Consider the following 57,671-nt stretch of genomic DNA (forward strand, 5'->3'; position numbering starts at 1 on the left):
TCGCTACAAAGACATTAATACCAAACGCAAACAATACCCCTGCCAACATGGCACTTGCCAACTCGGTGGGTATAGAACGAACAAATAAATTAAACCAACCCGCTACACCGAATAGCACAATTAACATAGAGCTGACTATGAAAGCGCCTACCGCTTCATTCATGCTTAAGCCAGACAGGCTGGTGACTAAGAGTGCTGCACCAGGCGTAGACCAGGCGGTTAATATCGGTTTTTTATAAAACAGTGATAAACCAATGCTGGTGAGCCCCATACCAATGCCTAGCGCCCAAAGCCAAGAGCTAATTTGCTCTGGTGTTGCACCAATAGCATCAGCGGCCTGAAAAATAATGACCGCTGAACTGGTATAGCCCACTAAAACAGCCACAAAACCAGCGACAATATGGGCAATGCGAAACGGCAACAACCTCGTTTTAATCAATATCCCTAACCTTTTTCTTAACACCATAAAAAAAGCCCCTGCAAAGGCAGAGGCTTCCATTTAACAACACAATTATAGTTGTTGGGTTTAGCGCTTACTTAGATATGTGCGCTGCTAAGTCCAATACTTTATTTGAGTAGCCAATTTCGTTGTCATACCAAGATACAACTTTAACGAACTTATCAGTTAGTGCAACACCTGCTGTGGCATCAAAAACTGAAGTCTGTACTTCGCCAATGAAATCTTGTGAAACCACTGCATCTTCGGTGTAACCTAAGACACCTTTCATTTCGCCTTCAGAAGCAGCTTTCATCGCAGCACAAATTTCTTCGTACGTAGCGGCTTTAGAAAGGTTAACAGTAAGGTCAACAACAGATACGTTAGCAGTTGGTACACGGAACGCCATACCTGTTAGTTTGCCGTTTAGCTCTGGAAGTACTACGCCAACTGCTTTTGCTGCGCCAGTAGATGATGGAATGATGTTCTGAGAAGCACCACGGCCACCGCGCCAATCTTTAGCAGATGGGCCATCAACTGTTTTTTGCGTTGCAGTCGTTGCATGAACGGTAGTCATAAGACCGCTTTCGATGCCCCAGTTGTCATTCAATACTTTAGCGATAGGCGCCAAGCAGTTAGTTGTGCAAGAAGCGTTAGAAACGATATCTTGACCAGCATAGGTTGCTTCGTTAACACCCATAACAAACATCGGTGTTGCATCTTTAGATGGGCCAGTTAGTACAACTTTCTTAGCGCCAGCTGTGATGTGTTTACGAGCAGTTTCATCGGTAAGGAAGATACCAGTTGCTTCAGCAACAACATCAACACCTACATCACCCCATGCTAAATCTTCTGGGTTACGCTCAGCAGTAACACGAACAACGTTGCCGTTAACAACTAAGTTACCATCTTTAACTTCTACAGTGCCGTTAAAACGACCATGTGTTGAATCGTATTTCAACATATAAGCCATGTAGTCGACATCAATTAGATCGTTGATTGCAACAACCTGAATATCGTCACGTTCGCAAGAAGCGCGGAAAACGAAACGACCAATACGGCCAAAACCGTTAATACCTACTTTGATAGTCATGGTATTAGAATCCCCTATATTTAGGTGTGTGATTTGGATTGATTTAATTTGGTAGTAAAATTACAAAATTTTGCCCTTTAGTCAACCTTTATAGGGGCCTTAATGAGTTTAAATTGCGTTAAATCAACATAAAACCTGAAAGTTAACTACAAACAGGCAATAATTACTCTTTTTTGACACCCAGAGTCTAGTAAACAATTTTAAAAATGCGAACCAAAACCAAACTCATGAACAACGCGCGTTGCCTCTCAAATAGTGATAAATCGGTCTATAATTGATCAACCGCCATTATTAGGGTTCCTCATGTCAAAGAAAGCGCCTCAAAAAGACCCTCCTGCTAAGTTCACCGAGTCTTATCAATTTATTCAAACCATGTTTCAAGAGCCAATGTCATGGCAAGAACGCTTGAGTAACTTATTGAGTTTAATAAAGAGGGGGTTATTCGTATTTGGTTCGTTAGCTATTGTGATCAGCCTAGTGTTTGTCGTGATCTACTTTGATGTTCTGAGCACAACACTGAGCGATACGGGGTTGCATATTCCAAAACGATGGCCATAAAAGTGAGTCTATGGCCAACTTTTGTCAGTTTTAGTTGCCTATTCCTGCTTTGTACAGTTTTTCAAAGCAATATTGTGTTGCTTCTACAAAACCTTCGACTGAGCCACAGTCAAATCGCGTGCCTTTAAATCGATACGCGAGTACAACACCATCTTGAGCTTGTTGCTTGAGGGCATCGGTAATTTGAATTTCGTTATTTTTGCCCGGCGGAGTATCTTTTAAGATGTCAAAAATATCCGGTGTAAGTATGTATCGACCAATAACGGCTAAATTACTTGGTGCCTCGCCCTGCTCTGGCTTTTCAACCATGTCACTGACGCGGTATAGGCCATCTTTCATAGCCTCACCGGCTATGACGCCGTATTTATGTATTTCATCATCTGGCACTTCCATCACAGCAACGATTGAGCATCGGAATTGTTTATAGACTTTTACCATTTGAGCCAAAACATTGTCTTCGCCAGAGTCGCTAACGCATAAGTCATCTGCCAGTACGACACCAAAGGGCTCATTTCCGATCAATGTTTCGCCAGTTAAAATGGCGTGCCCTAAACCTTTCATTTCCTTTTGTCGGGTGTACGAAAAAACCCCTTCATTCATGACATGACGAATAGACTGCAAATATTGCTCTTTTGATGTGCCACTGATTTCTTGCTCTAGTTCGTAAGAGATATCAAAATGATCCGCAATTGCTCGCTTACCCCGACCTGTTACAAAACCAATATAGTTCAAGCCTGCTTCAATGGACTCTTCCACCCCATATTGAACCAACGGTTTATTCACGATTGGCAGCATCTCTTTTGGAAGCGCTTTGGTTGCTGGTAAAAAGCGTGTGCCGTATCCACCGACGGGAAACATACATTTACGTATCATCTTCAAAATTCCTTAATTCCTATGTACAGTTTCAAGTAGCAAGTCTTAAGCCAAGCTGACATTTCAGCGTAAGAACCACTAAATCACCCATACTCCTATGATTTGTCCTTACTATTGTGCCTTAAAAGCTTTAGCCGCACTACTACGGTGCAAAGGTTTTGCTTACATCATTGCGCAAATTGAAGAATCGTCTTACAGTCTTAGCTGATTACCCCCCTGGTTCAGCTTCCTATAAAGAGAATTTATGCTATCTAACCAAAAGCAAGGTGTCATCTTTGCTCTGTTTGCCTATACCTTTTGGGCATTTGCGCCAATTTACTTCAAAACAATGGATGCAGTTCCTGCCTTAGAGATTCTAACGCACCGAGTTATTTGGTCATTAATAATTACCCTGATGATCATTGCACTAACTAAACGCGGTCCCGCATTAATAATGGCCATGAAAAGCTCCAAAACAAGACGCTATTTACTGCTAACCACCTTATTAATAGGTGGCAACTGGGGTGTTTTTATTTGGGCGGTCAATGACAATCGATTGCTTGAAGCCAGTTTAGGGTATTACATCAATCCTTTAATCAACATTATCCTTGGGATGTTCTTTTTTGCTGAACGCTTAGATCGTCCTCAGAAAATAGCAGCTTTTTTATGTTTAATTGCGGTCGGTTTTGAACTGATTCAGTTCGGCAAGATCCCTTGGGTTGCACTTTTTTTAGCGACTAGCTTTGCATTTTATGGCTTTTTCCGTAAAAAGCTCGGTGTAGATAGCTTCGTGGGAATGGCGCTCGAAACAGCCCTGCTCTTGCCTTTTGTACTTATCCTTTTTATCTGGGTGCCCAGCTCTACCCTCAATATCGCGAACAATAGTTTAAACTTAAATCTACTGCTCTTTTTAGCCGGCCCGATCACGATGATACCGCTGCTGTGTTTTGCTGCGGCTGCCAATCGACTATCACTTACTGCGCTTGGGTTTTTCCAATACATAGGTCCGAGTGGTATGTTTTTATTAGCGGTATTTATTTATGACGAGCCTCTAAGTACGGAAAAACTTATCACTTTTGCCATCATTTGGTGTGCCCTTGCCCTGCTTATTTGGGATAACATTATGAAAGTTAAGCACCGGAGAGGCGCAATCAAGCAAAAGTAAGGCGTGAGCTTGATAACTCTAACTGTGCTGTCACAGTATGCTGTTTCATATTCCAAGCTGAGCGACAATAGCTCAGAAAACAACAAGTGATATTGGAGATCCGCAGTGAACATTAATGAATTTTACGACGCTCTTTGGCAAGACTATGTGAATATGACCCCACAAGCTGAGGCCATTGCTAACGCTTTGCGTCAACGTGGTGAAGAAGTACTAAATGATCATGTCGCCTTTCGGACTTTTAATACCGGCCCGATTACACTCAAAGATCTAGAGCCTCATATTTTAGCGCTGGGCTATACTCGTTACGAGCCCTACCATTTCGCCGCAAAGAAACTCGACGCTTATGGCTATATTCCGCCATCAAAAGATTTACCACGAATATTTCTCAGTGAATTACGGGTTCAGGAACTGTCAGAAACAGCACAGAACATCATTCAAGGTCTGGTTGGGCAAATTGATCCTGCCGACGTTAACGATGCGAGTATCTTTTGGCGCGGCCGCTTGTGGCAAGCACCCACCTTTGAAGACTACCAAACCCTCGCAGAAGAGAGTGAATATGCTGCATGGTTGAGCATCATAGGGCTTAGAGCAAATCACTTTACCATTAACGTAAACGCATTAATGCAAACCACTGAAGTAGCTCAGCTCAATGAATTAGTTGAGGAATTAGGCTTTCAAATCAATGAAAGTGGCGGCCGCATTAAAGGTTCCCCTTCGGTATTGCTAGAGCAAAGTTCAACTATGGCGTCGACCCAAGAAATGGAATTTTCTGACGGTGCTAAACACAATGTCACAACCTGCTATTACGAATTCGCTAAGCGTTATTTTGATGATACCGGTGAGTTGTACCAAGGCTTTGTTGCAGCCAGTGCAGACAAGATCTTCGAATCTACCGATATGACTAAATAAACTCAGGTTTGTTTCCAAGATGCCACTGCTCTAAACTGATTCTTTTCAGCGGCCAGTGGCGTCAATTATGCCCTCACATACAAACACTTTAGTTTGGCTCGATATTCCAGTGATCGATTTAGCCAGAGCCATAAACTTTTATCAATCTGTACTTGCATGTTCGCTTCAAGATCATCGCCTTAACGCACCTACGGCGACTTTAATGCTTAATGGCACCAGTAACGGCTTAACATTGTTTAAAGCTAAACAGGAGCGTCCTGTGAGCTCCGGATCAGTACCCTATCTAAACTGTGATGCCCGTTTAGAACAAGCGTTAAGCCAAGTTCGTTTATTGGGTGGCAAAGTATTACAAGACATTCAAGCAATCGAACCTTTTGGCTATAGAGCAGTCATATTAGATTCTGAGGGCAACCGACTGGCGTTACACTCAAGCTCTTGCTCAACAACCACTTAAACTTTAAATTAAAGAGTTGCATTCAATATGTGTTTAGCTGTTATTGCATGGTACCCAGACACCGAAACTCCGCTGACGGTTGTGGCGAACCGTGATGAATTTAGAGCCCGGCCTACGCAAGCGATGCATTGGTGGCCGGAAAACATTTTGGCCGGTAAAGATCTCCAAGCCGGTGGCACTTGGCTCGGTTTTAATAAACAACAGCGCTTTGCTTTGCTAACGAATATTCGTCCTGGCTATATTGGCGTCACTCGACCTAAAAGCCGCGGTGATCTAGTCACTCAATTTTTAACCTCCGAGCTTGGCATTGCAGAATTCCAAAATAAAGTTGCGACATGTATTGATCAATACGCAGGGTTCAATTTAATTTTGGGTGATGGTAAACAGTTGTTTTGGCTCAGTTCAAATGAGCCCGAAGGCAAACAACTATCACCAGGTATTTATGGTTTAAGTAATGATGCGCTCGACACCGCATGGCCTAAAGTTACCTTAGCAAAACAGCAACTAAATCTACAACTGTCATTGGTTCAAAGCTCCTTAACGGAACACAAGGTTTTACAATCCACCGACCTTGCAAAACCAGAGTTATTACCTGATACAGGGCTTTCTCCCGAATGGGAATCTATGCTGTCAGCGCAATGTATTGCTGGTGAGCAATATGGCACTCGCTGCCGCAGTCATTTTGTTCAAAACATGCAAGGTGAATTTTGGGTCTGCGAGGAACAAATAAACCAACAAGGCATGGTAACAGACTCAGAGCAATGGCGCTTTTAGCTTTAGCTTAAACGCCGGTGCTTGTTAACTGGTAACGCCACTCTAAATTCTTTAACTTCTGATAAATCGACATCGACTACCAAACCCGCTACTTCGTCTATAAGTGATTCAACTTGCCCTTGAGGATGAACCAATTGAGTGCGACCCCAAGTTTGTCGCTTAGCATCATGCTGCCCTGTTTGATTTACGCCGGCAACAAAAAAACCATTTTCAATTGCTCTAGCTCGTAGCAATGTATCCCAATGCAGTTGACCTGTTTTATAGGTAAACGCCGAGGGTAAAAATACCAATTCAGCGCCTAGATCATTGAGTTGTCGGAAGACCTCTGGAAAACGTAAGTCATAACAGACAGCTAAGCCTAAAGTACCCCAAGGTGAATCAAATACAACGGGGGCATCACCATGAGAATAACTATCAGATTCCTTATACTGGCCTTGCTTGTCGCCAACGTCAGCATCAAATAAGTGAATTTTATCGTAACAAGTAACCACTTCACCTTCTGTGTTTATAACATGACAACGTGCTTTCGGGTTTTGCCCGTCACCTGCATCAACCGGGACGGTTCCTGCGACTATCCAGAGCCCATGTTCTATTGCCAATTGGCGAATAGCCTTACCAACAGGTCCGTTAAATTCTGCTTCTAAACCGGCCAGCTCACGGTTATTCGACACACCAAATTGCGAAAACATTTCGGGCAATATTAATAAATCACACCCTGCTGCCTCAGCCTGTCGAGCAAAATTTTTAACAACAGCCAAATTCAACTGGACATCTTTAACGCTGGTCATTTGCACTAAAAAAAGCTTCATAAAAATAGTCTCACGGGTTCGCGGTTTCTGGCACTACGTTTTTAATTCGATCTTTTACTGTTTGACCCTCAGAGCCAATTTGATTATCGAACACTCTATAGAACTTAATGATAGGTTCCTCAAAAGAGCCGGTAATATGCATACGCGCAGAACTAATTTTTTTCAGTTCGTTGTTAAAGACACGCTCAGTTACATAAATGGCGGCGGCAGCTTGCGGGGAAACACCTGCTAACAATGCAACCAAAGGAAAAGTACTCGATAACGGCACGGTAAGCACCATATCAATATCAATCACATTCGACAGTAAATCAGCATCACCACTGAATCTAAAGTTAGTTGAAGCACCGTCAATGACCAATTGCTCACCTACTCGGGCAAAGCCACGGTCAAACAGTAGCTCTCCTTCTATGGTATCAAAAGATATACCACTGCCTAACAAATCTGAAAAGTCTAATGCAATGCGCTGCAAAACCCGCGTAAAGTTTAGCAGGCCAATTAGCTTAATCCCCTCATACTCTTCAACTTTTAATATTGCCCCTTTGGTTAACATAAGGCTTATCTTGCCTTGCAAGCGTTTAAAATCAAAAAATGCCGGTGAACCGAGCCAGTATAATTCAGATTTAAATTGTCCATCTCGGCTAGTCAATACCGGCGCATACTGCCACTCATTTAGAACAGTCAGCACATCCCCTGTTTCAACTAGCCCGTTGAACTTGGTTTCGTGATCACCCTCTTTTACTTGCCATTCAAGCTCGCCCGTTAGCGTCGCGCCGGGCATATTGCCACTAATCGAACTAGCTACTAATACATTATTTTCAACGACTACTTTGGCACGCCAATCCCCCATATCTTGCTCATTCCAAATTAACTTCTTAATTTGCAATTCCATATCGGGTACATCATTCGGTAAATAATCAGCAAGAGGGTCAACTTGCTCGCGTAAAGGCAGTGTACTGGCTTCGGAGGCCAGATTCAGCCATTCGATATCAGCAAATATAGACGAATCATCATGCGGGATAAGTACATTACCTTGGCCTTCTGCGGTATCGAAATTGATAATCCAAGCATCGTCATTTCGCAATAATTGAACCTTTGCAGTGGTCCAAGGTTGGCCAAGATACTGACCTGAGGTTACTGTTAAAAATACCCTTTTCAATAGTGATTCAAAGCTGGGACCTTCTAACGTTCCCGATTGACTACTATAGACCGCCCTAATAGTTTGAAGGGCTTGCCACCAAGCATCACCGTCGACCTGCTCCGCAGAAACATCGATAAACACACCCGGTTCTTCATGAATCTCTATAGGTTGGTTAACTGCGAAGGTCGCTTTATTAATTCGATTACGTTCATCAAGCTCAATGTAGCCGATTAGAAAACCATCCGTGTTAACATTAATTGTCTTCCAATTGAACTCATCAATATCGACAACAATATCTGTTGGCCAGCTTTCTGTTGCTAGCTTATTAAGAGGCGTTGGGAAATTTAACTCGGCACCATAGAAATCACTATGGGTGGATATCTGGACATGGTTGTCATGAATAAGAATCTCAGTATTATGTCCAACTGCATCTTCAAAACCGGTTAAATAAGGATCGTTAAAGTAGCCCCCCCAAAAGGCCAGTGGCGTTTCACCTTCTGCATGGATTGAGACTAATGTATTATTCTCGGATAATTCACTGCCAATTCGGATACGCTGCGGTAAACCTGCATGCGTCAATTGAATATTATCCGCCAATAAACCCGTTTCGGTGTTAAACTGCAGCAAGCCATTTATATTGTCGAAATCTAAATTGAAATCAGTTAGCGCAAGGCTGCCTTCACTGATATCTGATAAAGTTGTCACATTTACTGTTTGTGCTTGTTTTAAGTTCAGCCCAATATTTACTTCATTATGAACCTTGCCAGTCGCCTGCCAATCCTGAATTACATCACTCACGAGTTCATTAAGCGGTCCTATCTGAAAGAGGCCAAGTACTTCACTAGCATCGGCATTGGCACTAAAATCGACGAATAGTTGTCCCGATTCGAAATCTAAATTCAAACTGCCTCTATCAATATCAAAGCTTTGGTATTGCGCTTGGTCGATATCAAGCAACAGCGCTTTTTCATTTATACTTATCTGGCCGCTTGCGTTCGTTACAGCTTGCCAATTGCTTAGAAAACCCATATCGGTTTGAGCTAGGTTTGCAAATACATCGAATTGCGCTCGTTGACTATCACCATTACCGGTATTAGAAAAACTAAACCCTACTTCAGAAGCCATCGTTTGTTGCAAATTTTCATTTACAAAATTACTAACTGAATCTCCAACAATATTATTGTTAATTATATATTTAACCCATTGTTGATTGACCTGCTCAGTATACATATTGAGCCCTATGGTATTTTCATACCCTAAGGCTCTAGCCTGTGAGTTTTTTATCGATGCATACCATTGAACGTCGATCGGCAGTGGCGCTAAAGTTGGTTGAGCCTTGTCTTCTGCCGTTGCTTTATGCTCGCCACCTAATAACACACCAACTCCATCAACTACTTGCCAATGGACAATTGATGAAGTGATATCGGCTGTCAAGTTATGGTCGAATAACATGGGAAATTCAACGGTGCTTAGTGTCGGATTCAAGCGCACTTGGCCCTGCCTATTTTTTACGACAAGCTGACCGCTTAGATTATTTACACCAGGAATACCAACATAGGAATCTATTTGTGTTTCACTAAAACTTGCCGCAAGTGAAAATCCTTTAGATTCACCCAATCCAACTTGAAGTGATCCCTTGCCGACATTACCCCGCAAGTTAAGTGCGGGCCAAAAACCTGAGCCATCATCTAAAGATAACCAGCTACCGACGATACTTGCCGGCAATTGATTCCATGCAAGCTGGATAAAGTCAGATTTTTTATCGATGACTAGCTCAGTATTTTTAAGCACCTGACCATTTATCTTGTAGCTATCGATAGCTGTTTTAATCTCAATGCCTTCGAGCCCACGCTCAACAAACACCTCTGCATTCACTGAAGAAATACTTAATGGATTAGCCTTCCCATCTATTATTAATTGGTCTAGCTTCAATCGACTAGAGAGTGAACCCCATTCAGTACCACTAAAGTTAAGCCAATACTCGCCAGCACCAGATGCTTTTGCGACACGCTCTGTCATTCTATTAAGCCAAGGAGAAAAATCGAATGAGCCGTGCTTAAAATAGAGTTTGTTTAAATCTGGCTGATATTGATTAGTATCCACCTGCAACTCAATAGGAACCGTCAAGCCAAGATACTGAACTTCTGCTTCGGTTTTCAGATTGTTTTGGCCTTTATAACCAGTCAAGCGGCCTTCATTCAATATTAAATCAAAAGAGGGCAAATCGAGTGGCGAAATACTTAATGCCAATTCTGTAAACTGGATATTTTTTTGTCTTTGTAACAAAGACAAAAGCTTGTCGATATCAAAAGCATTTCGATCAGTCGTACGGTTAGACTTTAAACCCGCTAGTTGCCAGCCTTGATCATCTTGGATTAGCTGGCCACTAAAATGGTCTAACTTAAACTGTATAAATGATAAACCGCCATGACTTAAGCTTTCGAATATCCCCGGCGCTAAAACCATTTCCTCGATCGTCAGTTCATCACCAATGGTAATATCGGTAAGCGTTACCCTAGGGCCAAAGCGTGCCCAGTTCCCCTCAACAGAACCAATAGTCACCGTGGTTTGAAACTGGCTTGAGAGCCATTGCTCTATCTCTGGTTCAAACTTATAGATCAGCGGAAAAAACTGACGACCTAAAGCGAGGTAGGATGCAAACAGCAACACCCAAAAAACAAAAACCTTTAACGTCGCACTTCTCAGTACGCGTAAAAAAGATCTAAAGGTCATTTAAACGCGCTCGCGGTTTGAATACAAATTAAAAAATGCTCCAATGCAGTCTATTGTAAGATGACATCAAATTGTTCTTGGCTATACATCGGCTCTACTTGAAATCTGATCGGCTTATTAATAAACTCTTCTAAATCAGCTACGTTGGATGACTCTTCATCTAATAAGCTATCAATAACTTGCTGAGACGCAAGCACAAGGTACTGTGCGGTACTATAGGCTCGCTCTTCTCTGAGTATTTCACGGAAAACTTCATAGCACACAGTTTGTGCTGTTTTCAGTCGACCTCTACCTTCACAAATATGACAATGCTCTGTTAGTACATGCTCTAAGCTATCGCGTGTTCGTTTTCGAGTCATCTCGACTAAGCCGAGCTCTGATACACCCGTTACCTTGCTTTTAGCGTGATCTTTTTCTAGGTGCTTCTCTAACATCCGGTGTACTTGACGCTTATGCTCTTCATCATCCATATCAATAAAGTCAAGAATAATGATACCACCAAGATTTCTTAATCTTAGTTGCCTAGATATTGCCGTCACGGCTTCTAGGTTGGTTTTATAAATGGTTTCTTCTAAGTTACGATGCCCAACAAAGGCACCTGTATTAACGTCTATCGTGGTCATTGCTTCGGTTTGATCGATAATTAAATAACCACCCGATTTCAATTCAACCTTACGACTTAATGCTTTTGATATTTCATCCTCGACAGAGAACAAATCAAATATTGGCCGTTCACCCGGATAGTACTCAAAAACACTTTTAACTTCGGGGGTATATTTGGTTACAAACTCATGAACTTTTGAAAACGTCTCTTTGGAATCAATACGAATTTTTTCAACGTCTGTCTTCACCATGTCGCGAGCAACACGCAAATATAGCGGTAAATCTTCATAAATGACGGTGGCTGGTTTGTTCTCTTTCATGCGCTCGCCGAGCACCCGAAATAAGCGTTTCAAATAATTCATGTCGCTTTGAATTTCACCTTCACCGACACCTTCGGCTGCGGTTCTGAGGATAAAACCACCTTTTTCAATTTCTTCCGACTCTTTTACGCTGGCGACAAGGGTGCGCAAACGATCACGCTCTTCTTCACCATCTATGCGCTGAGAAATGCCGATGTGATCTGAAGCAGGCATGAACACTAGATATCGTGACGGAATAGACAACGCGGTTGTTAGCCTTGCACCCTTCGTACCCATTGGGTCTTTGATCACTTGTACGACCAACGCCTGCCCTTCTCGGACTAGGGTTTGGATAGGTTTGTGCGGCTCATTGTCGACCCGATTCAGATCTATATCGGAGGCATGGATAAATGCGGCGCGTTCTAAGCCTATATCAACAAAAGCAGCTTGCATGCCGGGCAACACCCTGACAACTTTACCTTTATAAATATTGCCAACAAGGCCGCGCGTTTGACTGCGTTCGATATAAAGCTCTTGAACAGCACCGTTTTCTACCAAGGCCACTCGTGTTTCCATCGGAGTGACGTTGACGAGAATTTCAGATGTCATAATTACGCCTAAAATGTTGTTAGTTTTATTATTATAGAAGCATGAACGCTCAGTTGTACCCTTATTACAGGTCTTTTGCGTTTAGGGTGCCATTCCATATAGGGATATTGCAATCTACTAGCATTTGCCCCGTTTCAGATAACGGTAAGCCCACGACTGCGGAGTAACTGCCACGAATATGGTCAACTAAAAATGAACCAAACCCTTGAATGCCATAGCCACCGGCTTTATCGACTGGTTCACCTGTCTGCCAATAACGGGCAATAAGGTCCTTCGATAAGGTTTTGAAAACGACATCGGTAGAAATGACCTTAGAAATAAGATGGCTACCCTGTACCATTGCGACTGCGGTCATAACCTGATGACTTTGACCCGAAAGCATATTCATCATTTGACTAAAATCCGCTTCATCAAGTGGTTTCCCTAAAATTTTAGCTTCAAAGATTACCGAAGTATCAGAACCGATAACGACTGCATCTGGGTTGCTAATTTTTTCCGCCACTGCTTGTGCTTTTTGCTGTGCAAGCCGTAACACATAGTCATAAGCAGACTCATTCTTTCGCACGCTCTCATCGATGTCGGCACTGGCGACTTGAAACTCGACCCCGAGTGTTGCTAATAACTCCCTACGCCTTGGCGACTGAGAAGCCAGAATGACTGTCATATTACCCCCTTACTGAACCTTAAATTGCTGCATTAAGCCTCGGCCTATACTGTATATCCATGGCCAAACGATGGCTGAAACAAGGGCTGGCCAAATTTGCATTTCACCGGTAATACCACCTACAAACCAGTCTTTCAGCCATTGAACTAATACATGGCTGATACCTAGTACTAAGAAAACAACCATGGCCTGCTGGCCAATTGGATACATACGTAAACGTGAATTTAGTAGCAATATCAAGTAGGCAATGCTGGAAAACACTAAGCCATAGGTTCCCATTTGTGTACCAATCATAGTGTCATACAAAATGCCCACGATAAATGACATGGCAATGCCGAAACGCTCAGGCAACACGAGACACCAGAAAATAAGGAATAACCCCACAAAATCTGGCCTTAAGAGCTGAAACTGCCCTGGTAGCGGTAAAGCGGCCAAATAGAATGCGATAAAAAAACTCACGGCGATGAACCATAACCCATGTGGAGGTTTTTGCTTCATGGCTGAACCTCGCTTTGAAAGACCATAAGTAAGTTTTTACTTTTATTTAGCTCCGCCAGCGGCTTGGCTCTAATTCGAGCAAAGGGTTCACCTGGGTCATGCTCCATGGCTATAACCATAGCGACGGGGTAGCCTGCGGGGTATTTTCCCGCCAATCCAGAGGTTACCAAAACATCACCCACAACTATGTCAGCCGTATCTGGAACATACTCAAGCTCTAAGTTATTTAGATCTCCGGTGCCGATCACCACTGACCTCATCCCATTACGGTTGACATAAACTGGAACGGCGATATTCGCATCGGCCACTAAAACAACTCGAGAGGTTAACGAGTTGACCTGGGTAATCATGCCAAAAAGGCCGTCTGCATCTAAAATAGCTTGACCAACATAAGCGCCATCGGCAGCACCACGATTAATAATGACTTGAATAGAGTAAGGGTCGGGGTCAACGCTGATCATTTCAGTAGTCTTAAAACTTGACTCTAAACGAGCACTGGCATCAAGCAAACGCCTGAGCCGGTCATTCTCTGCCTCTAAAATTGCTAGCTTTTGAACTTTTTGCTGCAAAATACTAATTTGACTATTCAATGTTCGATTGTTTTCCAATAATTCATCACGCTCTGCAAAAGTGGTTGACGACCAACTAATAACCGAGTTAGGTAACGTAACGAGAGATTGAACGGGAGAGACTAAATATGAAATGGACTGCCGCAGAGAGTCGACTTGAGTATAGCGTGAGTCTAAGAACAGCAACGCTAAAGAAATAAAAGCAACTACGGCAAATCGGTAACCGTGCTGAGGACCGGCCGTAAATAGCGCTTTAATGGCACACTCTCCTCTGGTTAAATTAATTGGTAGATGTCATTGTAACAAAGCACCTCCAATGGAAGTGCTTTGTGTCACTAATCTCTGATAGTAAGAGAAATTATAACGCTATTTATTCAGAGCTCAAGAAGTCAAAGGTTTGTTCATCCATCATTTCTAGCGCACGACCGCCACCACGAGCCACACAGGTAAGTGGGTCATCAGAAATAAGGACAGGTAAACCCGTTTCTTCGCTTAACAAGCGGTCAATATCTCGAAGCATAGCACCACCACCGGTTAACACTAAGCCACTCTCAGCGATATCGGCCGCCAATTCGGGAGGGGTTTGCTCTAATGCACTTTTCACAGCTTGAACAATCGCAGATAGGCTTTCTTGTAGGGCTTCGAGTACTTCATTGCTATTCAAGGTAAAGCTACGAGGAATACCCTCAGCTAAATTTCGCCCGCGAACATCAATTTCACGAATTTCTGCACCTGGGTATGCACAACCAATTTCAATTTTAACCCGCTCAGCAGTGGCTTCACCAATAAGTGAGCCATAGTTACGACGAATATAAGAAACAATAGCTTCATCGAAGCGATCACCGCCCACTCGTACAGATTCGCTAAAGACAATACCATTCAAAGAAATAATCGCAATTTCAGTGGTACCACCACCAATATCGACAACCATTGAACCTCTTGCTTCCTCAACGGGCAAGCCTGCGCCAATCGCAGCAGCCATAGGTTCTTCAATTAAGTAAACTTCGCGAGCACCTGCACCGTATGCAGATTCTCGAATAGCTTTACGTTCAACCTGAGTTGACTTGCAAGGCACACATACTAAAACCCGAGGGCTAGGTGCAAACCAGCTATTTTCATGCACTTTAGCAATAAAGTGTTGTAGCATTTTTTCGGTTACGTGGAAGTCGGCAATTACACCGTCTTTCATAGGGCGAATAGCTTGAATGCTGCCTGGGGTTCTACCCAACATACGCTTAGCTTCTTGCCCGACTGCGGCCACTGTTTTTTGATTGCCACTTAAGCGTATGGCTACAACAGAAGGTTCGTTAAGAACAATGTCGCGATCGCGTACGTAAATAAGTGTGTTGGCTGTCCCTAAATCGATGGACAAATCGCTGGAAAATAAACCTCTAATTTTTTTAAACATGTCTAATATCGCTTTAAATGTACGTAAGAGCTAACGGTAACAGCTCAGCAATGTAACAACCGTAGGGTTTTTGAGCAAGCCGTAAATGTGATAACGTATACCCTGCACGGTTTTTTTACAGTAATTGTTCGTGTTTTAATCAACACGCTATTTCAATTTCAAACAAAACCCATATATTCAAGACTTATATCCCTTTTTATTAGTAGTTTCCAGTTGAGGAGTTAACAATGAGCATAGATAGCTCAAAAGTTGAATCTGTCGCGATACTTGCGCGACTTAAAGTAAATGAACACGAACTACCCGACTATGTGAATAGCTTGTCGAGCATTCTTGACCTTGTTGACACCATGCAAGCGGTTGATACCAGTAATGTAGAGCCCTTAGCTAATCCATTAGATGCTTCTCAACGGTTACGCGCGGATGTCGTCACCGAATCGAATCAACGCGACGCTTTACAAGCCAACGCCCCGAAAGCTGAGCAAGGTTTATTCCTTGTCCCTAAAGTTATTGAATAATAGAAAGGTTTATCATGTTAAACAAAACCCTTAAACAACTTTCTGATGACCTACATTCTGGCAAATACAGCAGCGTTGAGCTCACTCAAAGTTACTTAGATGCAATAAAAGCAAAAGATTCTGACTTAAATGCCTATGTCACCGTGACAGACGAAATTGCCCTTGCCCAAGCAGCCGAGGCAGACAAGCAATTGAAAGCAGGCAATGCCGGGCCTTTAACCGGTATACCTATTGCTCACAAAGATTTATTTTGCACTCAAGGCGTAAAAACGACTTGCGGTTCAAAAATGCTCGATAACTTTATCGCGCCATACGAATCAACCGCCACCAGCAACTTAAAAAATGCCGGAATGGTCATGCTGGGTAAAACCAACATGGATGAATTCGCAATGGGCTCATCTACCGAAAGTAGCTTTTATGGCGCAACCAAGAACCCTTGGAATACCGATTGTGTACCAGGAGGCTCCTCGGGTGGGTCTGCAGTAGTCGTAGCAGCAGGCACAGCTCCCGCTGCTCTAGGAACTGATACTGGCGGCTCCATTCGTCAGCCAGCAGCGTTTTGCGGTATTACCGGTTTAAAGCCAACTTACGGTCGTGTTTCTCGCTGGGGTATGGTGGCCTATGGCTCGTCATTAGACCAAGCAGGCCCAATGACTCAAACCGCCGAAGATGCGGCGATGATCATGAACGCCTTAGCTGGCTTTGATGAAAAAGACTCAACCTCAATGGACAAGCCAGTTGAAGATTACACCGCGTCGCTTAATAACTCGATCAAAGGCTTAAAAATTGGTTTACCGAAAGAATTTTTCGGTGATGCACTCGATGAAGGCATTCGCAAAACCATCATGGATGCCGTTAAGCAATTCGAAGCCATGGGCGCTATAGTTAAAGAAATTTCGTTGCCGCGTACCGAACTTTCGATTCCTGCCTATTACATCATTGCTCCCGCCGAAGCATCCACCAACTTATCTCGCTACGATGGCGTGCGTTATGGCTATCGTTGTGAAGACCCGAAAGACTTGAACGATATGTACATGCGCTCTCGCTCTGAAGGTTTTGGCGCGGAAGTTAAACGTCGTATTTTGGTTGGCACCTATGCGTTATCTGCCGGCTATTACGATGCATATTATCGTAAAGCTCAACAGTTACGCCGCCTTATTAAAAATGACTTTGTCGCTGCGCTTAACGATGTCGACGTCATCATGGGGCCAACTACGCCTTCACCCGCGTGGAACCTAGGCGCCAAAAACCAAGACCCAGTTTCTATGTATCTAGAAGATATCTATACCCTGTCGGTTAACCTTGCCGGCCTGCCGGGCATGTCAGTGCCTTGTGGTTTCGTTGATGGAATGCCCGTGGGCTTACAAGTAATCGGCAACTACTTCGAAGAAGCAAAGCTGCTTAATATTGGCCACCAGTTCCAAAGTGCGACTGAATGGCACACCCGCAAGCCACAAGTTTAAGGAGTATAGATATGCAATGGGAAACGGTTATCGGGTTAGAAATTCATGTTCAGCTTTCAACCCAATCAAAAATATTTTCTGGTTCAAGTACGCAGTTTGGTTCAGAACCTAATACACAAGCCAGCGCAATTGACTTAGCCTTACCGGGAACATTGCCCGTTTTCAACGCAGAGGCACTTAAAAAAGCCGTTGCCTTTGGCTTAGCCATTGACGCTGAAATTGGTAAAACCTCGGTCTTTGATCGTAAAAACTACTTTTACCCTGACCTACCAAAGGGTTATCAAGTAACCCAAATGGATCATCCAATTGTCGGTATTGGTCATGTTGATGTTACCACAGAAGATGGCGAGCACCTGCGTATTGGTGTCACCCGCGCGCACCTTGAAGAAGATGCTGGTAAGTCATTGCATGAAGATTTTGCAGGGCATTCTGGTATCGATTTAAACCGAGCCGGCACGCCGTTATTAGAAATTGTATCAGAACCTGATATTCGCAATGCCAAGCAAGCCATTGCTTACTTGAAAAAGATTCACAGCATCATTACTTATATCGGTATTTCTGACGGTGACATGTCGCAAGGCTCAATGCGCTGTGATGTGAATATTTCATTACGCCCGAAAGGCCAAGAAGAATTTGGTACTCGTACAGAGTTAAAAAACCTCAACTCTTTTAAGTTTATTGAAAAAGCGATTCATACCGAAGTTGAACGCCAAATGGACATATTGGAAGATGGCGGCACCATTACGCAAGAAACTCGCCTTTACGATGCCGATAAAAATGAAACGCGCCCTATGCGCAGCAAAGAGTTCGCTAACGATTATCGATACTTCCCAGAACCAGACTTACTGCCAATACTCATCGATGATGAGTATATCGCACAGGTAAAATCCGAGCTTCCAGAGCTGCCTGACGCAAAAGTAGCGCGCTTTAAAGCTGAGCTAGGCTTAACCGATTACGATGCCGATGTGTTATCTGCAAACCGAGTCATGGCCGATTACTTTGAACAAGCTGCAACGGTATCGGGTGATGCCAAGTTAGCAGCAAACTGGTGCATGGGTGAACTATCCAAATTCCTAAACCAGTCAGATATTGCCATTGAAAACTGCCCAATCAGCGCTGATAACTTTGGCCAGCTCTTAGCACGCATCAAAGACAATACCATTTCAGGTAAAATCGCTAAGACTGTGTTTCAAGGGATGGCCGATGGTGAAGGCACCGCCGATGAAATAATCGACGCAAAAGGCTTAAAGCAAGTCACAGACACTGGCGCTATTGAAGCCATGGTCGACGAAGTCATTGCAGCGAACCAAGGCCAGTTTGATGAAATGAAAGCAGGCAAAGACAAGCTGATGGGCTTTTTTGTTGGTCAGGTGATGAAAGTCTCTAAGGGGCAAGCCAATCCAGGGCAAGTGAATCAAATCATTAAGACGAAGATCAACGGCTAAGTGTTATCGCAAGGAAGCTTCGAACTCGACCGAAGTATAGGTAACCTGTGAAATATAAGCACCTGAGTCGAGGTATCGTAAAAATAGGACGTTCATTGGCATGGATGCCAATGACGAGCCCCCATGGACGGGTTTACGGCGCTCCTATTTTTACGGTACCTCGACTCAGGTGTAGCCTTGCTGCTGCAGTAACTCTCAGCCGTCTTTTTCCTTTCAATCCTCGAACACTGTTAATTCTGCGCTAAAAATAAATAACCTTTGAACTCAATCACAGCCTTTAAAATATTTTAATTTTGCCATCAGTTTGAAACCCGCAAGCTATGCCGCTTCTGCCAAAGTCAACACCCTAAAACACAATTTATGGGTATTTTAGAGCTTCACACTACTACAGGTAGTGGTTTAGAATGTTTCGCAACACAAGTACCAACCAATCACCTTTGAGCATTAGAGGCGCTTAGCATGACGGATAACACACAACTGGAACGTGACAACTGTATTAAAATTGACCACCAGCCTGCATCATTAGATATTTGGGATGCAAAGTATCGCCTCAAAAATGCCCAAGGCGAAGCTGTTGATCAAGATATGAAAGGAACCTTTGAACGAGTCGCGCAAGCGCTGTCCTCCGTCGAAAAAGGCAAGAAGAAGCAACAAGAATGGCAAGAGAAGTTCACTTGGGCGCTTGAAAATGGCGCTATCCCTGCTGGCCGTATTACCTCTAATGCCGGTGCTTTAGCGCACAAGCCTGCAACCTCTACAATCAACTGCACCGTGTCTGGCACCATTGAAGATTCCATGGACGGCATTTTAGCGAAAGTACACGAAGCAGGCCTTACGCTTAAAGCCGGTTGTGGTATTGGTTATGAGTTTTCAACGCTACGCCCTCGTAACGCCTTTGTTAGTGGTGCTGGCGCTTATACCTCTGGACCTTTGTCGTTCATGGATATCTATGACCGTATGTGCTTCACCGTATCCAGTGCGGGCGGCCGCCGTGGCGCACAAATGGCGACTTTCGATGTCAGTCATCCTGATGTCATTGATTTTATTAAAGCCAAGCGCGAAGACGGCCGATTACGTCAGTTCAACCTATCTTTACTTGTGACAGCTGAATTTATTGAATCGGTTGTTAACGATTCTGATTGGCCTTTAGTTTTCCCCGTCAGCGAAGCTGAAGTAAAACGTGACTCCTTAGATGTAAATGACCCAAGCCAAATTATTTGGAAAGATTGGCACGTAAAAACCGGTTATATGCAAAACGAACAAGGTGAAACCGCCTGTCGTGTTTACCGTGTTATTAAAGCGCGGAACTTATGGAACATTATTATGAGTTCCACCTATGACTTTGCTGAGCCGGGTTTCATTTTGATCGACAAAGTCAATGAAATGAACAACAACTGGTTCTGTGAAACCATTCGTGCAACCAACCCTTGTGGCGAGCAACCTCTTCCGCCTTATGGCAGCTGCCTATTAGGGTCTATTAACCTGACTCACTTTGTAGAGAACCCATTTACCGAGCAAGCTCGATTCAACTGGGATAAGTATCGCAAAGTTGTAAACATATTTACTCGTATGTTAGATAACGTTGTAGAGATCAACGGCCTACCGCTAGAAGGTCAACGTATCGAGATTGAACGTAAACGTCGCCATGGTATGGGTTACTTAGGTTTAGGCAGCACCATCGCCATGCTGCAAATGACCTACGGTGACGAAAAGTCAGTAGACTTTACTGAAGAAGTTACAAGAGAAATGGCTGTTTCTGGTTGGGAAACGGCGTTAGAGCTGTCTAAAGAAAAAGGCGCAGCGCCGATCATGGACGAAGAGTTTGAAATTACGCATGAAATGACTCGCCAACGTCCTGAGCTATTACAAGACGGCTATCAAGTAGGTGATAAGTTACCAGGCCGTATTCTGCATGCAAAATACAGCCGTTATATGCAAAAGCTGGCCACCGTTGCTCCTGATCTAGTCAGTGAACTTGCTTTAACGGGCGCGCGCTTTACGCACCACTCGTCTATCGCACCAACGGGCACCATTTCATTGTCGATTGCTAATAACGCCAGTAACGGTATTGAGCCAAGCTTTGCACACCATTACAGCCGTAACATTATTCGTGAAGGTAAAAAGTCGAAAGAGAAAGTCGATGTCTTCTCGTTTGAGCTTCTAGCCTACCGTGAGTTAATTAATAAAAATGCGATGCCGTTTAGCCAAGATCCTACGGAAAAGCTACCAGACTACTTTGTGTCCTCTGATACAATCAGCCCGAAACAGCATGTTGATATTCAGGCTGCATCACAGTTATGGATTGACTCGTCGATTTCTAAAACGGCTAACATTCCAACTGAATACCCGTTTGAAGATTTCAAAGATATTTACCTATATGCCTACGAGCAAGGCTTGAAAGGCTGTACAACATTTAGATTTAACCCAGAAGCGTTCCAAGGCGTCTTAGTCAAAGAAGAAGACTTAGAAAATACAACTTATCGATTCCAACTTGAAGATGGCTCAAACATCGAACTCAAGGGTAACGAAAAAGTAGAATACGACGGCGAAGAACATACCGCCGCCAACCTATTCGATGCGCTCAAAGAAGGCTACTACGGGAAGTTTTAAGGATGACTGTTATGAAAAAAATCGATCAAAAAATTGTCGGCTACGATGTCGTAACGCCAGAAAAAAAAGCGGCACAAGCGCAAAAAGATGCACAAGCTAAAATTGAGCAAATGCATGAATCGGTTGAACGTGCAGAAATGCTTATCGGTTCAACTTATAAAATTAAGACGCCAATGTCTGAGCATGCCATGTACGTGACCATTAATGACATGATTTTAAACGAAGGCACTGAACACGAAGTTCGTCGCCCGTTTGAGATATTCATTAACTCTAAGAACATGGAGCATTATCAGTGGGTTGTTGCTCTTACGTTACTCATTTCAGCGGTATTCCGTAAAGGCGGCGATATTACCTTTATTGTTGATGAGCTAAGTGCCGTGTTCGACCCACAAGGCGGCTACTTTAAACGTGGCGGTAAATTTATGCCTTCTTTAGTTGCAGAAATTGGTGACGTAGTAGAGAAGCATTTGAAAATGATCGGCATGATCAAGGATGATGGCTTAGATGAGCACCAGCAAAAGCTTATCGCCGAGAAGCGCGCGCAATATGAAGCCGCTGCGGCGCCTAAAGTAAATGACAGCGCTTCAACCAATGGTGAGTTTCCAGCCGATGCCCACCTTTGCAAAAAGTGCAATACCAAGGCCGCGATTATCATGGATGGCTGCTTAACTTGCTTAAACTGTGGTGACTCTAAGTGCTCTTGATGGATAATGGCCTGTTCACTTAATCTGACCATGTCGATGTGCTGCAACGTTTACAACATACGTTGCGGCTCATTGCCAATTACTTCACTCGCATCCGCCGTCTAACTTTTCTGGAATGAAAAAGAGCAGGCGTGATAACTGCAATGGCAATGATCACCAATAGCCATGTATAGTGATTTTCAAACATCTGCCAACGCCCTATTTCTGCAGCAATGTTGTTGTTGACTTGCTCTGCATAAGCGATAGTTCCAATGGCTGCGTTTTTGGCAACAGAAAAGCCGTTACTCATGGCACTGTCCCAACCCAGCGCGGTTAACGAAGCATACGCTTTATATGCGATAGATGACGCGCCAAAGGCGACCAACCCGATCGCAGCCGTACCACAGGCAAAGAGTCCAATACCCACATTACCTACGGTAAATACCCCTACAGAGATGATTCCAACACTGATCGGAGCCACGGCGAGTCCGCCCCATGCCATTAGTATTCCATAAGCTTGACTTCCAGTTGCGATCCATCCGATTGCGGGATTGTTTTTGTGCTCTGACATGCCAAATTGAAAGTGGAATAAAGGGATACCTAACAGAGAATGCTTTGAACGCAACTCCCTTCGCTTCGATTCAAGTTTATCGATAGGGTGCTTAAAAGCATCCGGCTCAAATATTCGTTCTTGTGCCCTGAGTCTACGGGTTGAATTAAACATAAGCCTAACCAAAATAATGTTCCCCAATACGAAAGCCAGCACACTTAGATGTGACATCACGGTTAAAGTCAGTGCTGCCTCTTGAGTACTCAACGCCCATTTTTTAAAACCCAGCACCGCGACTATGTACAAGCCCGTTAATGCCAAAAAGCCTAAAACAACTTTTAAGGCAAGCTTTCGCTCGCGGTTAGTTCTCGATTGATCAAACGCAGCTCTTAATCCCAAAAAAGAACTGATCAATCCCGAGGAAACGGCTAACAACGTAGCTTGTGTAGACAGCGTCACCATCGAGGAGCTTTTTACCGCTCCAGCTGCTAATGTTGCAGCTTTTGCAGGCGGAGCCAGCGTACTAATTGCAGACATGACTCCTGAGGTAAAAACTAAACTAGGCATTGTACGCTTTAGTCCGTCTTCTACGAACTTCAACATGGCTTGTTTTAATAGCTTTCGTCCTCTAGATAAGCGTTGCTTGACGGTGTCAATGGATAGCTCCAACTCATTCGCTACCGTCTCAATCGATTGTTGTTGCCGGTAAAAAAGAACTAAAGGCTCGCGATAAGTTTCATCAATCTCACTCAACACCTGCCACATTAAGTCTTGCTGTTGTTGATTAATGTGCTTTTGTTCAAGTTCAGAATTTTGATCAGCTATCTCATTCTCTAATGTATATTCGTCAGCAAAATCAGTTGGTTGCTTACTCGACTTTCGAAAGTGAGCGCTAATTCGAAAACGAAGAATGCCGCATAACCAAGCCTTTAATTTTCTGGGCTCCTCCAAGCTGGCCAAACTCTTCCAAGCTTCAATAAAAACCTCTTGCGCTATGTCTTCACTGAGTTGGATCTGTCCAACCGATGAATAGGCTAATGAACATAGTAAATTTTGGTATCGATCAACAATCTGACAGAACGCATCACGATCGCCACCTAAACTAAACATAACTAGGTTTTCATCTGTAACTATAGCGCTCAATTTTCGTTTATTAAAAAGATTCATGCATTTTCTCCACAGTCATCCTCAGTATGTGTCTTATAAGCAAAAAAGGTGACAATTAAACTAAAAAAACCTCTTTTTTTTACATTATTTAAAAAAATTCTGTTTATTTGTCACCTTTCTTTCAAGCGCCAACACTTAAGTATCAACACTTACTGATTTGTCCATGGACCAAGATTATGAAACTTTCACAACTGATCATTATGGCTCTTATCGTGTTCCTTGCTACATTGGCTTCGGCTGAAATACATACACCGTTGATCCTGCAATGTGACCAGTTTCTTTCCAAACTTTATGAATCGGTACTTTATTTATCTGGGGCACCAAATTAAATGACCTTTATTCATTTTATCGCAGGGTTGGTTCATGCGGCACTTTAAACGCTTAACACTAGTGTTTTTCGCAGGTTTTGTAGGTCTGTCAGGATGCACGCTGCCATTACCTTCATTGGCGCCCGATATAGATGAGGAGCTCGGTCGGGCAATTGACATAGGGTTTGACGGTATTATCGTCCATGTCAACCAGGCCGGAAAGACCGCCTCATATTCTGCAGGGTGGAGCGACAGAGAAAACCTAGTCCCGGTCAACCCCTCTTCTTTATTCAAGATAGCCAGTATCAGTAAGCTTTATGTCGCAGCAGCAACCACAATGTTGGTGGCGAATAAATCGCTATCATTAGATGGCACGCTAAAAGGCTATTTGCCTGACGTGGCACACCGAATAGAAAATTCATCAGACATTACGCTTCGAATGCTACTTCAACACCGCAGCGGCATTCCCGACTTCGTTTACCATCCTGAGATTAATCAGGCTAAAATAGTTGACAACGACGACACCTATCCGTTTGTTTTAGACCAACCAGCAGATTTCAGGCCGAATAGCCGCTACGGCTACTCTAACAGTAACTATTTCTTAATTGGTGCAATTCTGGACACTGTCACAGATGGCAGCCACCATCAGTTTATTCGCAATGAAATACTTACGCCGCTGAATTTAATGAACACCTACTTGCAGCTTCGCGAAGTAAACTTGAGTGAGGTTATTAAAGGCTATGTCATTGGGGACGATGATGGAGATGTTTACTGGCAAATGGAGCATGTTCAACCCAGCGGCTCGATGGTGGCTTCAGCTGAGGATGTTGCCGTATTTGTTAGAGCACTGATAGATGGCACCCTATTAACAACCAACGAACAAAAAATCTATTCGTCTGTCTACGAATACGAACACACCGGCTGGCTTCCCGGTTACACGAGCATTGTTCGATACCACAGTGACATCGATGCCGTGGTGGTGATGTTTGTGAATACCTCATATGGTCAACTCTTTTGGCTCGATCTTGAACGAGTTTATGATCGTATCGTTCGAGTGTTAGAGAATAATCCACTATGAAACATTATTTGAAGCTCTCTTTGTTAGCAACACTCCTGTGTTTAGTACCATTTTCTGTTGCTTTTGCTGATTCCAACCCGCATAAACATAAGTTTGGCGTTGCAACAAACGCTGCAATGAATGGGCAAGTGTTACCTTTACGCTTGATCACAACTGGGACCTATTCTCATGGCTTAAATCAGTTCGAGCTAGGTCTTGGCATTCATCCGCTCATCCGGCAAGAGCTAGGCCTTATCAGTGCTGACTTCAACTATAAAGTGTTTCCGAACGGACGAAGCAACAAGTTCAACCTTTACCTGATGGGGAATCTGACTTACATCTCGACGCGTCGTGAAACCTTTTTTCCTACGACTTTTAACTACCTGTTCCTTCATGCTGGGTATGGTATTGAACTATCCGCGACTGGCGGGTTTTACTTAGACACAAACGTGAGTTTTGGCGGATTCACCTACAGCAAAATTTCTGAAAACCCAGCGAGTAGCTTCCTCGATGCACAGAGGCTATTCGAGGACTTTGGCACCAGCATCAACTTACAGATTGGCGCAGGCTGTCGGTTTTAAAAATTTAGACCGTAAATAAAAAAACAGTCATAATGCTATTTGCTCGTACCTAGGGTTTTCCTTGTGCAATTTTTTTGGCTTTTTCAGCAAACTCTTGAAAAACGACATAAAGCTCTAATGGGGATCTAACTTTGAACGGCACATCTAAGTTTAGCAGTGTAAAAGCAAGCCAATCTAAGCGGGATGTTGTCTGGGAATACAAAACGCCCTCATCAATGGATTCGAGCGACTGAACCTCAGTTGGTAATAGACTTCTAGCTCGTTCAATTGATATTTGCAAAACAATTTCCACATCAAAACTCATTTGCAGATGAGATCTCGACTCCATAACGCAGCGTAAGACATCAAAATCACTCGGTCTGATAAACTCTTTTTCAGTCTTAGCAATGGCGGCCAAACGATCTAAACGAAACGTTCGTATGCCTTCGCGTAGATGGCAATAACCTGAGACGTACCATTGCCCTGCAACAAAGACCATCCCATATAAGTCCACTTCTCGAACAGACTGTTCGCCTGCTTTGGCTGAATAAGTCAATTGGGTTGTTTTTCGTTTTTTAATGGCATGTTCCAATAGCCAAACAAAGTCACTCTTTAAGACCTGAGTTGCAGACAAATATGAGGGGTTATGTACTTTAATTAAATCATCGAGTTCATTGACATGGCAGAGCAATCGCTGAGGTAACACTCGTATTGTCTTCGCCAATGCAGATTCAACGGCAGCAGCGTCAATGGGGAAGTTCAATTGCCTCATTGCGATTAACCCAACAACAAGTGCGCTTGCTTCTGAGTCATTATAAATGAGTGGCGGTAAACGACTACCACGCTCTAGCCTATACGCACCGAGTGGTCCCCGCTCAGCTGCAACGGGTATCCCCATATCTTGTAGCGACATCACATACCGTCTAACCGTACGAATATCTACTTCGAGTCGATGAGCAAGCTCCTTTCCATTGATTGAGCTATAAGTTTGCAGAAGTTCAAGAACGGTCAGCAGGCGTAAGGTAGGTGAATACACATAAAAATCCTTTTATTTTTTAAATAGGGCCAATATTGACCTATTTATAGATTACTGTTCTAACAACTCAATCACAAGCAAGAATCAGTTTTCTTTGGTGATAGGTTTTTCAAGATGTTGCAGACAACAACTTAAACTCTAAGCAAGACATAAACCGATTTAACCGATAATTTTGAATTAGAAAGGATGAATACAATGAAGACTATAAGAGTAAATTCTTTAGCGAGCTTCCCAACCCCGTCACTTATTGCTGTCAATGGTATCGAGCTGGAGGTATTTGAAGCAGGCCAACAGAATAAAGGGAACCCAATAGTTCTATGCCATGGATGGCCAGAACATGCCTTTTCTTGGCGACATCAAATACCCGCGCTTGTAGCTGCAGGCTACCATGTCATCGTTCCTAATCAACGGGGTTTTGGCAACTCTTCTTGTCCTGCTGCGGTTACTGAGTATGACATCACACACTTAACGAGTGATCTTGTTGGGTTGCTGGATTATTTCGGTTACAAAGATGCTGTGTTTGTTGGTCACGACTGGGGAGCTAACATTGTATGGGCGTTGTCGCTACTCCACCCTAGCCATGTCAAAGGTGTGATCGCCTTGGCTTTACCTTATCAATTACGCGGCGACAAACCTTGGATTGAACTGATGGAAGAGTTTTTTGGTAAAGATAACTACTTTGTCCATTTCAATCGCCAGCCAGGTGTTGCAGATGCAGTGCTAAATAAGCATACCACTCAGTTTCTTCGTAATTTATTCCGTAAGAATGAGCCAATACAGCCACCCGTATCAGGCATGTTGATGATTAATATTGCAAAAAATGAACAGCCGCTCGGTGAGCCGATTATGTCACCCAATGAACTCTCAGTTTTCATTAATGCATTTGAAAAGACTGGCTTCACGAGTAGCATAAACTGGTACAGAAACCTTGACCGTAATTGGCATATATTAGCCGAAGTAGATCCTATAATTCTTAAGCCAGCACTGATGATATATGGAGATCGAGATTCAATACCGAAGTTGGAGTCACTTAAAGATTTTGTACCAAACGTTGAGATCGTCAGCTTAGATTGCGGTCATTGGATTCAACAAGAAAAACCTACTGAAACCAATCAAGCGATTATCAATTGGCTAGAACTAAATAATGAGCCGTCGTGAAACCTTTTTCAACAACCTATCGGCGAACAATTGATTCTATTTAAGAAGTGGCTCACGCACACCATATTAGCTTTAAGAAACTACGACTTAAGGCTATTTAAAATTTTATAGGCCGCTATACTCAAGCCATGTGGTGATTCATTCGTTAGTAACAACTTTTAGGTAGGAAATAAATATGAAGATAACAGCGATTTTTTCTGGCATGGCCATTGTACTTCTCGTTAACTGTAGCTCGTTTCAAGAAGTACAGTCCAATGTCAATGATGTTAGCCTTAATGAATTGCCCGAGTCGACAAATACCATCACTGAAAAGTATTGGAAGCTAATTGAACTTAAAGGGCAAAAAGTAACTATCTCACCAGGCCAGGAAAAAGAAGCTCACTTTGTTTTACACACAGAAGCGAGTAAACTGGCTGGTTATTCTGGCTGTAACGCATTTTTTGGTGAGTACACTTTATCAGAAGGTAATCGCATTCGTTTCGAGAACTTGGCATCAACTATGCGTGCATGCCCAGACTTAAACGTTAGCGAACAAGAATTATTTCAAGTATTTGGCATGGTAGATAACTACACCATCCACAATGACACTCTGCAACTTAACATTGGCCGTAGAGCTCCATTAGCTGTATTTAACGCTGTTTACTTTTAACCAATATGGTAATAATTCAAGCTAGCCTGGCTGAATGTCCTTCAGGCTAGCTCTCACTTACTCCCTACTCCGAGCAATCAGCCTAACTTCGCTCCAAACGACCAATCGAACGAATATCATTACCTGTCGGTGCTTCATGCACTCTTAGATCAAAGGCAGGCATGGAAGCAAATACATGGTCAAAAATATCGGCTTGAATATTTTCATATTCACTCCAACTCGTCGTATTTGTAAATGCATATATTTGAATCGGTAAGCCAGCGGACGTTGGCTCCAACTGCCGAACCATCAGAGTCATATCTTTATGGATATCGGGACGAGCACGCAAATAGGTTAAAAGGTATTGTCGAAAGGTACCTATATTCGTTAATCGACGACCATTGATTAATACCGACATATCAAGATTTTTTGATTTGTTTTCGCGCTCTATTACTTCAATTTTTTCTTGTAAATAGGCATCAATTAGTTCAGCTTTAGTTAGCTCACCAAGCAATTTTTCATCGAGAAATTTTATGCTGCTTGTTTCTATTAAAATACTTCGGCTAATTCTACGTCCTCCTGACTCCGTCATGCCTCGCCAATTCTTAAACGAATCAGAAATTAATGCGTAGGCTGGGATGGTGGTTATCGTTTTATCCCAATTTCGTACTTTAACAGTCGTTAATGCAATATCAATTACATCACCATCGGCACCATACTTCGGCATTTCAAGCCAGTCGCCTACCGACAGCATATTGTTGGCAGATAATTGAATTCCCGCAACTAGACCGAGAATAGGGTCTTTAAATACCAACATCATGACCGCAGATAAGGCACCTAGACCACTGAGTAACAACAGTGGCGACTTTCCAATGAGCAGGGCAATGGCGAGTAGCCCCATTAAAAGCGTGGCTATGAGTTTTATCGTTTGTAAAATACCTTTTATTGGAAACTGTGCACTGCTAGATCGACGATTAAAAATGCCCTGAAAAACATCTAGGATAGAGAACAACGTCAAAAGCAAAAACAATAGAACCCATTGATCACTGATGATTTTTATCAAACGGTAGAGGAATGTCTCTTCTTCCAACCACCAGCCAGATTGAATTTGAACAACAGCGCCCTGCACTACAAATGACATGCGGCGGAATAAGTTATGGCTAAATATGGAGAAACTCCAATTGCCTTTAAACTTAGATGTCCACTTCGACAACCATGCGGCCACGTAATTACGCACCACTAAATGTAACAATAAATGTAGCAAAACTGCGAATAGGCCTATCCATAACACGACCAATCCTTGAAACCAAGCATCACTGGAGCCTGGCAAATATTGTAGCCAGGGTGTTACTAACTCTTGAAAGCTGCCTCTTATGTCACTCATTCTAAACAAAACCTCCTATTCATTTTAATCACCCACAAAATGGGTACTCTAACACAAAGCACCCTGGAGCCCTTAGTTGTACTCACAACTGTTTCAGATCAATTACACCTAGTTTATTAGCTGATTTATCACGCAAGGAGTCAAGTTTTGACTATACTGGTCGATACTCAGTTTATATATCCTCTTTAAAGGCTTTCACATGCTTCAGATATCTCTTATACAAAGAGTTGCAATAGGGTTCTCACTAACTTGTGTAATGATTTTCGCCATGGCAGGCTTCTCATTTGTATCAAACAACAAGTTAACCAGTCAAATTGAATATACTGCTTCCACTCTAGGCCAGCTTTTAGATAATGCGAATACATTGCTCTTGAATGTGCAAAATGCAAACCGAGCCGTAATGCAACATGCCAACGCAGATGACCCTGAGTTGCTAAGTAACCTTAGACAAAACTTCGAGACTGCAACTCTAGAATACGCAAAAAACCTTCAGCTAGTTCTTTTAAAACTTGACGGCTTGCCTAGTTTTCAAGGGAACGTAGGCGATTTAGATTCATTAGCAAAAGAAATTTTCAACCTTTCTCGACTTCACTTAGACCTTCAAGACACCAAAGTTGCTGCGAGAGTTAACGCCATAATAGAACTTGAAGATTTCAATGGAGAATGGTTGTTTTTTGAACAAGATATTAGTGCGATCATATCAACAGCACAGCGCCAAAATGCCGACAGCGCTATATGGGATTTAGAATTCATTTCAAGGCAAGCAAACAGTGCCCAGTCTTTTATTCAGCAAGCTCTAACCATTACAGACCCTGAACGCCTAGTTAACGTTGAGTCTGAGTTGATGAACTACCTAGGCGGCATTAACGATAAACTCAGTAATTTATCCTCAAGCCTTCCGTCAGCAGTTGCTGAAGTTAAACAAATAGTCGGGCTAATGGATCGGGCAATCGCATCTGAAGAGGGTTTATTTCAACGTCATAAACTTTATGTTCAACTTAACAATCGCAGCCAAAATGAACTCGTTAATTTAGCTGATTTAGTAAATTTGGCGTCGGAAAACATGTCCTACTTTGTCGCTGAAATTCGAGAATTAACCGACATCGCTGTTGTCGATGCTAAGGCGCAAGCAAGCTTAGCCAACCTTCTGGGCGTTGTTTTATTTTTAGTTTCGTTAGTCATTTCTATTTCAATAGGTTTTAACATTTTTCGCTCAATTCGTTACCCTCTGTTAGGCATAATGGACGCATTAGATAAAATTGCCAATGGTGACTTGTCTCAACGAATTGATAAAAAATACGGTTCAGAAATGGGGCTCATTGCAGAACATATTAATCTTATATCCGATCAACTCAGCCTATTAATTTCTAAAGTACAAGAATCGGCAATTACCATTAAAGATGTTTCACAAAAAAGCTATGATATGAGCCAACAAACTAACTTAAATGTTACTGCGCAGAAAGAACAGACCATCTCAGTTGCCGCAGCGGTGACAGAAATGGAAGCAGCGGTCTTAGAAGTGGCTTCTAATGCCGAGCAAACTAGTGCAGAAGTAACGAGTGTGACTAATTATGCACAACAAAATATAATCACCATTAGTGAGAACGTTGAGTTTGTTGAACAGCTTAAAGCATCTTTAGATGAAGCCTCACAAGTAATTAATTCTTTATCAGATGATAGTCAAAAAATAGGTGAAGTTCTCAATGTCATACAAAGTATTGCTGAACAAACAAACCTATTAGCGTTGAACGCGGCTATTGAGGCGGCAAGAGCTGGCGAGCAGGGTCGTGGCTTCGCTGTCGTCGCCGATGAAGTGCGTTCCTTGGCTAACCGCTCTCAGTCGTCAGCGGATGAAATCAGAGAAATGATATCTGCCTTACAGGCTAACTCCACTAAGGCGGTTAAAATTGTTGAAGATAATGTCAGCAGAGCGGACTTATCGGTCGAAAAAACGCAGGCAACTTTCCGCTCATTAAACCGCATGGTTACCAGCCTAGAGCTTGTGAATGATATGAGCAGAACCATAGCAACAGCATCTGAAGAACAAAGCGCAGTGGCAAAAGAGGTAACACAGAATATCGTGCAAATTTCAGACATGTCAGAAAATATTGCGCTTAACGCGAAATTAGGTTCGGACAACGCAAATAAGCTAAACGAGTTATCAACTACCCAGAGTGAGCTAGTTAACAAGTTTAAAGTTTAAGCATGTCCTCCTTGGCCCGACAATACAGCTTGGTCAATACCAAGCTGTAATAAGGCTTGCCGATACTTATCTTCGTTGGCGGTAAATATTATATCGGTATTAGCTTCGACAGTTAGCCAAGCATTATGCTTTAACTCTTCCTCTATTTGCCCTTTGGACCAACCGGAATAACCTAAACAAAACATAAACTCATCTGGTCCACTCTCAGTCGCGATATCGACTAATATATCACGGCTTGTTGTTAGGCACATATCGTCGTTTTGTATTGCGCTGGCCCAGCTTTGTTCGCGCCGACGGTGCAATATGAAACCTTGCTCGGGCGTCACAGGTCCACCATGATAAACGGCTAAATTGCCTACCTTTTCAGCAAACTCTGAAATATTAGTTGCTTCTAACACCTCATGTAAATCAACCCCGAGCGGCCGATTTATAATGACACCTAAGGCACCATCCTCGTCGTGGATGAGAATATAGGTGACCGTACCCGCGAACACAGGGTCCCCCATATCAGGCATGGCAATTAAAAAATGCCCTGTTAAGTTTAATACTTGCTCTGTCATGCTCTAGCCTTACCAATATCGAACAAGGAGACGGTTTCATTGCCCGACTCAGGGTGTGGAGGAATCATTTGACTGCAAATTAATGACAACAATGCAAAGCCAGCACCTATGTAGAAAACCAACTCTGGAGACTTCAACCATACCAACCCTAGCACAGCGGGCAACACTACCGCAGCAATGTGATTAATGGTAAAAGAGACCCCAGCTGAAGACGCCATATCTTCAGGGTCTGCTACTTTTTGAAAGTAAGTTTTTATTGCAATTGCGAAGGCGAAAAATAAATGGTCAAGCACATAGAGTCCTGCTCCAACCCAAGCATTTTGAACTAAGGCATAGCTTACAAACACAAAAAACAACCCAGTGTACTCTATCGTCAAAGCCTTACGCTCGCCTACACGGCCAATCCAAGAGCCTATTTTTTTTGCAAATAACATATTAAAAAAATGATTGATTAGCAGAAGTAAAGCTATTTGCCCTGCACTGTAACCAAATTTTTCTACCATCATAAAAGCAGCAAATACCACAAATATTTGTCGCCTAGCACCACTTAAAAACGTAAGCACATAGAACAACCAGTAACGTTGTTTAAAAACTAATTTTTTCTGCTGCGGTGTCCTAGCTTCAAAGACAGGAAACCTAAATATCATGTAGCACACCAAAAGCAACGTTAACCCACCGAAAACCGCGTATACCCATTTATAAGAGACACTGTAAAAGTCGATCATTAACCAGACACCGCCAAAGGTGAAAATGGCAGCAAAGGCTTTAATAGACATCGCTTTGCCCATAAATTCTGCAGCACGCTCCTTAGGCAGCCATTGCAAGGTCAGCGATTGATTAATTGTTTCAAAATAATGAAAGCCAACAGACATAATGATTGTCGTTACATATAAACCGAGTACGCTTGGGAAAAAACCGGTCAAAAACACACCCACCCCTAAAGTAAATAACGATATCACCGCAAATCGCTGCTCACGAATAAACACCAACACAAAAACGGCGGTAAACGCTAAGAAGCCGGGCACTTCTCTTAAACTTTGTAAAATACCAATTTCACGACCTGTAAACTGCGCGACTTCAATGGTGAAATTATTCAATAAGGCCATCCATGAAGAAAAAGCAATTGGCATCGCGAAGGCTATGAGCAGTAAAAAGTGTTCACGCTGTTTTTGGTCGGTGGTCATTTAAAATACCTTATAAAGGGTTGCACACGCTGCATTGTGTACTCTTAGCATAGTTGAATTTTTGAAACTCTAGAGATTTTGCGTCCCAGGTAAGCAATTGTTGCGATAACGGCTGGCCAAAGCTCAATAAAATTTTGATCACTTCTAGCGCGGCCAATGAGCCCATCGTGCCGACAACAGGGCCAAGAACACCGGCCGTAGTACAACTTATTTCGTCATCGTCAGCTTCTGGGTATAAGCATGCAAAACAAGGTGACGTTTCAGAATTAAACAGGAAACTGGTTAATTGGCCGCTTAAGCCAATCGCAGCAGCGGAAACTAACGGCGTTTTAAGCTCACAACAGACACTATTCAAAAGATAGCGGCTAGAATAGTTATCGGTTCCGATTACGACGACATCGGCAGCACCGACCAACGCATGTGCGTTCTCTAACGTAACATCATATTCCAATGCATTAATTTTAACATCGGGATTAAGCGCACGTATCCACTTCTGGGCACTGGAAACCTTCGGTTGCCCTAGCGTTTCTATAGAATGGATGACTTGTCGTTGTAAATTTGTCTCTTCCACTGTATCTGCATCGGCCAACGTTAAGGTTCCGATACCTGCGGCAGCTAAATACTGAACGATGGGGCTACCTAAACCACCAATGCCAACAACGAGGACATGCGATGCTAAAAGCTTTTCTTGCCCTGTTATATCGACATCATTAAGTAAAATATTACGAGCATACCTAAGTAATTGGTCATCGGTTAAAGACATTATTTTCTCATCATCGGCTGCATGGTTTTACATTAGGCTGAAGTGTAGTTTTTAGCCATAAAAAAGCCCCGACCAGTCACTGGCAGGGGCTGCTCTACTAACGCATAAAAACTTAATTACTCAGCTGGAACAGCTTCTGCCAATAAAGTTTGTAGTTCGCCTTTATCAAACATTTCTGAAACGATATCGCAGCCACCAATAAGCTCGCCCTTGACCCACAATTGTGGAAAAGTTGGCCAATTCGCATATTTTGGTAATTCTGAGCGAATATCTGGGTTTTGTAGAATATCGACATAAGCAAAACGCTGGCCACAGGTCATTACGGCTTGAACGGTTTTAGCGGAGAAACCACACATAGGCTGATTCGGGTTGCCTTTCATATAAAGTAAAATATCATTCGCGGCAATTTGTTCTTTGATGCTCTCAATTGTATCAGTCATAAAACCTACTATTTTAGTCAGTTAATTTTGTCTATTGTACTGATTCCCGCTGTTTCAACAAGCTTTGCAACCAACAACTGCCACTTTGTGAATAGATGTTCGGCATTGCGTTAGATTGTGTGCTGTATAGCCAAAAATGCGATTGCTGAATGGCAAGTCACCGTGATAGCCTTATTCGCTTCCTTTAAAATAGTTGCACACTGGAGCACTAAGATGTCTGTTAGACACTTCCTAACCTTGAATGACCTTTCTCAATCTGAAGCATTGAGCATTATCGACCGCGCAAATGAGTTAAAAGCAATGCACAAAGCTAAAACTGTGTTTGAGCCGTTAAAAAACCGGGTATTAGGAATGATCTTCGAGAAATCTTCTACGCGTACACGGGTTTCCTTTGAAGCAGGCATGACTCAACTTGGCGGCTCCGCTATATTTTTGTCATCGCGCGATACGCAGCTAGGCCGTGGCGAGCCGATAGAAGACAGCGCGCGTGTACTATCTCAAATGGTCGATGCGGTGATGATCCGAACTTTCGAACACGAAAAAATTGAGACTTTTGCTCAATACAGCACAGTCCCAGTGATCAACGCCCTGACCGATGATTACCATCCATGCCAACTGCTAGCTGATATGCAAGCATACATTGAAGCCCGCGGTAGCATTCAAGGTAAAACCGTTACCTGGATTGGCGATGGTAATAACATGTGCAACAGCTACATCAATGCCGCAATATTATTCGATTTTAAATTGAACATAGCCTGCCCTGAAGGCTACGAGCCTATGGCTGAGTTAGTAAGAAAGGCCGGTGACCGCGTAACCATTACTCGCTCTATTGCAGACGCCGTTAAAGGTGCTCACTTAGTAACGACTGATGTTTGGGCCAGTATGGGCCAAGAAGAAGAAACCAAAGCGCGTTTAACCGCGTTTGCAAACTATCAAGTATCTCCTGCTCTGATGGATACAGCCGATAAAGACGCCGTATTCTTGCATTGCTTACCCGCACACCGCGGAGAGGAAGTCAGTGAAGATATGCTTGATGACCCTCGCTCTGTAGTGTTCGAGCAAGCTGGGAATCGACTACACGCGCAAAAAGCCTTATTAGAATTTTTGATACTCAACAGTTAAGTCCTTTTGAATAAATGACTCATAAGTGCACCTCGAACGCCTAGAGGTTCACTTATTAGGTCAGATTTCAAGTTTGAAACTCCCACCGCTTTATGACACAGTAAAGCTCACCTAAAATAATAAAAAGCTCACACAATGAAACCTTTATACAGCGGCCTGTTTTTAATTTTTTCAATAATCTATCTTGCTCTACTGCCTTTTGATTCAATGGCTATTTCTTGGCTGATTAAAATACTACCTATTATCACATTAGCCGTTGCGGTGGTCGGTAGCGCAGATTTTTCAGGGAAAACTTTACTGCTATTAGCACTGGCGTTTAGTGCCTGTGGCGATGTCTTACTGCAACTGGATTATTTTGTACCTGGTGTGGGGGCGTTTTTATTGGCGCAGCTGCATTACGGCGTATTTTTTGTTCGCAACTGGTCTTCAGTCACAACTCGTTGGCCAATTTCAGTACTGCTACTAATTTATATGTTAGTCATGGCATTTCTATTAACGCCTCACCTAGGTGACCTTGTTGTGCCTGTTTTTGCTTACCTAGTTGTCATTGGCTTCATGGGCTTTTTAGCAACCCAATCTAATATGCCTTTATTGTGGGCGGTATTGGGCGCATTTGTGTTTATTTTATCTGACTCCTTTATTGCCATTGATCGCTTCTTGAGACCATTGCCTTTTAGCGACTATCTCATCATGGTTACCTATTACGGCGCCCAATGGATGATTATTCACGGTGCATTGAAGAAATTTAAATCGGCCTAGTGAGGGCCGATCGATAACGCCAGTACCATACTGAGTTGCCCTAACGAACGACCGGACTGCTTAACTAACTGGTTAAAATAGTCTTGCGCTGCCTGTAGATCGCGTTGGCTGGTCGGTTTTTTCGTTACAACGCCCGCGTTTATTAATGCGCGGGTAACATCGTCACTCAATACAAAGGTATCTTTACCAACCATTCTTAAAAAACGAGCACCACCGTCACCACCCAGATGCGCACCGTGCTTTTTAATGTAATGCCATAAACCAATAATGTTATCCGTTGGCCATTGCGCTATAAACTCGCCAAAAGAGCCATGCTGCTTAGCGACTTGTAACACCATGGTCGCGTTAATGGGGATTGTTTTCATTTTCCGCCAATGGCGAATCAACTCTTTATTCAGCATGAGCTCTTCAAAGCGAGCATCATCGATGAGCTGACAAGCCTGAGGATTAAATTGCCAAAAAGCCTCTTCAAATGCAGACCATCGGCTATCAACAACGGAATGTCTCATGCCCGCCCGAAATACACGCCGACTCAATAGGCTCAGATACTGAGAATCGGTAATGCTGCGCAGGTGAGCATCGGTTGCGGATTCAGGCAAATAGGAATCAATGATCTCACTTGAACCATGGTGAACAACCGCCTGATTCCAAAAATCTTCAAATGTCACAAAGGCTCCTCAAATTATTCTTTATCTAATTGCATAGACGCAGAGTTAATGCAGTACCTTAGGCCATCAGGACCGGGGCCATCGGGGAATACATGGCCTAAGTGAGCATCACAAGCCGCGCAAACGACTTCTGTTCTGACCATGCCATGGCTGGTATCGGTTATTTCTTTGATCGCACTCTTATCAAGAGACTCGTAAAAGCTTGGCCAACCACAACCGGCATCAAATTTCGCGGTAGAGGTAAACAACGGGGTTTGGCAACAAACGCAACGGTATATACCGTCACTTGTTTCATCCCAATAAATTCCCGTGAATGGCCGCTCAGTGTGTGCCTTACGCGTGACTAAGTATTGCTCTTCGGATAAGGCTTGCTGCCACTGCTCATCGGTTTTGACTATTTTATCGTTCATCTAAATCTCCCATAGATTTCATTCAGAGAATCTTTATACTCTAAAAATCACCCGTTGGATGACTCTAAGCCATTTTCAATAGGTACTATAACCCAATAGTTTTTTAATTTTAGGATTCTATCCCCCATGAAGGAAATACTTAAGTCGAACAAGCTGGCGAATATTTTTTATGAGATCCGTGGTCCGGTTCTTGATGAAGCCGCCCGCATGGAAGATGAAGGTCATCGAATTCTAAAATTAAACATCGGCAACCCAAAGCCATTTGGTTTTGATGCCCCTGATGAAATCATTACTGACGTTATCAAAAACCTACCGCATTCGGAAGGCTATTCTGAATCGAAAGGCATTTACTCTGCTCGTAAAGCGGTTATGCAGTACTACCAACAGCAACGCGTGCATAACGTTGATGTAGACGATGTGTTTTTAGGCAACGGGGCCAGTGAGCTTATTCACTTGGCCTGTACGGGTATCGTTAACGATAGCGATGAAGTACTGATCCCATCGCCCGATTACCCACTTTGGACCGGTGCTGTGACGCTCTCTGGCGGTAAAGCTGTGCATTATATATGCGATGAACAGTCTGACTGGTTCCCTGATATTGCTGATATTAAGAGTAAAATCACCGAGCGAACCCGAGCTATTGTGGTGATTAATCCGAACAACCCAACGGGTGCTGTTTATTCAAAAGAATTACTGCTTGAAATAGTCGAGTTGGCGCGACAGCATAATTTAATTATTTTAGCCGATGAAATTTACGACAAAATACTCTATGACGGAGCGACACACCATTGCTTAGCGGCGCTGTCACACGACGTATTGACTCTTACCTTCAACGGCCTGTCTAAAGCCTACCGATTATGTGGTTGGCGCTCCGGCTGGATGCTAATGTCCGGTCCAAAGCACTTAGCAAAAGACCTTATTCAAGGCTTTAACATGCTATCAAGTATGCGCCTGTGCCCAAATGTACCTGCCCAGTACGCAATACAAACCTCGTTAGGTGGCTATCAAACCATTAATGATTTAGTCGCGCCAGGCGGTCGTTTTTACGAACAGCGTAATCAATCTGTAGAGGCTATAAATAGCATTCCAGGGTTGTCCGTGGTCAAGCCAATGGGCGCGCTTTATTTGTTTGTGAAAATGGATAAAAAGAAATTCGGCTTATCAAACGATGAAACGATGGCCCTAGACTTACTCAAGCAAGAGAAAATATTGGTTGTACATGGTCGAGGCTTTAATTACCCCGATGTTGATCACTTCCGCATGGTGTTTTTACCACCAAAAGAAGTACTTACAGAAGCTTCAGAGCGGATGACACGCTTCTTCAGCAACTATAAGCAAGATTAATTATGTTAGATATTCACATTACCGAGTTTTATAACGACAGCGCACGAATATTATTGAGCTTATATCGGGCCTTTCCTCGCCAGGTATCGATGTACGTTGAAGACATCAGCGGCATTGATACCCCAGATGAATACGGCATGCACAGTGAAAGACATTTAGGCTGTTTTAATACCTTCATGTGGTTAAAAGAAGAAGGTTTATTGCGTTTTTCTGACATAGAACGTCAAATTGGTTTTGACCATTGTGTACTAACGTTGGAGGGTTTTCGCTGGCTCGCTAACTTTGATAACGAAGGCGGTCCTAGGTTTGTTGATGCATTAGAGTTGGCCATTAAGGAGGCAGATTCAATGCTCATTGAGCAACTGATGAAGTCCATTCTTCAAGCACAGTCGAATATCAAGCACCCTACCTAGCGGCTGGTAAATTAAACCCATAGGGCCGTAATAGGTTAGCTAAGGCCTCTGGGGCATAATTCACAGTCATAGAGGCTATTTCTCTGCGCGTTGGGTATTCTTTTCTTAAAGCGTCAAATACATCTGATTCAATACCAACTTCTCCAGCTGATATTCTCATGGTTGCTGTGTCCCGAGCTGGGTCATACAAGGCCAATACTATTTCACTGGCCCAAAGCGCAATGTCTGCTTTTTTAAAAAGTCGCGCGTCTATGCTTGGTCCTACTGGCAAAGTAATGCTTTGATCCAAGGTTAGCTGAAAGGTTTTGGCCAAAGCATGAGCCAACATTTCAGTGCCTTTATATTTCCCTTCTAAACTGTAACCCGCTACATGGGGCGATGCCAAATATACTGCATTGAGTAATTCTGTACTTATCGTTGGTTCATTTGGCCATACATCAAGCACGACATTCAAACCTTGAGTGGATATGGCACTAAGCAGCGCGGCCTCGTTAATAACGGGACCACGACCGGCATTTATTAGCCAGCTTCCTTTACGCATTTTGCTCAACGCTTGCGCATTAATCATCTGATCTGTTGGGAACAAGCCTTCAACGGTATGCGGGGTGTGTAAACACACAATGTCACAAACACTCAGCAGGGTTTCCATTGATTGATGTTGATCGAGTAATCCATCTGCATGCTTTAATGGGTCACAAACCATAAGGGTGCAACCAAGTTGTTCTAGGCGCTTAACCACGGTAGAGCCCACAAGCCCCACACCAATAACACCGATAACTTTCTGCATCCAGTTCACGTCATGGTCATGATGTAATCGTGACAGCACAGCCAACAGCCAATCGGTTACCGATTGTGCATTGCAACCTGGTGCATGATGAAAATGAATGTTTTGAGTCGATAAATAAGCTTGATCAATGTGATCAGTGCCAATGGTTGCACTACCAACAAACTTTACTGGAGTGTTGTGTAGAAGAGATTCATTAACTTGAGTAATGGAACGAACCAATAGGACATCGGTTTGGTGTAAATCTGCGGCGGTTAAATTGCGCCCTGCTTTGCGAGTAATGCTTTTGGCATAGGGCGCAAACCAGGGCTCAACATTGGGCATATTTTCATCAGCAACGATATTGAATTGCATCTGAAAAACACCCCTTAAGAGTTTTTAGGCTCTTCTGCCGTTTCGTCAGTCGTTTCAGCGTTATCTAAAGCAAGTTCAACTTGCTCTGCTTCAGTTTTTGTTTCTACTTCATCTTCAACGACTGTAATTTCAACTTCAATTTCAGGACCGTCTTCAGTTTCAGCAATTTCAATAGATGAAACTTCACCGACTAGGCCAACATCTACATCGTCTTCTTCAACAGCTTCTACTGCAGGAATTTCAGTTGTTTCAGTTGCAACGACAACATCTGCGCTGACTTCTTCAGCGGCTTCGTTCGCCGCGTCCGCATCTGTATCAGCTGTTTCTGCATCTAACTTGCGTTGTGCAATGGCATCAATAAAGGCTTCATCACTAACCCAAGCGGCAGGAATTTGTTCAACTGAGATTTTTGCTTTGATGTATTCTTCAATCGCCGGAATTTGGAAAGAGTCATCTTCACAAGCAAAGCTGATCGAAACGCCTTTTTTACCGGCTCGGCCAGTTCGGCCAATACGGTGAACGTAATCTTCTGCATCTTCAGGCAAGGTATAGTTAACGACGTGAGACACGCCATCAATGTGAATACCACGGCCGGCAACATCGGTTGCGACCAGTACGCTGAATTTACCTTCTTTAAAGCCATCTAAGGTACGAATACGCTTGTTCTGAGGCACTTCACCTGACAAGACCTGGCAGTTAATGCCATCAGATTTCAGTTTTTCAGATAACTCACGAACAATGTCTCGACGGTTAGCAAAGACCATCACTCGATCGGCTTCTTCTTCGCTAACGATACGTTTTAGTACTTGGTATTTTTCATCGGCAGACACTAAGTAAACATGCTGCTCAACATCGTCAGAAGTTTTGATTTTTGGTTCAACTTCAACGCGGACAGGATCATTTGTCCAACGATCAACCAAGTTCAAAATATCTGGAGAGAATGTCGCAGAGAACATCAGAGTTTGGCGGTTTTCATTGCGCGGCGCGGCGCGAACAATGGTCTTAATATCTGGGATGAAGCCCATGTCTAACATACGGTCTGCTTCATCGATCACTAATAATTCAATTTGATCTAGGAACACAGACTTACGGTTCATTAAGTCAATCAAACGACCAGGGGTTGCAACAAGAATGTCGCACCGCTGTTCTGCTAATTGCTTCTGTTGCTTCTCAAGATCCATCCCGCCAACAGCAGACACCACTTTCAAACGGCTAAATTTTGTTAGTGCGGTTGCATCTTCAGCAATCTGCAACGCTAGTTCACGTGTAGGTGCCAAAATAAGTGAACGTGGCTCACCAGAATATTGCTCTTCTAAGCGATGCTCTAGTAAATCTGTGATCACAGTAATTAAGAAAGCAGCGGTTTTACCCGTACCCGTTTGTGCTTTACCAATGCAATCATAGCCCGCTAACGCATAAGGCAGAGTCATGGCTTGGATTGGGCTGGCGTATTCATAGCCTACTTCTTGGATAGCACGCATTAGCGCGATTGGTAAAAATAGATCGTGGAACCGTACTTTGCCCTCAGCTTCTTCTACTTTGAACTGAGAGATGTGCCAACGTGGCCGACGGAAACGTTTGTTTTGAGTAGTCACTAATAATTCACTTCTTTAAAGTGGTTAAGAACACTGGGATTCTTCAACCTTGGTTACATTTATTGGCTTTTCTAACGCCATTTAAGGAGAAACTTGGCTTTGAACATCAAGTTTCCGTTTTCATACCGGATTTGAACATCGGCACTAAGATATCAGGGGTCGAATTCGAATTGTCCTAACCCATGACGGTCTATTTTCAGAAGTCGCCGATTGTAGCCTATTTTTTAGCTAGTCTCGACAGTGTTTTGCATTTACTATTCCGAATTAATGACTAACCGCCCTAAACTTCCAAAAGTGAGTGAAATTACCCCCTATGTTAAGCCTCTACACCACCAGTGCCATCCGATTTATTTTCCTATTTGCTCCGTTTTTCGTGGTGTCTATGTTTTTGGTGATGACTCATGGCGAATCATTAGAATCAAAGCGCAATACAGCGATTAGAGCATGTTTAGCAGCAACGGCTATGGGAGCGGTACTTTTCTTTGCGGGGCCACTACTTTTCAGCCTTATTGGCATCACTTTAGATTCATTTCGTATTGGTGCAGGTGCGCTACTATTTTTGACCGCCGTTAGCCTAGTGAACAATGGCACACGATCTCATGCCAAGGGGCTACCCAATGAGCAAAGAGATGATATTTCGGTTGTGCCTTTGGCGATGCCAATTATCGTCGGCCCCGCCACAATTGGTACGATATTAGTACTGGGTGCTGAATTACCCACCCTATTCGAAACCTTTATCGGCTTCTTAGGAATGGCAACGGCGATGATTGCCCTGGGAGTAATGCTGATTTTATCAAACTGGCTTGAAAACCTGCTGGGAACGACGGGTTTAAATATTTTATCTAAAATAAGCGGCCTTATTTTAGCCGCTATGGCATCTGATATTGTATTTACCGGTATCTCTAATTATCTTGCTTAAGCTTGCGCAACAACACAGAGGTATCGCAACGGTTCATACCCTGTGCTTGCAAATCTTGATAGTAACCCCTTACTTGCGTGGCGACCGGTAAGTTTAGGTCGTTTCGCTTTGCTTCATCAAGACAATATCCCAAGTCTTTCACCATCCAATCAATGGCAAAGCCAAAATCAAACTCATCTTTAGCCATGGTCAACGCCCGGTTTTCTAATTGCCAGCTTTGCGCAGCACCACCGGCTAGAACTTGCTGAACCTTTTCTATATCAAGGCCTGTTTTTTGCGCCAAAGCGATGCCTTCTGCTAAACCTTGTAAAATACCCGCGATGCAAACCTGATTGACCATTTTACAACGCTGCCCGCTGCCTGCTTCACCGAGCAACTGCCAGCCCTTGCCATAAGCTTTAAAAACGGCCTCTGCACGAGCAAAACTTTCTTCAGTTCCACCACACATAATGGATAACTGACCGTTTTCAGCACCCGCCTGACCACCAGAAACCGGACCATCAACAAAACCACCGCCTGCTTCAGACACGGCTACATTCAGCTCAACCGCCAACTCAGCCGAGGTCGTGGTGTGATCGACCACCAACGCACCCGCCTTCAAACCTGCCAAAATACCTTGGTCGCCATAAAAAACCGACCGTACGTCTTCATCGTTACCCACACAAACCAAGACAATATCGGCCTGGACAACTGCTTCTTTGGGCGTTACCGCACTCAAACCACCAAACTCAGCAACCCATTGCTGCGCCTTAGCCGCAGTACGATTATAAACCGTGGCCTTAAAACCCGCCTTTTGAACATGACCCGCCATTGGGAAACCCATGACACCTAAACCGATAAACGCAACATTCTTCGACATTCGAATCACTCTTTTTGTTTGGTGGAATTATTTAGCCATGGTGCCAGAGAAGTTAATTGGGTGGAAATGGAAAGCGGTTTTTAGCTGCTGGCTGCGAGCTTCGGGTTTAAACATAAGGGCGGTACTGTAACAAAAGTAACCTTGAACGAGGGATCTGAGCCTTTGAAAGTGAAAAAGAATAATTGTGTGGCTAAGACGAACTAGAGTTGGCTATGGACGTAATCTACCGCTTTTGAGCTTACTCGAAGCTCGAAACTCGCAGCCTAATACAGTTTTCAATCAGATTCCGGCGTGGGTGAGGGGGTGAATTTAAAAGTGAATGACTGTTTGAGCGCAGCGAGTTGTTATGAACGGCTTAAATTTACACCGGAGCCCAAAAGCTGGCATCGTGCCACAGACCTAATGATAGCGGTCTGGTTTACATCCTTAATTCAAGAAATCACAGCTGGCATTTCGGCTACTAAGAAATCGATGAAGGCTTTTGTTTTAGCGGGCATGTATTCCTTTTCGGGGTAAATGGCATACATAGGTAGGCCCCCTATTGGTTTATAGTCGCGCAACACAGGGACCAATACGCCTTTGTTGATGGTATCGCCCAACAGGCTTTTATCGATCAGTAATATGCCCATGTTTTGTGTTGCGGCGGAGACAAGTGCACTGGCATCATTAATTGTAAACGAGCCATCTACTACGACTGTTTCTTCACCGGAATCGTTTAAAAACGTCCACGTATTCATTGAAGTCTTCGCATTGCGATAATAGATGCAATTGTGATTAAGAAGATCTCTTGGGTGCTTTAACGGCGGGGCCTGTTCCAAATAAGCAGGGCTTGCGCACAATGTCCAAGATAAATCACCGAGTCTTCTAGCGATTAAACTTGAATCGGGCAAAAAGCCGATTCTAATCGAAACATCTATGCTCTCACTGACCATATCTACAAACCGATCTTCAAGCTGTAGATTTATTTTGATCTTGGGGTAACGCAGTAAAAAGCGCGAAATGAGCGGCACCAAATGCTTACGACCTTGGGCGCTAGAGCAAGATACCTTTAATGTGCCCGCAATCTCCAATTGGTAGTCTTCGCTGATGTGTTCAATGGCTTGCATGGCTTGTTCAACCTTTAAAGCCTCTTTTAATACCTGCCGTCCAACGTCCGTTAGCATGATTTTACGCGTCGTTCGTTTAAGCAACCTTGCCCCAACTCGCTGCTCAAGTGCCGCCAGCTGCTTACTCACTGAAGATCGACTCATGCCCAACAGTTGTGCTGCGGCAGACAAACTACCTTGCTTATTTATAACCGTAAACAGAACCAATCCATCAACTTTATCGTTATTAACAGCCATTTTTACGCTTATTGTATCGAATATCGAAACAATATAATCGCAATTAACAGGCTAATCAAACCAAAATAGCAAGCGTACTATGAACCCACCTTAAACAAACGAACCCTATTGAGTAAAAATATGAGTAAATTAATGAAAGCAGCACAAATAAACGGTTTTGGCGATCGCAGTGTCATTGAACTAAACAATATCGAGATACCCACGCCAGGTGCCGATGAAGTATTAATCAAAGTAAAATCTGCCGCGGTAAACCCTGTTGATTGGAAAATACGCGAAGGCTACCTTCAAGGTATGCTAAACCACCCCCTGCCACTGACCCTTGGCTGGGATGTTTCAGGTGAAGTCGTTGCACTGGGCGACAAGGTCACCCAGTTCAAAATAGACGATGCCGTTTATAGTCGACCAGAAATTACAAAAAACGGTAGCTTCGCTGAATTCATGACCGTAACCGCAACCGAAGTCGCTCTGAAACCAACGTCTTTAACTTGGCAGGAAGCCGCCGGTGTACCCTTGGCCGGTTTAACGGCGTGGCAATCACTCTATGAAATTACAAAGCTACAAAAAGGTGAGCGAGTTTTAATTCATGCGGGTTCAGGTGCGGTAGGCCAATTTGCAATTCAACTGGCAAAACTCCGTGGTGCTTATGTTTATACCACGACTTCAGCTAGAAACATTGAATTAGTACTCAGTCTAGGTGCAGACCAAGCGATTGATTATCACCAAGAAGATTTCTCAGAACTGCGTGATTTAGACATCGTGTTTGACACAATTGGCGGAGATACGTTAGACAATAGCTGGGTAACATTGAAGCCAAGAGGTCGATTAGTCTCTGTAGCAAGCCTACCGAGCGAAGAAGTTGCCGCTAAACATAACGTCAATGCATTCTATTGTTTTGTACAACCTAATAGTGAACAGTTAACCGAAATCGCAAAGCTGGCCGATGCTGGGAAATTTAAAGTGAACATCGACAGCGAATTCACTTTAGACCAAACTAGCCAAGCACATGAACGCAGCGAAACTGGCCGAGCTCAAGGGAAAATTATCGTTAACGTTTCTGCTTAAGCGTTTAGCTCTTTATTACAACGGCGCAATATAGCGCCGTTTATTTACCTACTACTCTCCTGCCTCAACAAACTTTTTAATATCTTCAAGGTCGGCATCGAGCATTTTTGTCATTGATTTTTTCATTAAAAAACCCATCACTGACGACATAAACCGACCAAATTTTGAATTAGACGTCGCCGAAAACTCCATCCCTAGAATCGTCTTATCACCATTTTCTCGCACAGACATTTTAGTCGTGTAAATAGCGCCATGATTCTCTGCTCGCGTATAGTAATATGACTCAGGCTTACTTTCTGTAATCCACATAGTCTCTAACGCTTCTTTGCCAAACATCTTCCGGGTTTCTTCCCATTTCAGACCGACAATGCCATCTTCAGGTTTATGTAGGACGTTAATTTTAACAATGCCAGAGATCATTTTGTCGCTGTGTTCAATATCGCAAATAGCCGACCAGACTTGCGCTACGGGGCTATTAATTTCTTTCTCTACCGTTACATGCATGGCTTACTCCTAAAGAATGTTTAGCGAGACTTAACACTAGGGGTGATTTGGTTTTTGTGCAAATTCCGAGGGCGACAGTTTTTGGGCTAAGGCGACAACCCATCTGGTCGTCCAAACGCTTCTATTTCTAACAGTATGTGAGTCAAAAAAGTTTCATTTTTCTTAGAAAGATGATCTCGATTTGGGTACACCACATAAAAACCGAAGGGGTCCGCGCGACTATGACTTAACACTTCAACCAGCTCGCCAGAGTCTAAAAATGGCATCGCTTCATATCGACTCGCATAGGTGTACCCCTGTCCTGCTTTCGCGGCTAACAGGCATTGCGTGGCATCTTCAAAAATTAATCCCGTGGTTTTAGGTTGTAGCGTATGCTCTTGAAAGCGCCATGGTAATGAACGTCCTTGAGCACCGGTAGCAATCAATGCACGGCTAAGTAGCTCTGGAGGTTCCACTAAAGGCAGGTCATCGACTAAAACATCGGGTGACACAAAGACACCATAATGAATGCTAAAAAGGCGTTTCGAGATTAAGCCTGAATCAGGCAACGGCCCTTGCCGAAAAGCAATGTTTAATCGATGCTCTTGAAAGTCGAGGTAATCATTGCTGTGAATCAGCTCTATATCGACCTTGGGGTGCATCTGTCGATATCGGATTATCCATTCAGTCAGCGGCCCTCTGGCAAAGCTACTAGGCGCAGTAATGCGCAGTGCGCCTGTTGCTTCAGCTTGCATACTGTCATTCCAATCCACTATTTTCGCTTGCGCTTCGCTCAGTTGTTTAGCCAGTGGTAACAAGCTTTCACCTTCTTGAGTCAATGACAATGACCGAGTCGTGCGTAATAGTAGCTTATAACCAAGAGACTCTTCTAATTTGGCAATGCGCCGGCTGATGTTGCTGCTAGGTTGGCGCAAACGTTTTGCAGCACCGGTAAAAGACCCCGCATACACCACCTCTACAAACCAACAAATCGATTCAATATCCAACCTTAATCCCATTAATGAGTTAATAAAACCCAGTTTAACCCACTAATAGATTAATAACAGCTTAGTTAAAGTAGCGCTTTAATCAGAGTGACCCTACTAGGAGAAGAAAATGAGCATTATTTCAGTGATTGGTGGTACCGGAATGCTAGGCGCGCCTGTCGCAAAACAACTTAAAGCAGACGGTTATCAAGTACGGATTATTTCGCGAAATAGTCAAAAAGCGAAAGAACAATTAGGAGGCGATTTTGAATATCGACAAGCCGATTTACAAGATGTGTCGAGCCTAAGGTTAGCACTTGCAGGCAGTGACTGTGTGCACATAAACGCCAGCGGCCAGAGCAAGAAAAGTTACTATCAAAACCATGTAGTCGGTACGCGCAATATTTTGGCCGCTTTGCAAGGCCAGTCTCTGACAGCTATCAGCATGATATCAACGGCCTCCGCTTATCCAGAATATGATGATCGTTGGGATAATCGCTACAAACTGGAAGCGGAAGCATTATTAAAAGAAAGTGGGCACCCATATTTGGTGTTCATGCCTAGCTGGTTTATGGAGTCGTTACCCTTGTTCCAGCAAAAAAATAAACTCATTCATATTGGTCCTTCAACTCAGCCGATTCATTGGCTAAGTGCCAAAGATTATGCAAAAACAGTCAGTAACGCCCTCCAGGATAACAGTTGCCGCAACCTTCGCATGCCCATTTATGGACCAGAAGGCATCACCATGAAAGAAGCGGTGAACCGTTACGCGAAAGTAGCTCAACTGACAGTGCAAACAATGCCGGTGTGGCTGGCGAAAACGCTTGGATTCATTCTTCGTGATGAATCATTAATCGATGCTGCCGATTTAATGAAACATTATGACCGAATAGGAGAGCAAGCGATTAGTCATGCGGTGCGTACTGAAACCAAGTTGGATCAGTGGCTTGGGCAAGTTTTGTAGGTATCGAATGTCGCTTAATTAAGAAACGGCGCAATGTGAAGCGCCGTTTAAACCTATGATATTAAGCTCTAAACATTGCAGTATTGTGCAGCGACCGCTGAACCTAAGCGTGCGTTGTTGAGTACCAACTGAATGTTACTGGCTAGACTGTCGCCACCGGTTAACTCGGCTACACGTGCAAGTAAGAACGGTGTTGATTCTTTACCAGCAATGTTTTGCTCCGCAGCTTCTTTAACGGCTTGTTCAACGGCGTTTTTGATCTTGTCGCTGTCCATCGCGTATTCTTCTGGAATTGGATTGGCGATCACTACACCACCGTTTAATCCCATTTGCCATTTAGCCGCTAAGAACTGAGCAATCTCTTCTGGACTATCTTGGCGATAGTCAATTGAGTGCTCGCTTTCACGCGTATAGAAAGCAGGTAGGCTATCTGTTTGGTAGCCTAAAACAGGTACACCTAAGGTTTCTAGGTATTCACGTGTTAGGCCTAAATCTAAAATTGATTTCGCGCCTGCGCAAACTACAGCAACATTTGTACGACCCAATTCTTGCAAGTCAGCAGAAATATCAAAGGTTTGCTGTGCGCCACGGTGAACACCACCGATGCCGCCGGTTGCGAATACTTTGATGCCGGCCATGTCAGCAATAATCATAGTAGCGGCAACAGTCGTTGCACCTAATTGCTTGTTTGCAACAACGAAAGGCAAGTCACGGCGTGAACACTTTGTGACGCTCATGCCGGCTTTGGCTAGAACGTCAATTTCTTCGCCGCTTAAGCCAACTTTTAAGCGACCATTAATGATCGCAATGGTTGCAGGTGTTGCGCCGCTGTCACGTACAGTTTGCTCAACAAGCTTTGCCGTTTCAGCGTTTTCTGGCCAAGGCATACCGTGAGAAATAATGGTACTTTCTAATGCAACAACTGGCTTATTGTTAGCAAGGGCTTCAGCAACGTCTGGGTGGATATCTAAGTATTGATTCATCATGTTATTTCTCCAATTTGTGTTAAACAGTTTCTGTCGTTAATTTGATGAAGCTCTCAAAACGTTTACTAACATTTACTTCTGTTAGAGTTTTAGCAACTGCATCTTTTGATTCTAAAGTAGTGGCGGCACAAGCAATGGCAAAACGAACGCGAACGTCATCTTGGTCGCTGAGCGCTGCGCTATGAACAAAGCCTGCCAATAGGGCATCGCCTGCTCCGGTATCGCTAACCATGTCGCAAGCGGGAACTGACTGTGGTATTTGCTTATCAGCATCGCCGTAGAGGACACCTTTTTCGGCAAGGCTCAATAATACGGTTCGAACCCCGCGAGCAATTAACTCATTAATAAGTACTTCTGGGCTGGTAGTATCTTCTTCGGCCTTACCTAAAATAGCTAAGGCTTCGGCGCGGTTAACTTTCAACACATCAATGCGCGGAAGTAAGGGTATTAAGCGTGGCGCTTTGGTCGCTGATACGGCATCGGCAATAATTGGCGCGGTTAGGTTTTGCTCGCCTAGCCAGGCCAATGTTTGTTCAGGTATGTTTGCTTCAACAACTATGCTCGTGGCTGCTTGTAGGCGAGTTAGTTTGTCACTTAGCATTTGAGGCGTGAGCTGATCAATTATCGCCATGTCCGCAATAGAGCCAACTAACTCTCCGCGCTCATTATTCATGGCTAAATAGGTACTGGTGGCAAAATCTGGGTGTTGAATGACATCTTCTGTACCAAGGCCTACTTCACGGGCATGCTCGATTAAGTATCGACCGCGATAATCATTACCAATGACGCTGATAATAGAGACATCATTACCCAAACGAACCAAGTTTTCTGCGATATTACGGCCCACCCCCCCTGCACTTTGTCCTACTTGGCCGGGGTTTGAATCACCTGGACGGAAAGTACCAGAACTCGTTCCGGTTAAGTCGACGTTTGCACCACCTAACACAAGAATATTGTTGTGTTTTGGTAAAATATAACCCTTGCCAAGGATAGCTCCCCGACGGGTTAGACGCATTATGTAGCCCGCGACAGACTCACGAGACAGTTTGAGAGACGTTGCCAACTCTTGCTGAGAGGCCATGGGCTTGGCTTCGATAGCCGCGATAATCTTGCGCTCTAAGTCATTCATAACAAATGTTACCTCAGTTAACTTTTGTTAGATTACGCCTGTTAATTATGGAATGCAACTGTTTCTAGGGCTTTTTATTAAGGATGTTTTGAGCTGCGGGCTGCGGGTAAGGTCAAAAGATGAGAGGACAGCTGTCAGTTTGTAGCTGTCAGCTTTCAGCAAAAGATCGTAAAAGACCATTACCAGAGGATGATGCACAACTTCAGATAGTTATTTTTTACCCCCAGCCCGCAGCCCAAAGCCGTTTTTAATCTCTTACTGACAGCTGACCGCTTGCAGCTTCCTTTTACTGCGGCACGATGTCAGCTTTTGGGTTCCGGTGTAAATTTAAGCCGTTCATAACAACTCGTTGCGCTCAAACAGTCATTCACTTTTAAATTCATCCCCTCACCCACGCCAACATCTGATCGGAAGGGATGGTGGTTGGCTGCGAGCTATGGGCTGCGAGCAAGGTCAAAAGATTAGAAGACAGCTGCCAGTTTGTAGCTGTCAGCTTTCAGAAAAAGATCATAAAAGGCCATTGTCAGAAGGTGGTGTTCAACTTCAGATAGTTATTTTTTACCCGCAGCCCGAAGCCCGCAGCCCAAAACCGTTTTTTTTACTGACGGCTTTACTCCCCCAACATACTCAAACCGAGCCACCATCCTTCCATCAACTTCTTTTTCACCCAGAAACATCTCTAACGGTCGTACCCAAAGGTCAAAATCGCCGTAAAGTGTTCGGTATACCACGAGGATTTCTTCTGTTTCAGAATGTTTTGCGACGCCTATTACTTCATATTCGTTGCCTTTGAAGTGGCGGTATTTTCCAAGTTTGAGTTGTTCTGTTAACTTGTTCATTTACTTACCTTTTTGTTATCAATACTTAACTAAAATACTTTGATACAAACCGACTCAAATGAGGATCTGCATTCTGTGGCAGCTGGTTTTTATGAAACCACTTTAAAGAATTAAATTCGGATTCATCTAGAGATACGTAGATAAGGCTAACCAAGGCCTAATATAATTCGCCAGTTTTCTTAGCTGCGACCCAATCTCCGTTTTCCTTAACAATCCACTGCATATCGTCTTCGACATTGTCTACTTTATCGCCTTCAATTCGCGAGCCTACTACTAAGAACTTGGCATTTTCGTTGGATCGATTGATTAAACGATGCCCCAAAGCTTCATTTGCTTTAAAGCCAATGCACATTCCGGCCGACATTGGATAAATTTCATCACCGTACTCTAAAATTAGCTCACCCGAGAGAATATAAATAAACTCCTCTGATTTGGTGTGCCTATGTTTGAGACCAGAAGAGCCACTCGGTCTGATGACTTCTATATTGGTTCCAAACTGGCTTAACCCAAAGTTATCGGATAAACCACGCCACTCGCTATCGCCCATTTTTTCATGAAAGACTTTCGGAAAGGGATTGTCAGTTGAGCTGACGACTTCAAATGCGTTTATGGGTTTATTCATGTTTTCACTCCAGCTTTACTAACGGATAGAGCTAATCATACTTGAGAGGCAAGAACATACCTATACAGCGGCTAGAAAGTGGCTAAAAAGTGGCAATAAAAGGTTATTGAGCATAGACACCTACGTATGATCCATATTTTTTGGGCATGGTACTTGCTGTATTACCTATACTAAATTTTAAATAGCGAACACCATGACAACGATTTCCGGTAATGCAGCTCAGCAATTGAATACAGAAAGCTTACCAACGGGTTCTAGTGAATCTGAAGTTGAAGCAACCGCTAGCCAAGCAAATACAAATGCAGCAAACGTTGATAAGCTTGAAGTAGAACCAGTCAACATTTCGACTCGGGCTCAAAAAATCAAACAATTGAATGAAGATTTTTTCAGCTCAGGGTCTCGTTCTTTTAAAGTCACCACAGAATTTATTGATCGGTTAAAAGAATACGGATTTATCAGTGCCAGTGACGCGAGCAAACTCACAGCCAATGCCAACTTAGATACGACACAAGAAGAAGGCACCAAAACAGTAGGTGAACTTTCAAAATTTATTGACAGCTATGTACAAAGTATTAAAAACGTAGCACCAGAAAGCCCGTTAATCGAAGTTTTTGGTCAGGCTAAAACAATCTTAGATAACCTGAACAACCCCACTGAAGCCAGCCAAGCCATTGATACTAACAACTTAATCGAACAACTTAAAAACTATAACCAAACATCAACAGAAGCATTACCAAAAGCCGATAAACAATCACTCAACGAACTAGTACTCGCGCTAAGCCTTGCTAATGTTCTCAACCCAAGTAAAACTACTTCAAGTGAGATAAATCGGTATTTGGAGGTTTATCGGTTTTGATTTTTTTGGGCTGCGGGCTGCGGGCTGCGGGCTGCGGGCTGCGGGCACAATACAACCAACTAAAGATGCAAGCCAACCACGAACAAAGAATTTTTAAATTATTTTGCTGAAAGCTGACAGCTTTCTGTCTATCTTTTGACCTCACCCGCAGCTCGAAGCCCGCAGCCAATAACCGCTTTTCATCTTTAATGACCGCTCTATTCTGTAGCCCCTGTCATGCTGGCTGGTTGTACCCAAAGGTCAAATTCGTCTGCACTTACATAACCGCTGGCTAGGGCGGCTTCTTTCAATCTAAGGTTATTTGCATAGGCGTTCTGGGCTATTTCAGCTGCTTTGTAGTAACCGATATGAGGGTTTAGTGCGGTCACTAGCATTAATGAACTGGCTAAGTTCTGCTCCAGCCGCGCAGTATCTGCGCTAATACCGGAAACACAATGTTCGTTAAAAGATTGGCAGGCATCGCCCAGCAATCTTGCAGACTGCAACAGGGTATTGATCATCACAGGCTTACAAGTATTTAGTTGTAGCTGACCACCCGCACCAGCGACCGTCATGGTGGTATTGTTGCCAATAATGGCGCAACACACCATGATCATAGCTTCAGACTGGGTAGGGTTTACTTTGCCTGGCATGATAGACGAGCCTGGCTCGTTCGCGGGCAACCTTATTTCCCCAAGGCCAGCACGAGGACCTGAACCGAGTAGACGAATATCGCTGGCAATTTTATTCATAGCAACGGCTATTCGCTGCAAGGCACCATGTACTTCAACTAGAGCATCGTGTGCGGCCAGTGCCGCGAATTTGTTATCAGCTTGTGTAAAAGCATACCCCGTATCGCGGGCTATTATTGCAATAGTTTGTTCTGCAAAACCGGCTGGCGCATTTAATCCAGTACCTACTGCGGTTCCGCCAAGAGCAAGAGGCAAAATGCTCGTCATAGCCTGTCGCAGCTGTGCAATGCCTTGATCAAGTTGTGTAGCAAAAGCACTAAACTCTTGGCCTAGAGTAATAGGGGTTGCATCCATCAAATGTGTACGACCAATTTTGACAATTGCGTCAAATTCAATCGATTTTTCTCTGAAAACATCAACCAACTTTTCCAATGCGGGTAAAGTGAGCTGCTTTAACAGTGAATAGCCTGCTATATACATCGCCGTGGGAAAAGTATCATTAGAAGATTGCGATTTATTCACATCATCATTCGCGCTCAAGAGTGGCGAGCCTTCGCCCAGTGCATTGTCAGATAATACATGAGCCCGGTTCACAATGACTTCGTTAACGTTCATATTAGTCTGCGTACCAGAACCCGTTTGCCAGACAGAAAGTGGAAAGTGTTCATCAAGTTGGCCGCTAAGAATTTCCTGACAAACCTGGCTTATCAAATCTGCCTTTTTTGATTCCAGCACCCCTAATTGACTGTTAGATACAGCGGCAGCCCTCTTTACGATGGCGTAAGCACGGATAACTTCAATAGGCATTTTTTCATTGCCAATGGAAAAATTTTCCAAAGAACGTTGTGATTGCGGGCCCCAGTATTTGTCTGCGGGGATCGCTATTTCCCCGAGGGTATCTTTTTCCAATCGAGTTTTCATCTCAAGGTCCTTTGGTTGGGTTGTTGTTGGAGATATTAGCATAGAAAAGGGAGTGTTTATGGCTGCGGGTAAGGGCAAAAGATTGAATGATAGCTGTCAGTTTTTAGCTGTCAGCGGTCAGTTAGTTCAAAAGCGGTTTGGGTTGTGGTTTACACTAAAAGTGGTGTTTGAATGCAGTTTATGGCTGCGGGCTGCGTGTTTAAACATTAGGGCGGTGCCGAGTTTAGTTCAGGTATCAAATTGCCCTTAATCGGGTATCTGAGCCATGGATGGCGAAGTTTAGCGGCGCATGGAGGCGCGAACAGCGACCGATCAAGGGTGATTTGATACTTGAGCGTTAGGTTGCAACTGTACTGAGCTTGAGACAAAGGTTAAACGTTTGAAGATTTCGGCTGCTCGTGCGGGTAGGCCCTGTTCTTGGTATTTCTGCATTTGCTTGGTGACTGCTTTGGTGAAGTTGGTTACATCTACGGGTTCGCCGGTTAAGTTGTCGGCGCTGATGTTGAAGGTGCGGTTGCAGGCGTTGGTGAAGTGCCATTCAATAGCTTGAGGCTTTATTTCTACTTGTTCGAATAGTTTTTGTTGTTCTGCTGTGCGGCCATCGGGCTCATACCAATAACCGTAGTCGGGTTTGAGTCGTCGAGCTTCTCCGGCTACGCACCAGTGCGCTAATTCATGTAAGACGCTATTAAAATAACCGTGTGCGAACTGAATTTGGTGGAAACCACCTTCTTTACTCGCAGGTAAATATAAAGGCTCGCTCTGCGCCGCGACTAAGGTTGTGTTCCAATGTGATTCCAGCCACGGGTTTAACCCCGCTAGCAGCTCTGCAACTCCTTGCTCCCAGTTTTCAGGGGGTAACTTATGCAACACATTGGCTCTCTTTTATGAATAAGCGTCGAATTATAGTGAGCAGGCGTCACTTTGCAATGCATCAGGCCGATAGTTCAGCTAAGATACGCTTTTTGACAATCATCCCTGATCGAATGCCGATCCAGTTAACTATGTAGGCACCGCAATTGAACCCTGAAATCATAGACGAGAATCATCAGCCCAAGGCAGATAAGAAACAACCGCTTATAGCAAGAGTAAAACTAGAGTGGCTAGTATTGGCGCGTTTAGGAGCCCCAATTTTGGTCGCCCAATTAGCGCAAATGGCCAATGGCGTCATTGATGTATTAATGGCGGGGCGATACAGTGCCGCCGATTTAACCGGCGTGGCGATTGGTAACAGTTTATGGACACCCATCTTTCTATTTATGCTCGGCGTTCTCAATGCTTCTCAACCTATCATCTCAAGCCATAAAGGCGCAGGTGAGGATCATAAAATTCTTCCCGTTGCCTGGACGGCCATCTATGTAGGCATATTTGCTGCAATCGTCGGCTTTGTTGCGCTCACCAATGTCGGGCCCTTACTTGGCATGCTCAACATGGAAGCCAAACCAGAAGCCATCACCGTAGGTTATTTAAATGCCTTTGTTTGGGGTTTACCTGCCCTGTTTTTGTTTATCGCCTTACGGGGTTTGACCGACGGCTTAGGCAATACCAAAGTTTTTATGGTGTTCTCTATTCTTACCGCCTGTGTCAACGCACCACTGAACTATGCCCTTATTTATGGCAAGTTCGGCGCACCTGAACTTGGCGGTGTTGGCTGCGGCTGGGCAACGGCGATAGCTCAATGGGTAACAGTGTTAATGTTTTTGGTGTATCTAAACTATGCCAAAGCATTCAAAAAGTACCACCTATGGCAACAGCGAATGCTGCCTAAGCTAAGCGAACTAAAATCATTTTTAGCGCTCGGCGTACCCATTGGCTTTACCATATTTGTTGAGTCCACCATGTTTGCAGTAATCGCCTTACTGTTAGCATCGTTCGGCTCCCATATTGTCGCCGGGCACCAGATTGCGATTAATGTTGTCAGCGTGATGTTTATGGTGCCGCTAAGTTTAGGTATGGCGTTAACCTTGCGTATTTCGTTCTTAATGGGCTCTAGGGACCGAGAAAGTGCTAACTTAGTCGCCCGCAGTTCATTAATTTTAATTTTGATCATCGCCTTTATTTACGCCGGCATCCTAGTGCCGTATGCCGAGTTTTTAGCGGGCCTCTATTCTACTGAACAAGAGGTAATTGACGTTGCTGTCGTCTTGCTTGGTTACGGAGCGATGTTCCAGATTGCCGATGTAATTCAAGTGAATGGCATTGCCGCATTACGAGGCTTTAAAGACACAAAAATACCGATGTACATTATGGTTTCGTCATTCTGGGGGATTGGTATTCCGCTCGGATACATTCTGGCA

Annotated in this window: 55 protein-coding genes (1 of these 55 running past the window's edge); 24 read left to right on the forward strand and 31 right to left on the reverse strand. The window is 43.6% G+C overall.

What is annotated here, in order from left to right:
• Together ACI882_RS08635 and gap are read right to left on the reverse strand one after the other, a co-directional pair.
• Positions 1–439: benzoate/H(+) symporter BenE family transporter (locus tag ACI882_RS08635; protein ID WP_411748464.1), on the reverse strand; the 439-nt coding region annotated here is incomplete at its 3' end.
• Positions 440–533: 94 nt separating this feature from the next.
• On the reverse strand, positions 534–1,529 hold the full coding sequence (gene gap / locus ACI882_RS08640) for a type I glyceraldehyde-3-phosphate dehydrogenase (RefSeq protein ID WP_411744648.1): 996 nt from the start codon (positions 1,527–1,529) through the stop codon (positions 534–536).
• 303 nt (positions 1,530–1,832) lie between these two features.
• On the opposite strand from gap, the gene ACI882_RS08645 reads away from it, so the two are divergent.
• On the forward strand, positions 1,833–2,087 hold the full coding sequence (locus ACI882_RS08645; RefSeq protein ID WP_411744649.1) for a hypothetical protein: 255 nt from the start codon (positions 1,833–1,835) through the stop codon (positions 2,085–2,087).
• A 30-nt stretch (positions 2,088–2,117) separates the two neighbouring features.
• Here ACI882_RS08645 and galU read toward each other — a convergent pair whose 3' ends face one another.
• On the reverse strand, positions 2,118–2,960 hold the full coding sequence (gene galU, locus ACI882_RS08650) for a UTP--glucose-1-phosphate uridylyltransferase GalU (protein ID WP_411744650.1): 843 nt from the start codon (positions 2,958–2,960) through the stop codon (positions 2,118–2,120).
• A gap of 244 nt (positions 2,961–3,204) precedes the next feature.
• Between galU and rarD the strand changes: the two genes are divergently transcribed.
• From rarD to ACI882_RS08670, 4 genes are all read left to right on the forward strand, one after another.
• The gene (gene rarD, locus ACI882_RS08655) at positions 3,205–4,104 is read left to right on the forward strand and encodes an EamA family transporter RarD (protein WP_411744651.1); all 900 of its coding nucleotides are present in this window, start codon (positions 3,205–3,207) and stop codon (positions 4,102–4,104) included.
• 105 nt (positions 4,105–4,209) lie between these two features.
• The gene (locus ACI882_RS08660) at positions 4,210–5,013 is read left to right on the forward strand and encodes a DUF1338 domain-containing protein (protein WP_411744652.1); all 804 of its coding nucleotides are present in this window, start codon (positions 4,210–4,212) and stop codon (positions 5,011–5,013) included.
• Positions 5,014–5,080: 67 nt separating this feature from the next.
• The gene (locus tag ACI882_RS08665; protein ID WP_411744653.1) at positions 5,081–5,467 is read left to right on the forward strand and encodes a VOC family protein; all 387 of its coding nucleotides are present in this window, start codon (positions 5,081–5,083) and stop codon (positions 5,465–5,467) included.
• A 27-nt stretch (positions 5,468–5,494) separates the two neighbouring features.
• Positions 5,495–6,241 carry an NRDE family protein gene (locus ACI882_RS08670; protein ID WP_411744654.1) on the forward strand — a complete coding sequence of 249 codons (747 nt, stop codon included), beginning with the start codon at positions 5,495–5,497 and terminating at the stop codon, positions 6,239–6,241.
• A 2-nt stretch (positions 6,242–6,243) separates the two neighbouring features.
• Here the strand turns inward: ACI882_RS08670 and ACI882_RS08675 are convergent, their stop codons facing one another.
• The 7 genes from ACI882_RS08675 to ACI882_RS08705 all read right to left on the reverse strand — a co-directional run bounded on the left by ACI882_RS08675 (position 6,244) and on the right by ACI882_RS08705 (position 15,571).
• Complete coding sequence (locus tag ACI882_RS08675) at positions 6,244–7,050, reverse strand: carbon-nitrogen hydrolase family protein (RefSeq protein WP_411744655.1); 807 nt, start codon at positions 7,048–7,050, stop codon at positions 6,244–6,246.
• A 10-nt stretch (positions 7,051–7,060) separates the two neighbouring features.
• Positions 7,061–10,921, reverse strand: coding sequence for a YhdP family protein (locus ACI882_RS08680; RefSeq protein WP_411748465.1), 3,861 nt, complete (start codon positions 10,919–10,921; stop codon positions 7,061–7,063).
• 50 nt (positions 10,922–10,971) lie between these two features.
• Positions 10,972–12,432: a ribonuclease G gene (rng, locus tag ACI882_RS08685; protein WP_411745848.1), complete on the reverse strand. Its 1,461-nt coding sequence runs from the start codon at positions 12,430–12,432 to the stop codon at positions 10,972–10,974.
• A 64-nt stretch (positions 12,433–12,496) separates the two neighbouring features.
• Entirely contained in the window at positions 12,497–13,096 is a 600-nt protein-coding gene (locus ACI882_RS08690) for a Maf family protein (protein ID WP_411745847.1), read from the reverse strand.
• A 9-nt stretch (positions 13,097–13,105) separates the two neighbouring features.
• Positions 13,106–13,594 (reverse strand): rod shape-determining protein MreD, encoded by a 489-nt coding sequence (mreD, locus tag ACI882_RS08695; RefSeq protein ID WP_411745846.1) that lies wholly within the window; start codon positions 13,592–13,594, stop codon positions 13,106–13,108.
• Positions 13,591–14,448 (reverse strand): rod shape-determining protein MreC, encoded by an 858-nt coding sequence (gene mreC / locus ACI882_RS08700; RefSeq protein WP_411746535.1) that lies wholly within the window; start codon positions 14,446–14,448, stop codon positions 13,591–13,593. The genes mreD and mreC overlap by 4 nt, the downstream gene beginning before the upstream one ends.
• An 85-nt stretch (positions 14,449–14,533) precedes the next feature.
• A complete protein-coding gene (locus tag ACI882_RS08705) occupies positions 14,534–15,571 on the reverse strand; it encodes a rod shape-determining protein (RefSeq protein ID WP_411746534.1) in 1,038 nt (345 codons plus the stop codon).
• A 227-nt stretch (positions 15,572–15,798) separates the two neighbouring features.
• On the opposite strand from ACI882_RS08705, the gene gatC reads away from it, so the two are divergent.
• The 5 genes from gatC (at position 15,799) to ACI882_RS08730 (ending at position 22,308) form a co-directional block, all read left to right on the forward strand.
• Positions 15,799–16,086, forward strand: coding sequence for an Asp-tRNA(Asn)/Glu-tRNA(Gln) amidotransferase subunit GatC (gatC, locus tag ACI882_RS08710; RefSeq protein WP_411744014.1), 288 nt, complete (start codon positions 15,799–15,801; stop codon positions 16,084–16,086).
• Between the two features lie 14 nt (positions 16,087–16,100).
• Positions 16,101–17,549 carry an Asp-tRNA(Asn)/Glu-tRNA(Gln) amidotransferase subunit GatA gene (gene gatA / locus ACI882_RS08715; protein ID WP_411744013.1) on the forward strand — a complete coding sequence of 483 codons (1,449 nt, stop codon included), beginning with the start codon at positions 16,101–16,103 and terminating at the stop codon, positions 17,547–17,549.
• Positions 17,550–17,560: 11 nt separating this feature from the next.
• Positions 17,561–18,994 (forward strand): Asp-tRNA(Asn)/Glu-tRNA(Gln) amidotransferase subunit GatB, encoded by a 1,434-nt coding sequence (gene gatB / locus ACI882_RS08720; RefSeq protein ID WP_411744012.1) that lies wholly within the window; start codon positions 17,561–17,563, stop codon positions 18,992–18,994.
• A gap of 459 nt (positions 18,995–19,453) precedes the next feature.
• Positions 19,454–21,604, forward strand: coding sequence for an adenosylcobalamin-dependent ribonucleoside-diphosphate reductase (locus ACI882_RS08725; protein ID WP_411744011.1), 2,151 nt, complete (start codon positions 19,454–19,456; stop codon positions 21,602–21,604).
• 11 nt (positions 21,605–21,615) lie between these two features.
• Positions 21,616–22,308 (forward strand): NrdJb, encoded by a 693-nt coding sequence (locus ACI882_RS08730; RefSeq protein ID WP_411744010.1) that lies wholly within the window; start codon positions 21,616–21,618, stop codon positions 22,306–22,308.
• 79 nt (positions 22,309–22,387) lie between these two features.
• Here ACI882_RS08730 and ACI882_RS08735 read toward each other — a convergent pair whose 3' ends face one another.
• Complete coding sequence (locus tag ACI882_RS08735) at positions 22,388–24,004, reverse strand: RNA polymerase sigma factor (protein ID WP_411744009.1); 1,617 nt, start codon at positions 24,002–24,004, stop codon at positions 22,388–22,390.
• Between the two features lie 363 nt (positions 24,005–24,367).
• Here ACI882_RS08735 and ACI882_RS08740 point away from each other — a divergent pair, with 363 nt between their 5' ends.
• Both ACI882_RS08740 and ACI882_RS08745 read left to right on the forward strand, forming a co-directional pair.
• Complete coding sequence (locus tag ACI882_RS08740) at positions 24,368–25,390, forward strand: serine hydrolase domain-containing protein (RefSeq protein ID WP_411744008.1); 1,023 nt, start codon at positions 24,368–24,370, stop codon at positions 25,388–25,390.
• Positions 25,387–25,950, forward strand: coding sequence for a hypothetical protein (locus tag ACI882_RS08745; RefSeq protein ID WP_411744007.1), 564 nt, complete (start codon positions 25,387–25,389; stop codon positions 25,948–25,950). Before ACI882_RS08740 ends, ACI882_RS08745 begins: the two co-directional genes overlap by 4 nt.
• Positions 25,951–25,999: 49 nt before the next feature.
• On the opposite strand, the gene ACI882_RS08750 is transcribed toward ACI882_RS08745, so the two are convergent.
• The gene (locus ACI882_RS08750) at positions 26,000–26,965 is read right to left on the reverse strand and encodes a helix-turn-helix transcriptional regulator (protein ID WP_411744006.1); all 966 of its coding nucleotides are present in this window, start codon (positions 26,963–26,965) and stop codon (positions 26,000–26,002) included.
• A gap of 195 nt (positions 26,966–27,160) precedes the next feature.
• Here ACI882_RS08750 and ACI882_RS08755 point away from each other — a divergent pair, with 195 nt between their 5' ends.
• Positions 27,161–28,123, forward strand: coding sequence for an alpha/beta fold hydrolase (locus ACI882_RS08755; protein ID WP_411744005.1), 963 nt, complete (start codon positions 27,161–27,163; stop codon positions 28,121–28,123).
• Positions 28,124–28,298: 175 nt separating this feature from the next.
• Entirely contained in the window at positions 28,299–28,772 is a 474-nt protein-coding gene (locus ACI882_RS08760) for an META domain-containing protein (protein WP_411744004.1), read from the forward strand.
• Between the two features lie 82 nt (positions 28,773–28,854).
• Here ACI882_RS08760 and ACI882_RS08765 read toward each other — a convergent pair whose 3' ends face one another.
• Positions 28,855–30,135 (reverse strand): mechanosensitive ion channel family protein, encoded by a 1,281-nt coding sequence (locus ACI882_RS08765; RefSeq protein ID WP_411744003.1) that lies wholly within the window; start codon positions 30,133–30,135, stop codon positions 28,855–28,857.
• A 268-nt stretch (positions 30,136–30,403) separates the two neighbouring features.
• On the opposite strand from ACI882_RS08765, the gene ACI882_RS08770 reads away from it, so the two are divergent.
• Positions 30,404–32,338, forward strand: a complete 1,935-nt coding sequence (locus ACI882_RS08770) for a methyl-accepting chemotaxis protein (protein WP_411744002.1) — start codon at positions 30,404–30,406, stop codon at positions 32,336–32,338.
• Here ACI882_RS08770 and ACI882_RS08775 read toward each other — a convergent pair.
• The 4 genes from ACI882_RS08775 to grxD all read right to left on the reverse strand — a co-directional run bounded on the left by ACI882_RS08775 (position 32,335) and on the right by grxD (position 35,285).
• Entirely contained in the window at positions 32,335–32,898 is a 564-nt protein-coding gene (locus ACI882_RS08775) for a YqgE/AlgH family protein (protein WP_411744001.1), read from the reverse strand. The genes ACI882_RS08770 and ACI882_RS08775 overlap by 4 nt on opposite strands.
• Positions 32,895–34,082, reverse strand: a complete 1,188-nt coding sequence (locus ACI882_RS08780; protein ID WP_411744000.1) for an MFS transporter — start codon at positions 34,080–34,082, stop codon at positions 32,895–32,897. The genes ACI882_RS08775 and ACI882_RS08780 overlap by 4 nt, the downstream gene beginning before the upstream one ends.
• Positions 34,083–34,092: 10 nt before the next feature.
• On the reverse strand, positions 34,093–34,845 hold the full coding sequence (locus ACI882_RS08785) for a HesA/MoeB/ThiF family protein (protein ID WP_411743999.1): 753 nt from the start codon (positions 34,843–34,845) through the stop codon (positions 34,093–34,095).
• Between the two features lie 116 nt (positions 34,846–34,961).
• Positions 34,962–35,285: a Grx4 family monothiol glutaredoxin gene (gene grxD, locus ACI882_RS08790; RefSeq protein ID WP_411743998.1), complete on the reverse strand. Its 324-nt coding sequence runs from the start codon at positions 35,283–35,285 to the stop codon at positions 34,962–34,964.
• A 213-nt stretch (positions 35,286–35,498) separates the two neighbouring features.
• Here grxD and argF point away from each other — a divergent pair, with 213 nt between their 5' ends.
• Both argF and ACI882_RS08800 read left to right on the forward strand, forming a co-directional pair.
• A complete protein-coding gene (gene argF, locus ACI882_RS08795; RefSeq protein ID WP_411746777.1) occupies positions 35,499–36,407 on the forward strand; it encodes an ornithine carbamoyltransferase in 909 nt (302 codons plus the stop codon).
• Between the two features lie 135 nt (positions 36,408–36,542).
• The gene (locus tag ACI882_RS08800) at positions 36,543–37,166 is read left to right on the forward strand and encodes a lysoplasmalogenase (protein ID WP_411743478.1); all 624 of its coding nucleotides are present in this window, start codon (positions 36,543–36,545) and stop codon (positions 37,164–37,166) included.
• Here ACI882_RS08800 and ACI882_RS08805 read toward each other — a convergent pair.
• Together ACI882_RS08805 and msrB are read right to left on the reverse strand one after the other, a co-directional pair.
• Positions 37,163–37,834 carry a DNA-3-methyladenine glycosylase I gene (locus ACI882_RS08805; protein WP_411743477.1) on the reverse strand — a complete coding sequence of 224 codons (672 nt, stop codon included), beginning with the start codon at positions 37,832–37,834 and terminating at the stop codon, positions 37,163–37,165. The genes ACI882_RS08800 and ACI882_RS08805 overlap by 4 nt on opposite strands.
• Positions 37,835–37,848: 14 nt before the next feature.
• Positions 37,849–38,244, reverse strand: a complete 396-nt coding sequence (gene msrB, locus ACI882_RS08810; protein ID WP_411743476.1) for a peptide-methionine (R)-S-oxide reductase MsrB — start codon at positions 38,242–38,244, stop codon at positions 37,849–37,851.
• A gap of 126 nt (positions 38,245–38,370) precedes the next feature.
• Between msrB and ACI882_RS08815 the strand changes: the two genes are divergently transcribed.
• Positions 38,371–39,588: a pyridoxal phosphate-dependent aminotransferase gene (locus ACI882_RS08815; RefSeq protein ID WP_411743475.1), complete on the forward strand. Its 1,218-nt coding sequence runs from the start codon at positions 38,371–38,373 to the stop codon at positions 39,586–39,588.
• A gap of 2 nt (positions 39,589–39,590) precedes the next feature.
• Positions 39,591–40,001 (forward strand): hypothetical protein, encoded by a 411-nt coding sequence (locus tag ACI882_RS08820; protein WP_411743474.1) that lies wholly within the window; start codon positions 39,591–39,593, stop codon positions 39,999–40,001.
• Here ACI882_RS08820 and ACI882_RS08825 read toward each other — a convergent pair.
• Together ACI882_RS08825 and rhlB are read right to left on the reverse strand one after the other, a co-directional pair.
• Entirely contained in the window at positions 39,994–41,139 is a 1,146-nt protein-coding gene (locus tag ACI882_RS08825; RefSeq protein ID WP_411743473.1) for a 4-phosphoerythronate dehydrogenase, read from the reverse strand. The two genes, ACI882_RS08820 and ACI882_RS08825, sit on opposite strands and share 8 nt — an antisense overlap.
• 14 nt (positions 41,140–41,153) lie before the next feature.
• Complete coding sequence (rhlB, locus tag ACI882_RS08830) at positions 41,154–42,734, reverse strand: ATP-dependent RNA helicase RhlB (protein ID WP_411743472.1); 1,581 nt, start codon at positions 42,732–42,734, stop codon at positions 41,154–41,156.
• 313 nt (positions 42,735–43,047) lie between these two features.
• On the opposite strand from rhlB, the gene ACI882_RS08835 reads away from it, so the two are divergent.
• Complete coding sequence (locus tag ACI882_RS08835; RefSeq protein ID WP_411743471.1) at positions 43,048–43,653, forward strand: MarC family protein; 606 nt, start codon at positions 43,048–43,050, stop codon at positions 43,651–43,653.
• On the opposite strand, the gene ACI882_RS08840 is transcribed toward ACI882_RS08835, so the two are convergent.
• Both ACI882_RS08840 and ACI882_RS08845 read right to left on the reverse strand, forming a co-directional pair.
• Positions 43,637–44,512 (reverse strand): NAD(P)-dependent oxidoreductase, encoded by an 876-nt coding sequence (locus tag ACI882_RS08840; protein ID WP_411743470.1) that lies wholly within the window; start codon positions 44,510–44,512, stop codon positions 43,637–43,639. The two genes, ACI882_RS08835 and ACI882_RS08840, sit on opposite strands and share 17 nt — an antisense overlap.
• Before the next feature lie 431 nt (positions 44,513–44,943).
• The gene (locus ACI882_RS08845; protein ID WP_411743469.1) at positions 44,944–45,855 is read right to left on the reverse strand and encodes a LysR family transcriptional regulator; all 912 of its coding nucleotides are present in this window, start codon (positions 45,853–45,855) and stop codon (positions 44,944–44,946) included.
• A gap of 120 nt (positions 45,856–45,975) precedes the next feature.
• On the opposite strand from ACI882_RS08845, the gene ACI882_RS08850 reads away from it, so the two are divergent.
• Positions 45,976–46,917, forward strand: a complete 942-nt coding sequence (locus ACI882_RS08850) for an NADP-dependent oxidoreductase (RefSeq protein ID WP_411743468.1) — start codon at positions 45,976–45,978, stop codon at positions 46,915–46,917.
• Positions 46,918–46,968: 51 nt separating this feature from the next.
• On the opposite strand, the gene ACI882_RS08855 is transcribed toward ACI882_RS08850, so the two are convergent.
• Complete coding sequence (locus ACI882_RS08855) at positions 46,969–47,421, reverse strand: SRPBCC family protein (protein WP_411743467.1); 453 nt, start codon at positions 47,419–47,421, stop codon at positions 46,969–46,971.
• A gap of 86 nt (positions 47,422–47,507) precedes the next feature.
• Positions 47,508–48,407, reverse strand: coding sequence for a LysR family transcriptional regulator (locus ACI882_RS08860; protein WP_411743466.1), 900 nt, complete (start codon positions 48,405–48,407; stop codon positions 47,508–47,510).
• A 109-nt stretch (positions 48,408–48,516) separates the two neighbouring features.
• Here ACI882_RS08860 and ACI882_RS08865 point away from each other — a divergent pair, with 109 nt between their 5' ends.
• Positions 48,517–49,350 (forward strand): SDR family oxidoreductase, encoded by an 834-nt coding sequence (locus tag ACI882_RS08865; protein ID WP_411743465.1) that lies wholly within the window; start codon positions 48,517–48,519, stop codon positions 49,348–49,350.
• A gap of 68 nt (positions 49,351–49,418) precedes the next feature.
• Here ACI882_RS08865 and ACI882_RS08870 read toward each other — a convergent pair whose 3' ends face one another.
• The 4 genes from ACI882_RS08870 to ACI882_RS08885 form a co-directional block, all read right to left on the reverse strand.
• The gene (locus ACI882_RS08870; protein ID WP_411743479.1) at positions 49,419–50,333 is read right to left on the reverse strand and encodes a pseudouridine-5'-phosphate glycosidase; all 915 of its coding nucleotides are present in this window, start codon (positions 50,331–50,333) and stop codon (positions 49,419–49,421) included.
• Between the two features lie 22 nt (positions 50,334–50,355).
• Positions 50,356–51,465, reverse strand: a complete 1,110-nt coding sequence (locus ACI882_RS08875; protein ID WP_411743464.1) for a carbohydrate kinase — start codon at positions 51,463–51,465, stop codon at positions 50,356–50,358.
• A 551-nt stretch (positions 51,466–52,016) separates the two neighbouring features.
• The gene (locus ACI882_RS08880; RefSeq protein ID WP_411743463.1) at positions 52,017–52,304 is read right to left on the reverse strand and encodes a DUF1653 domain-containing protein; all 288 of its coding nucleotides are present in this window, start codon (positions 52,302–52,304) and stop codon (positions 52,017–52,019) included.
• A 157-nt stretch (positions 52,305–52,461) separates the two neighbouring features.
• Positions 52,462–52,926: a cupin domain-containing protein gene (locus ACI882_RS08885; RefSeq protein ID WP_411743462.1), complete on the reverse strand. Its 465-nt coding sequence runs from the start codon at positions 52,924–52,926 to the stop codon at positions 52,462–52,464.
• Between the two features lie 193 nt (positions 52,927–53,119).
• Between ACI882_RS08885 and ACI882_RS08890 the strand changes: the two genes are divergently transcribed.
• Entirely contained in the window at positions 53,120–53,782 is a 663-nt protein-coding gene (locus ACI882_RS08890) for a hypothetical protein (RefSeq protein WP_411743461.1), read from the forward strand.
• A gap of 197 nt (positions 53,783–53,979) precedes the next feature.
• Here ACI882_RS08890 and fumC read toward each other — a convergent pair whose 3' ends face one another.
• The gene (gene fumC, locus ACI882_RS08895; protein WP_411743460.1) at positions 53,980–55,374 is read right to left on the reverse strand and encodes a class II fumarate hydratase; all 1,395 of its coding nucleotides are present in this window, start codon (positions 55,372–55,374) and stop codon (positions 53,980–53,982) included.
• Between the two features lie 312 nt (positions 55,375–55,686).
• Positions 55,687–56,247 carry an elongation factor P hydroxylase gene (locus ACI882_RS08900; protein ID WP_411743459.1) on the reverse strand — a complete coding sequence of 187 codons (561 nt, stop codon included), beginning with the start codon at positions 56,245–56,247 and terminating at the stop codon, positions 55,687–55,689.
• A 146-nt stretch (positions 56,248–56,393) separates the two neighbouring features.
• Here ACI882_RS08900 and ACI882_RS08905 point away from each other — a divergent pair, with 146 nt between their 5' ends.
• A protein-coding gene (locus ACI882_RS08905; protein ID WP_411743458.1) for an MATE family efflux transporter crosses the window boundary here: on the forward strand, positions 56,394–57,671 show its 5' portion. It continues 120 nt past the right edge of the window; 1,278 of the gene's 1,398 nt are visible here — the first part of the coding sequence; the start codon lies at positions 56,394–56,396; its stop codon lies off the right edge, out of view.

It is taken from the genome of Reinekea sp. (genome assembly GCF_046710285.1).
Classification (GTDB): Bacteria; Pseudomonadota; Gammaproteobacteria; order Pseudomonadales; family Natronospirillaceae; genus Reinekea.

Bases quoted from the DNA above. Each gene is read 5' to 3' on its own strand.
- gap (WP_411744648.1), bottom strand. From the start codon at position 1,529: ATGACTATCAAAGTAGGTATTAACGGTTTTGGCCGTATTGGTCGTTTC.
- ACI882_RS08645 (WP_411744649.1), top strand. From the start codon at position 1,833: ATGTCAAAGAAAGCGCCTCAAAAAGACCCTCCTGCTAAGTTCACCGAG.
- galU (WP_411744650.1), bottom strand. From the start codon at position 2,960: ATGATACGTAAATGTATGTTTCCCGTCGGTGGATACGGCACACGCTTT.
- rarD (WP_411744651.1), top strand. From the start codon at position 3,205: ATGCTATCTAACCAAAAGCAAGGTGTCATCTTTGCTCTGTTTGCCTAT.
- ACI882_RS08665 (WP_411744653.1), top strand. From the start codon at position 5,081: ATGCCCTCACATACAAACACTTTAGTTTGGCTCGATATTCCAGTGATC.
- ACI882_RS08670 (WP_411744654.1), top strand. From the start codon at position 5,495: ATGTGTTTAGCTGTTATTGCATGGTACCCAGACACCGAAACTCCGCTG.
- ACI882_RS08675 (WP_411744655.1), bottom strand. From the start codon at position 7,050: ATGAAGCTTTTTTTAGTGCAAATGACCAGCGTTAAAGATGTCCAGTTG.
- ACI882_RS08680 (WP_411748465.1), bottom strand. From the start codon at position 10,921: ATGACCTTTAGATCTTTTTTACGCGTACTGAGAAGTGCGACGTTAAAG.
- rng (WP_411745848.1), bottom strand. From the start codon at position 12,432: ATGACATCTGAAATTCTCGTCAACGTCACTCCGATGGAAACACGAGTG.
- ACI882_RS08690 (WP_411745847.1), bottom strand. From the start codon at position 13,096: ATGACAGTCATTCTGGCTTCTCAGTCGCCAAGGCGTAGGGAGTTATTA.
- mreD (WP_411745846.1), bottom strand. From the start codon at position 13,594: ATGAAGCAAAAACCTCCACATGGGTTATGGTTCATCGCCGTGAGTTTT.
- ACI882_RS08705 (WP_411746534.1), bottom strand. From the start codon at position 15,571: ATGTTTAAAAAAATTAGAGGTTTATTTTCCAGCGATTTGTCCATCGAT.
- gatC (WP_411744014.1), top strand. From the start codon at position 15,799: ATGAGCATAGATAGCTCAAAAGTTGAATCTGTCGCGATACTTGCGCGA.
- gatA (WP_411744013.1), top strand. From the start codon at position 16,101: ATGTTAAACAAAACCCTTAAACAACTTTCTGATGACCTACATTCTGGC.
- gatB (WP_411744012.1), top strand. From the start codon at position 17,561: ATGCAATGGGAAACGGTTATCGGGTTAGAAATTCATGTTCAGCTTTCA.
- ACI882_RS08725 (WP_411744011.1), top strand. From the start codon at position 19,454: ATGACGGATAACACACAACTGGAACGTGACAACTGTATTAAAATTGAC.
- ACI882_RS08730 (WP_411744010.1), top strand. From the start codon at position 21,616: ATGAAAAAAATCGATCAAAAAATTGTCGGCTACGATGTCGTAACGCCA.
- ACI882_RS08735 (WP_411744009.1), bottom strand. From the start codon at position 24,004: ATGAATCTTTTTAATAAACGAAAATTGAGCGCTATAGTTACAGATGAA.
- ACI882_RS08740 (WP_411744008.1), top strand. From the start codon at position 24,368: ATGCGGCACTTTAAACGCTTAACACTAGTGTTTTTCGCAGGTTTTGTA.
- ACI882_RS08745 (WP_411744007.1), top strand. From the start codon at position 25,387: ATGAAACATTATTTGAAGCTCTCTTTGTTAGCAACACTCCTGTGTTTA.
- ACI882_RS08755 (WP_411744005.1), top strand. From the start codon at position 27,161: ATGAAGACTATAAGAGTAAATTCTTTAGCGAGCTTCCCAACCCCGTCA.
- ACI882_RS08760 (WP_411744004.1), top strand. From the start codon at position 28,299: ATGAAGATAACAGCGATTTTTTCTGGCATGGCCATTGTACTTCTCGTT.
- ACI882_RS08765 (WP_411744003.1), bottom strand. From the start codon at position 30,135: ATGAGTGACATAAGAGGCAGCTTTCAAGAGTTAGTAACACCCTGGCTA.
- ACI882_RS08770 (WP_411744002.1), top strand. From the start codon at position 30,404: ATGGCAGGCTTCTCATTTGTATCAAACAACAAGTTAACCAGTCAAATT.
- ACI882_RS08775 (WP_411744001.1), bottom strand. From the start codon at position 32,898: ATGACAGAGCAAGTATTAAACTTAACAGGGCATTTTTTAATTGCCATG.
- ACI882_RS08780 (WP_411744000.1), bottom strand. From the start codon at position 34,082: ATGACCACCGACCAAAAACAGCGTGAACACTTTTTACTGCTCATAGCC.
- ACI882_RS08785 (WP_411743999.1), bottom strand. From the start codon at position 34,845: ATGTCTTTAACCGATGACCAATTACTTAGGTATGCTCGTAATATTTTA.
- grxD (WP_411743998.1), bottom strand. From the start codon at position 35,285: ATGACTGATACAATTGAGAGCATCAAAGAACAAATTGCCGCGAATGAT.
- argF (WP_411746777.1), top strand. From the start codon at position 35,499: ATGTCTGTTAGACACTTCCTAACCTTGAATGACCTTTCTCAATCTGAA.
- ACI882_RS08800 (WP_411743478.1), top strand. From the start codon at position 36,543: ATGAAACCTTTATACAGCGGCCTGTTTTTAATTTTTTCAATAATCTAT.
- msrB (WP_411743476.1), bottom strand. From the start codon at position 38,244: ATGAACGATAAAATAGTCAAAACCGATGAGCAGTGGCAGCAAGCCTTA.
- ACI882_RS08815 (WP_411743475.1), top strand. From the start codon at position 38,371: ATGAAGGAAATACTTAAGTCGAACAAGCTGGCGAATATTTTTTATGAG.
- ACI882_RS08820 (WP_411743474.1), top strand. From the start codon at position 39,591: ATGTTAGATATTCACATTACCGAGTTTTATAACGACAGCGCACGAATA.
- ACI882_RS08825 (WP_411743473.1), bottom strand. From the start codon at position 41,139: ATGCAATTCAATATCGTTGCTGATGAAAATATGCCCAATGTTGAGCCC.
- ACI882_RS08835 (WP_411743471.1), top strand. From the start codon at position 43,048: ATGTTAAGCCTCTACACCACCAGTGCCATCCGATTTATTTTCCTATTT.
- ACI882_RS08840 (WP_411743470.1), bottom strand. From the start codon at position 44,512: ATGTCGAAGAATGTTGCGTTTATCGGTTTAGGTGTCATGGGTTTCCCA.
- ACI882_RS08845 (WP_411743469.1), bottom strand. From the start codon at position 45,855: ATGGCTGTTAATAACGATAAAGTTGATGGATTGGTTCTGTTTACGGTT.
- ACI882_RS08850 (WP_411743468.1), top strand. From the start codon at position 45,976: ATGAGTAAATTAATGAAAGCAGCACAAATAAACGGTTTTGGCGATCGC.
- ACI882_RS08855 (WP_411743467.1), bottom strand. From the start codon at position 47,421: ATGCATGTAACGGTAGAGAAAGAAATTAATAGCCCCGTAGCGCAAGTC.
- ACI882_RS08865 (WP_411743465.1), top strand. From the start codon at position 48,517: ATGAGCATTATTTCAGTGATTGGTGGTACCGGAATGCTAGGCGCGCCT.
- ACI882_RS08870 (WP_411743479.1), bottom strand. From the start codon at position 50,333: ATGAATCAATACTTAGATATCCACCCAGACGTTGCTGAAGCCCTTGCT.
- ACI882_RS08875 (WP_411743464.1), bottom strand. From the start codon at position 51,465: ATGAATGACTTAGAGCGCAAGATTATCGCGGCTATCGAAGCCAAGCCC.
- ACI882_RS08880 (WP_411743463.1), bottom strand. From the start codon at position 52,304: ATGAACAAGTTAACAGAACAACTCAAACTTGGAAAATACCGCCACTTC.
- ACI882_RS08885 (WP_411743462.1), bottom strand. From the start codon at position 52,926: ATGAATAAACCCATAAACGCATTTGAAGTCGTCAGCTCAACTGACAAT.
- ACI882_RS08890 (WP_411743461.1), top strand. From the start codon at position 53,120: ATGACAACGATTTCCGGTAATGCAGCTCAGCAATTGAATACAGAAAGC.
- fumC (WP_411743460.1), bottom strand. From the start codon at position 55,374: ATGAAAACTCGATTGGAAAAAGATACCCTCGGGGAAATAGCGATCCCC.